Genomic DNA, 57671 nt, shown 5'->3' on the forward strand with positions numbered 1-57671 from the left:
AAATCACAAAACGTCTTGTGTCTTACGCTCAGCAAAACCTTGGCGGAACAAACGCTTAATTTTATATCTGGTTAATAGGAGGCACCTCTTATGGTGTCTTCTTTTTTTGTTTTGATGCTTCACCAAATCCCTTTCTGTTCATATGATGATGACATGAGAAAGGGGCGTATCGTGTTGGACATCATGACTGGTCTAAATGTTGAACTCATCCAATTTGTTGGTCTGTCTTTATTATGTGAATATGCATATAATATTCAATCCTTTCACCTTTATAAAAAAAGCATGTCATAAATTTGTACCATTTTTTATCCTTTTCACTTATAGTATGTAGTGGAGGGATAGAACAGATGAAAATAGCTCTATTCGGTGCACATGGACGTGTAGGACAAGCATTTCTTCGTTTCGTTCAAGTAGATGATCGGTACATGGTCCGTTCATTGATTCGAACAAAACGTGAAGGTATGCTAGAAGGCATGTTTCAAGTCACCGGTAATTCAAGAAATCAAGAGGATGTGCTTGAGACCATAAAAGGTTCGGATATTGTAGTAAGTTGTCTGTCAACAGACGGCGATGACACCTTATCTGTTTCGATGGAGCATATCGTCCAAGCCATGCAGCAAACTGGTACAACAAGAATTATTACGATTGGCACTGCAGGTATCCTTAAAGCAAGGCAACAGCCAGAACTTTATCGCTTTGAAACAAATGAATCGAGGCGAACGACTACCCGTGCAGCTAAAGAACATGCCAAAGCGTTTGAAACCCTTCAAGCGACTGATCTAGATTGGACATTGATCTGTCCAACCTACTTACCAGATGGAGAAGTGACACGGTCATATCGCTATGAAAAAGACTTTCTCCCTATAGATGGAAAGAAAATTTCAGTTGAAGATACCGCACACTTTTTATATCAACAGTTAAATTCGAAGGAGTTCGTACAACAACGAGTCGGCATCGCTTATTAACGATAAGCCAACGCACATCTATCACAAACAAAAAGTCGAGCTGATTCAATCGGTCGACTTCTTACATGTGTAGATGTAACAAAGAGGCTCTCTCAATAGATAGAGCCTCTTCTCACTTTAAGTGCTAGCAACCGCACCCTTTTGCAGTTCGTACATTTGTGCATACAGCCCGTCTTGTTGCATGAGCTGTTCATGATCGCCTCGCTCGACAATTTCCCCCTTCTCTAATACCAAAATCATATCGGACTTCTTAATCGTAGAGAGTCGATGTGCGATGACAAAGGTTGTTCGTCCTTCTTTGACAACGTCAAGCGCTCGCTGAATGATGGCTTCTGTTTCTGTATCGATATTGGCGGTCGCTTCATCTAAAATTAAGATCGCTGGATCATACGCTAACGCGCGGGCAAATGAAATCAATTGACGTTCCCCAGAGGAGAGCGTACTTCCCTTTTCAACGACTGGCTCATCAAACCCTAGCGGTAAGTGTTTCAATAAGTCTGTTGCCCCGACTTGCTTGAGAGACGTTTCAATCGTTTCCCTGCTCATTTCTTCATTCCCGAGACTGACATTCGATGCAATCGTTCCAGAGAATAAATACGGATCTTGCAGGACAATCCCCATTTGCTTGCGTAACGTTTGTCGTGACTTTAGATTAATACTTTCCCCATCAATGAGAATATCCCCCTGCTGGATATCATAAAAGCGTAGTAGTACATTCATGATTGAGCTTTTTCCAGAGCCTGTATGCCCAACTAGCGCGATGGTTTGACCTTTTTTTGCTTCAAATGAAATGTTCTTTAAGACGTTTTTCCCTTCTTGATAAGCAAACGTCACATCTTGAAATACAACGTGCCCTTCTATTTTCTCATCAGCAGGCTCCTCCACTTTTGTACCTGACTCATCTAATAAACGAAAGACCCTTTCAGCGGAAACCCTTGCTAATTCCAATCGTGAAAATTGATTCACGATGCCTGTAATCGGCTGAAACAATCGATTTAAATAATCAACAAACGCATAGAGCACCCCGATTGACACAATGCCTGACGCACTTAACGAGGCACCGCCAAAATACCAAATAAGCGCAACATACGCTAAATTACGAAGCAGGCTAACCAAGTTATGTGAAAGGAGCGAATTTAAATGAAGCATCTTTCGCTTATATTGATAGTGCTGATGATTCAGTTCATCAAATTCCTCTTTCGTTGCTTTTTCATGACGAAATGCTTGAATAATCGTCATCCCTTGAATCGCTTCATTTAGCTTGGCGTTGATTTCACTAATGATGGAGCGAATACGGTGATTATACACTGATGCAAACTTCCGATAGGTCAGCGACCATATGAAAATAATCGGCACAGCGACTAAACAAATGAGTGCCAGCTTCACATTTAATAAAAACATGGCGATGTAGATTCCAACCATGTAAATGGCACTTGTCACAAAATTAGCGAGTACCGTCACATATAAATCACGAATGGTTTCTGTGTCATTCGTAATCCGTGCAACCACTTTCCCAGCAGGCAAATTATCAAAATACTGGATTGGCAACGTTTGAATGTGTTCAAACACGTCTACTCTCATTTTTTGAATAATCCGATTCGCAATTCGCTGGAGCAAATAATGTTGCCCATATTGAAAGAAAATCGCAATGATCAGTAGACCTAGATAAAACAGTACAAGCTGAACCAAACCACTGATTTCTGGTTGATAAAAAGCAAAAATCTCTTCTTTCGATAAACGCTGTACATCATAGGTTTGACGCTCGTTCCCATTTTCAATGGTGAGCTGATCTCCCGATATCGATCGATTGCCATCAAAACGAATTGGCTCCTCAACCAAATAGTAGGCAAATCCGACCTGCATGACATTGATTTGATTTCCAGCTTCACTTTCACTCTTGAATCGATCACTTCGGATATACTCTTTTCCTTGATAATGAACGGTTTCATCTGTCTGTTCATTTACTTCAACATACGGTTTTTCTACGCCTAGAATATGATCATCAATCATTTTCTTTCCGATAAAAGGCCCTGTTAATTCAGCCCCCACCGCAATGATGAGAAAGATTAAGGCGATGGATAGTATTTTTTTATAAAGGAGTGCATAGGCAAGGAGTCTTCTTCCTGTTGTCATGCCCCATCCCCTCCTTCCAGCCTGTTTTCCAGCTGCTGACGTAGAAATTGTTCTTTGTACCATCCTTCTTGCTGAATGAGTTCTTGATGCGTTCCTTTTTGGACGATTCGCCCTTCCTCCATCACGAGAATGAGATCCGCATGCACAACAGCTGATAGGCGATGTGTTGTGATAAACGTCGTTTTCCCTTGTCGATTTTGCCTTAAATTCTTTAAAATAGCGGTTTCCGTTTTTGCATCAACGGCTGATAACGAATCATCTAAAATCAAAATGTCCGGATCAATTAGTAAAGCACGGGCAATGGAAATCCGCTGCTTCTGTCCACCTGACAGCGCCACACCTTTTTCCCCAACCATGGTTTCCAATCCTTCTGACAACAAGTGTAAATCCTTTTCAAAGTAAGCGTCTTTGATCGCCTCTTCTAATTCACTTTGCTTCGCATTCATATGACCAAAACGCATATTCTCTTCTACACTTTTCGAGAAAAGGATATGGTCTTGTGGTACATAACCAATCCATTGAAATAACTGATCCATTGAAATGTCTTGAATCGGAACACCTGATAACAGGATTTGACCATCACCTGTTGGATACTGGCGCAAGAGCTGTTTCACGATGGTTGTTTTGCCGCTCCCCGTTTTTCCTGTGATGCCAATCGTTTGCCCTTTTCGAACGGTAAAGGACACATCGATTAAATTGTCTTTAGAGGAGGTTGGATATCTGAACGTAACATGATCAAATTGAATATCACCGGGCTCTTGTAACGTTTTTGGCTCGGCAGCATCTGTTACATCTGGCTTGTAGCTGAGGGTATGATTTAACCGATCTAACGATGCACTACCCCTTTGCATAATATTAATCAACTCACCAATCGCAAACATCGGCCAGATCATCATGCCAAGATATACGTTAAATGCGACAAGTTCACCAATGGTTAAATCACTTTGGAACACAAGATAAGCTCCGTAGCCAATCCCAATTAAATAACTGATCCCAACAAGCAGCTTCACGGTCGGCTCAAATAATGAATCTACCGTCGCCACACGCATGTTTTTTCGAAACACATCCTCCGTCATTTGACGAAAGCGTGCAACATCCTGCTTTTCTTGCACAAATGAGCGGATGACCCGAACACCTGCGACTGATTCCAACACCCGATCGTTCATATCACCAAATGCATCTTGAGCCACTGTAAAGCGCTCATGAATCTTACTGCCATAAAATGCGATCAAGATCGCCATCAGCGGCATCGGGATAATAGACATCAAGGTTAATTTCCAGCTAATCGTCAGTCCCATCGTCAAAAAGATCATGAGCATATATGCAGTGGAATCAACCAACGTTAGCACACCAAAGCCTGTTGTTAAGGCAACAGCATTCAAATCATTTGTCCCTAATGCCATTAAGTTGCCGGTTTTTTTCTTTTCATAAAAGGTAGGGGTCATTTTAAGTAAATGACGCATGAGTTTTCCCCGCATCACACGCTCCATCACATTTGCTCCGCCAAATAACTGATACATCCATACATACGTGAGCGTGTACACGATAACGCCAAGTACACAAAAGATGGTCACATAAAACACTAAACTAGATGTTGTAAATTGACCGGAACGAATGTCGTCAACTGCCTGCCCAAGATATCTAGGTGGCAGCATTTCAAGTACATTCACAATGAGGAGAAAGGTAATGGCGATGGTGTACCTCCGCCATTCTTTTTTAAAGAACCAGCTTAATTTACCGAATACTGAAAACATGTTTGTCGCTCCTTTTAAAGCTAGCCGCTTTCTATTTTTTCCTGGCTCTCACTTTGATTACGTTTCTGTGCTTTTGTCATTTGTCTCGCTTTGGGCATGTTCACATGCTTCCACTCCTCTACTTTGTATTTTGCTGACACCATTTCTTTATTTCGAGATTCGAAATGTCATCAACAAAAAAAGAGGCGACCAGTTGTCTGGTACGCCTCTTTTTTACATGATAAAAAGGCGCATGTTGAAAAATACGCAACACACGCCTTAATTCATCCAATCAATTGGAACAAAACAGTTCCTTTTCAATGACCAATGAAGGTGTACTTGTCACGTGAATCAATCTATTCATATAGTTTGATTTCATTCTTCTCATCTTGCACATGACATTTCCTCCTTTTGGCTCTTACATCTTTTTTTATCTTATAGTGGCTGTCACCAATTTGTCAATAAACTTTTTACAATAAATGAAATTTTCTAATAAATAAACACATACGTTGATGTGTATCTTTTCATCCCAACGGGTATACCATGAATGTAATGACTCCTTTTGAAAGGAATGAGGACATTGTTTCAAGCTGATCGGATGGTCGTTGCGTTTGATGGACATGAAGACAGTAAGAAAGCTTTGAAAAAAGCAATCGCTTTAGCCAAAACCTTGCATGCCAAGCTAACGGTCGTTTATGCACATGATGGCAAGTCAAGTAGACAGATATTTGATGCCCCTCGGCCGATGACTGGAGGAGCCTATATCGGTGGTGGTATAGCAGACCTTCAAACACCTCCTGTATATGTACCACATGACGAACAAGAAAGCCCTTTGATTTTTGAGGATCATACTGAAGAGGTCGTTGCAGAAGCGAAGATGCTTTTAAATGAAGAACAATTTGAAGCGATGATCGAAATTGTCGAAGGAGAACCTGCAGAAGCGATCATTGAATATGCAGAAGACATATCAGCCGATCTCATCGTCATGGGAGCACGTGATCAAAGTAGATTGAAAAAATTGCTATTTGGCAGTGTGAGTGAAAAGTTATCATCCAAATCAGATATTCCCGTACTGATCGTAAAATAAATGCCTGATAGGGCTTATTTTAGCCCTGTTGCCTATACTTCGCATCATCCTCATCATAAAGAGAGGCTGTAAACCTATGTTTACAGCCTTTATTATTTATGAAGGGACAGATGTCTCATGCTTAATCTTTTGCTGAAACCCTTCCTGTACTCGTTTTGTGATCTCTCCTGGCACACCATTTCCGATTGGTTGACCGTCTATTTCAATGATTGGTACCACTTCAGCTGTCGTTGAACTAATAAAAATTTCTTGTGCACGCAGCAGGTCTGCTTTGCACAAACGGGTTTCTTCCACACCAATACCTTGCTCCTCACATACTTGTAACAGCTTTCTACGTGTAATTCCATTTAAAATAAGGTTGGTTGCTGGGTGAGTACGAATCACACCATCAATGACGGCATATACATTCGAGGAGGTTCCTTCAGTTACAAAACCGTCCCTCACTAAAATCGCTTCAAATGCACCAGCTTCAGAAGCTTTCTGCTTCTCCATCACGTTATATAAAAGATTCAAACTTTTGATATCACATCTTAACCAGCGAAGGTCCTCTGATAACACAGCCTTTGCACCAGCCGTTTGTTCTTGAACGGGCTTTTTCACTTGGAATGTATAGGCTGTGATTTGAGGTGTAAGAGAATCAGGATATTGATGTTTACGAGGTGCTACTCCTCGTGTCACTTGAATATAAAGACCGCCATCCGTTAATTCATTTTCAGAGACGAGTTGCTTTAATTTGTTTTCCATATCTGATACCGTACCTTGCAGATGAATGCCGATTTCTTTTGCACTCTTGAAGAGTCGTTCCGTGTGCTCTTTTAATGTGAATAAAGTTCCATTGTAAACACGGATAACCTCATAGACGCCATCACCAAATTGATAGCCTCTGTCTTCAATATCAACAAATGCATCTTCTTTTTCAATGAAATCTCCATTGTACAATACTTTCATATGGATTCTCCCCTTCGCTTTGCTTTAATGGTTGAGTCTGATGCTATCTTAGCGAATAAATGTAAACGTTTCAACCGTGAATTTATCTCACATTCAGTGGATAACCTTTCATTTTAACAAATATAGATTCATAACCAAAAAGATTCCAATGATTTAGGATCTTCTATATTCATAGGCTAGATTTTCCTGTATACTTACTTGATATAAGAACGACAAAAAACTGTGAAAAAAGACAGATTCCACAACACGATTCGACACAAACTTATTGATTTATTGGAGCGATTGTCATGCAACGGGTTACCAACAAAAAACAGACACCTTCCAATACGCTGCTTCTCTCAAAAGCGATTGGGTTAGTCATTCTTACACTCATCCTCATTTTCATTTGGGATATGTCGAAAACCAACATGGAAGCGGCAGATCAACAAGAAGATGTGTCAGTCAGCAGTGAATTTCGAGACACCAGTAAAAGCCTAAAAGCAAAAGATGATTCGAAGAAAACATTGAATGGACATTTTAAGATCAATCAAGACAAAAAGATCACTGATCAAACGATCTTTTTAACATTTGATGACGGTCCTTCCGCTTCATCAAATCAGCTATTAAACGTACTAAAAGCACATGATGTCAAAGCGACATTCTTTATGCTTGGGCCACAAATCAAAGAATACCCTGCAGCTGTCAAAAGACTGCACAAAGAAGGCCATCAGCTAGGACTTCATGGGATGACACATGATGTGAAACGCTTTTACAAAGGGGATTCCCCCGTCAATGAGATGAAAGAAAATCAACGTATTTTGGCGTCTGTCACAGACGAGTATACCAATCTAGTGAGAACCCCTTATGGCAGTGTCCCGCATTTAACAGATCGACAAAAAACGCGTTTAAAACAAGAGGGCTTCATCTACTGGGATTGGACCATTGATAGCCTTGACTGGAAATATAAAAACTCAAAGTACGTTCCAGAGGTATTGAATCAATTGCAAGTGCTTGAAACAAAATACCCGAAAGAACCAAAAATTATTTTATTACACGATCAGCCAGCGACAGCCACCTATTTAAATCGGCTGATTACTCAGTTAAAAGCCAAGGGATATCATTTCGCTGTCCTTGACGAAACAATGAAGCCGCTACAACAATAACCACAAAGCCCGCACCTTTTGGATGCGGGCTTGTTTTTATAAAGCGTTCACGAGATCTCCAATTTTCTCATGAAACACAAGATCAAATAATGGATCAAAGGCTGTTTCACTCATATTCACCATTACTTTAAAAATAGAGGGAATCCGAGCAGCATCCTCCGGAATGTATCTTGCTGGTGCCACCTCTAGAGATGTCCCCATCACCAATAGCACGTCAGTTTGCATCATTGACCGTTCGACTTGTTCAAAATGCTGCACCATGTCTCCGAATAGCACCACATCGGTTTTTAACACACGACCACACTTGCATCCATTTGAAGCAATCTTTTGACAGATCGGTACATCTTCTTTTAATAAATAAGGCAAATCATACTCCGCTTTACACGCCGGACATGTCGCTGTTTGAATGGAACCATGCAGTTCATAGACATGCTGACTCCCCGCCTTTTTATGCAATCCATCAATATTTTGGGTGAAAATATCAACCTGTTTTCCCTGCTTCTCAAGATCCGCCAAAAAGGAGTGCCCTGCATTTGGTTCATATGTGCCACTCATTTTCATTTGAAACAGATCCTTGAATTTTGGCCAAAATTGATGAGGGTGCGATAAAAAGTAGGAACGACTCATCGCCTCCATCCGAGACGAATCCTCTGTCCATACACCACCTGTCGACCTGAAATCTGGAATACCGGATTCTGTGCTCATCCCTGCACCTGTAAGGACTGTGATATGGTTCGCTTGTGCCAGCCTGTTTCTTAGCACTGCCACTTTTGTTTGATCCACTCTTTTTCCCCCTTTATTCACCTAACTGCTTTTCACCCTTTTGCTCCATATAAATGGTCTGTCCAGGGAAGGCAAATTCTACACCTTCTTGATGGAAAATATCAATGATTCGATAATTAATGTCTTGTTTAATATCAAGGTTTTCAGCCCACGCTGTTGTATTAGTGTAAAAGTTGAAAAATAAGTTTAAATAGCTATCTGCCAATAAATCAAGGTTCACCATAATCGTTTCTGGATGAACACCATCATGCTCATTTAGCATTTATTTTAGACGCTTAATACAACGATCAATGTTTTCCTTCGGTGTATTGTAGGAAACACGAACCGAGAATGTAATTTGACGCTTATTCATTCTTGTCCAATTGGTAATAGGCTCTTTTGATAGGGTCGAATTCGGTACCGTCACAACCGCTTCAGCGGGTGTACGAAACTTTGTGCTTCTAAACGTAATGTCCTCAACCGTACCTAACACACTCGGTGTCTCTACAAAATCGCCCATTGTAAACGGCTTTTCCGTGATGATCACAATGCCCCCGAAGAAGTTCGCCACTGTATCCTGCGCTGCCAATGCAAAAGCTAGCCCTCCTAGCCCAAGACCTGCCACTAGTCCGTTCACATCATAATTAAATTCTTGTGCAATGATACTAATACTTAGCGCAATAATTATGAAACGAAGCACCTTTGATAAAAAGGGCGCTAGAATGTCATCCATTTCTAATTCAAATTTAGAATTCACCTTTTGAAATAAAAAAGATGATGCGGCTGTTAAATTACAAAGCCCCCACGTGATCATCATAATAATCGAGGATCTATAAAGCTTCACGATGACATCCATATGGTGCTCAAAAAAGGGTGCCTGTCTTAAAGCCAAATAAACACCGATTGCGACAAAAAACAGCCGAGCTGGTTTTTCAAATGCCACCACAACCTGATTGATGACCTCGGTTTTAGACCGGTTTGTCAGCCTAAAGAGAATATGAAACAAGTACTTCGTAAACACCTTACGAAGCAATAAAAATAGCATTAAAATACAAAGGCTAATCCCGATTTGGATTGCCACATCCACTGTGAAATATGAATCTATCCACTTTTGTGTAAACATGTCTATCTCTCTCCTTTAAATCATTCCTCTCTAGTTTATAATATGATCTTCGTTCATGTCTTCACTTAAATGTCTCTATTATAAAAGCCTCGGGACATGTCCCGAGGCATAAAGGTTTTATTATGAATTTTTTCTTGAGACATATTGACGGGCAGCACACTACTTTTTCTTCTGAGCCTGATCAAGGAGAGTCGCTTTAAACATTTCAGCATCCGTTTCTGCCTTAATACGTTCTTCCACTTTAATTCTCCCTTTACCCAATCATCTCGCCTCCTTTTTTTCATTATAAAACATCAGAATTTTCAGTCAACATGACGAAAGCACTAATATTTTGACGAACGCTGATAATTGGGACGAAATTGATCGAAGAAACATTGATGTCTTTCAATGTACTCAAAGTGAACTCGGTCTATTCCTTCAACTTTCCACATGGATATCCCTTCATGTCTAGACACATCATGTATCATGATCACATACGCTGCTCGTTCTCTCCATATAAATAAGGCAAAGCTACATTGCTTTTGTTATGATGAGACGAGAACTTATTTCAGGGAGCTGGGTCATGTGTATATTATCGCGCATAGAGGATCATCAAGCGTTGCCCCAGAAAATACGATCGCCGCATTTGATTTAGCTGTTCAACAGGGCGCAGATTATATTGAATTGGACGTTCAACTGACCATGGATCAACAAGTCGTTGTCATACATGATGAGACCGTAGACAGAACGACCAACGGAAATGGCTTAGTGAAGCGTTATTCACTGAATCAGCTAAAAAAGCTGGATGCAGGCAGTTGGTTTGATCCACAATATGCAAATGAACGAATACCCACGTTACAAGAAATTCTCGAAAGGTATAGCCAGCGCATTGGCATCCTTATTGAGATCAAACATCCTAAACGACAAATCGGAATTGAAAAACAAGTGGTCGATATCGTGAAGCGCTTTTCCTATTCGCGTCATATCATGGTTCAATCCTTTGATGGCAATGCGCTCAAGAGAATCAAAGCTGATCATCCTTCACTTCGCACAGCTTACATCATCAAACCATCCATCTTAAAACTGGCGAAAAGAAAATTGGCTTTGTACAGTCGCTTCTCTGATTGTCTAAATATGAAGAAAACCATGATCAATCGTTTTTGGATAGATCGCATTCACTCATTCGGCATGGATGTGTTTATATGGACAATTAAAAATCGAAAAACAGCCGAATGGATTAAAAGATATCCTATTGATGGCGTCGTGACAGATTTCCCGCCATATTTTTCAAAGGAGACATGTTCTAAATGAAACTTTATCTCGCCGTTTTCACTGGTGGATTCATTGGCACTCTATGTAGATATGCGCTCAGTCAAACGGTCGTCAGCCAAACCTTTCCCTATGCAACACTGATCGAGAATATGGCAGGCAGCCTGCTTCTTGGCTATTTAACAGGATACTTTATGTTTCACAAAAGGAAAAAGTACCTCGCCTCTTTTACCGGAACAGGATTTTGTGGGGGTTTTACGACGATGTCCACTTTTTCTAAAGAAACTGTGCTTCTATTACAGACCGGACAATTCACTGCAGGCACATTATACATATTGCTCTCCGTCATTGCAGGAGTAGCCGCCGCATTCATAGGTCTTCTCATCGCTCAGCGACACTATCAACCAAGTTTATCTGAGAAAGGAGCAGACTAAATGATTGTTTTTTATACAGCTCTTGCCGGAGGGATTGGCAGTGCCATTCGTTTTTTCATCAGCCAATTGGCTCAGAAAACGCAGTTACATTCTCGTTTCCCATTTGGCATTCTCCTTATTAATTTATTGGGCGCAGCCGGTCTAGGTTTACTGACAGGTTCGGTTCATTCTCAACCACTGCTTACCATCATTGGGACAGGTTTTTTCGGTGGCTTTACGACTTTCTCTACTTTTAGTGTAGAGTCCGCTCATATGCTCATGCAGCGGCAAATCGGCAAGCTAGTGTTCTATATGGTAGGGACGATATTAGGGTCTTTATCCCTTTTTGCTCTGTTCTATCAAATCGGACAAACCTTGTTTTAAATCGTCGTGATGGCAGCTAAACTAATGAGCAGTTGATTCATGAGCTGTCGTTTCATGAGAAACAGTGTTTTCTCGCTATAGCCGATTTCCATTGCACACTTTGCCATTCGCCAATCTCGAAAATACTTGTAATCAATCAGTTGCTGCTCTATGTCATCCAATTCTTTTAATGCTGTTTCAATACAAGCCACAATGAGCTCATACTGTTGTTTCTGCTCCTCTAACTTCTGTCTTGTCAAGTGATCTTGTTGCAGAGGGCTTCGTTTTTCAAGTTGCCTTTCAATATTCGAGATTGCCGCTTGGTAATTCTTAAAGTTTTTTAAATGAAACTCAATTCGTTTGATTGAGGTTTTTTTCTCCGTTATACTCGCAGTTTCATACCAAAGCATGTCCATCCTCCTTAACGAACGTTTGTTCTTATTGTATACGAACATACATTCGTTAAATAGAGGCTAAATACCTAAAAAAAACCTTGAGCTTATTTTTCGCTCAAGGTCATTTCGTTTACAAGAAGGGGCTCTTTAAGATCAAGCCCTGCTCGTTCATTTTCTATTTCTGATGACGTGATGCCTTTTTTCAAGTCGATCTTTTTAATATAACGACCGTCCATCTCCAGCACCTTCATTCGAATGTCATCTATATAAATGGATTGTCCTTCTTGGATATCAATATTCTCCTTTAGGATAAGCCCACCAATTGTATCAATTTCTTCATCATCATAAGCAAGTTCAATCAGATCTTGAATTTCACTGATTCTAACTTTTCCATCTAAGATAAAATGATGATCTGCTCTTTTTTGAATAATCGGCTGTTCATCTTCATCAAATTCATCTCGAATGTCGCCGAAAATCTCTTCTAGAATATCTTCTGTTGTGACAAGACCAGACGTTCCACCATATTCATCTGTTAAAATGGCCATATGCATTCGGTCACGCTGCATCTTGATCAGAAGCTCCCGAATTGGAATCGTGTCAATGACCTCAATCACAGGATAGATATAATCTTGAATCTTCAGTTGATCTTTTTCATCCTGATACACAAGATCTGCAAAGAGTTGCTTTTTATTCAGCATCCCGATAACATGATCTTTATCCCCTGAAAACATAGGGAAACGTGTGAATTTTTCCTTTGTCATGATGGCCAGTATTTCATCTAATGGCATATCATCTGGAATGGCACAGATTTCTCTACGTGGAATCATGATTTCTCTGGCGATTCGATTATCAAAATCAAAAATGTTATTCATATATTTATATTCAGATGTGTTGATTTCCCCATTTTTCAAGCTCTCAGATAATAATATCTTCAATTCTTCTTCAGAATGGGAATGTTCTTTTTCAGACCCCATATCAATCCCCATCATTTTGGTTAAAATACGGGCCGAACCATTCAACACATAGATGAATGGATACATAAGGATATAGAAGGCGTGCAGTGGTCCTGCCAACCAAAGTGTCATTTTTTCTGCCTTTTGAATGGCAATCGTTTTTGGCGCAAGCTCACCAACGACTACATGCAAAAAGGTAATAATAGAGAACGCAAGTATTGCTGAGATCAGGCTGATCGCTGAATCAGGAATGTTTGTCAAACCAAAACCTCGAACCAAAAGATCTTTTACTGCCGGCTTACCGATCCATCCTAAACCAAGCGATGTCACTGTAATACCAAGCTGACTGGCTGACAAATATTCATCTAGCCTTGATGTCACCTTTTTCGCCATGATGGCTCTTTTAGACCCTTCTTCGGCAACAAGCTGATTAATTCTTGAGCTTCTCACCTTTACAATGGCAAACTCAGATGTAACAAAGAAAGCTGTTAAAGCAATCAATACTCCGACTATACTCAGATTAACAATATCGTCCATTTAACCTTGCCCTTTCTTAGAAGAACAAGGAGTCACCTCCTGATAGATGTTGTTTTATTTTTATGCAAAACGGTTAACTGATTAAATAAGACTATATTGAGGGTCCCACCTAACCACCTCCGGTTCACTGAAAATCCGCCTCTCTACATATATATGAAACGGTATTCATTTTATCTTACCATATATCTTTTTAAAATTCCTATTTCACTATGTTTATTTTCTCATGAACAGTAGCTTCATTTTGACAGAAAAATGAACAATTAACTTGTATTTCAGACTCGAATTATATTAAACTATTTTCATAAACTATAACGTGACGGTTAGGAGGAGATGTTCAGATGGGGCTGAGAAAAAGTATCGTATTGGTGAACTAGCACAGATTGCACAGGTGACGAAGAGAACAGTGGACTATTATACAAACATAGGACTGCTGGCGCCTGTTAGATCCTGCTCGAATTATCGTTATTACGACGAATATGCTTTAAAACGATTACAATTAATCGTTCTTTGCAAACAGCAGAGATTGGCTCTTTCTGACATCAAATCCAGATTAGATGAACAATTCCCTTCTCAAACAGAAGAACAAGACGAACTTGTCCATTTAACCACTGATATTGATCAGATGAATGAGCATATGGACCGCATTTTAACACGTTGTAAGCAGCTGCAACCAGAACAACGTGAACAACTAAAAAAGCAGCTTACGCCGGAAAAAATGACAGCTGTCCAATCATTTTTACTGCTGTTAAGTTAAAATCTTTTACTAAACAGGAGGTGTTACCTTCTTCTGAATATTCAGAATGAAGGCCTTAATTGGACATAGTTAATATATTCATAGTTGCTTTACTTATAGCTTTAACCGCATTTTTCGTAGCATCAGAGTTTGCGATCATTCGCTTGAGAAGCTCAAGGATTGATCAATTGATTGCAGAAGGTAATAAAACAGCAGTTGCTGTGAAGCATGTAACGACTCACCTTGATGAGTATTTATCTGCCTGTCAGCTCGGGATTACCATTACGGCCCTTGGGATTGGTTGGTTAGGGGAAGAAACAATTGCACACATGCTTGCACCAGTGTTAGCAGACCTTTCAATTCCTCAATCAGCTAGTCACATCGTGACCTTTGTTATTGCGTTTAGTATTATGACGTTTTTACACGTTGTGGTCGGTGAGCTTGCACCAAAGACACTCGCCATCCAAAAAGCTGAGCAAGTCTCTTTACTTTTTGCGAGACCACTCATGATATTTTACAAAATCATGTTCCCATTCATTTGGGTATTAAATGGTTCTGCTCGTTTATTAACGAAAGCATTCGGTTTACAGCAAGTTTCTGAGCATGACATGGCGCACTCTGAAGAAGAATTGCGAATTATTTTATCTGAAAGCTATAAGAGCGGCGAGATTAACCAGTCTGAATTCAAATATGTGAATAAAATTTTTGAATTTGATGATCGTCTGGCGAAAGAAATTTTAATTCCACGTACCGAAGTCGTCAGCTTCCCTCATGATATTACCATTGGGGAAATGCTGAAAGTAACAAAGGTAGAGAAATACACACGTTATCCAATTGAAGATGGCGACAAAGACAACATTATCGGTGTTGTGAACATTAAAGAAGTCCTCACTGCTTGTATTAGTGGAGAAAGTTCAACAAGTGATACAATCGAAAAATTCGTTAACCCGATTATCCACGTGATTGAAACGGTTCCTGTCCATGAGTTATTACTCAAAATGCAGCGTGAACGTGTCCACATGGCCATCTTATCAGATGAATATGGTGGTACCGCTGGCCTTGTGACCGTTGAAGACATCTTAGAAGAAATTGTCGGAGAAATTCGCGATGAATTCGACATAGATGAAATTAACGAAGTACGAAAACTCGGTGAAGACCATTACATCCTTGATGGTAAAGTTCTCATCGATCAAGTCAACTTGCTCTTGGGCATTTCGCTTGAAAATGAAGAAGTCGACACGATTGGTGGTTGGTTCCTCACACAGAAATATGAAGTTGAGAAAAATGACGCCATTCGTGAACAAGGCTTTGAATTTATCATTAATGAAGTCGATGGACATCATGTGTCATACATCGAGGTCAAAAAAATAACGGAACAACAATTAGAAGCAGCCGAAGAAGGCGCTTCATAAAAAGAAACGACCCTTGCCTTAGCAAGTGGTCGTTTTTTTTACGCTTTTTCAATTAATTGGGCTTCAAGTTCTTTAATTTTTGTATTCAATACCTCGGTCATCGCACCTAATCTTTCTTTTGGCGGCAAATGGTCGAATTCAGATAGTTCAATCGGCTCTCCGATGATTAACTTCATCTTCCCTTTCTTGAAAAGACTTTTAGCATTAGATGGTCCTTTATACGCCGCTGGGACAATTGGAGATTTCCCCAATTGTGCAATGGTGACTGCCCCCCTTTTTAAAGGGACATCCTCTGATGTACGTGTCCCGCTCGGGAAGATGCCAACAATCTTTCCTTCTTTTAATAATTTAATGGGCGTTTTAATACTGCTCGGCCCAGGATTTTCTCGGTCAACTGGAAAGGCATGAATTTTTTTTAGGAATCCACCGATCCATTTATTCGCAAACAGCTCTTTTTTCGCCATGTAGTGGATTTCAAATGGAAGGATTCCAGCGCCAAGTGCAAGAACATCCACGAAGCCCTCATGCGTACAAGCAATGACAAACCCTCGATCCGTTGGCAAGTTTTCTTTTTGATATACTTTGATTCCGCCTCTTAGAGCAAATATTGCTTTGACGGTATAACCTGAAAATTTATACATAGTGCACTTCCTTTGTTTGAAGAATGAAGGATTTGTCTCTATTATAACAAATTTTTTATTACCTGGTACTAAAAAATTTTGACACTGTGAAACTGAACACGGATTCCAACAGTCCATATTATTTTTTCGCTTCGTAAAAAGCCGCTATCTGTTAGCATTCTGAAGATTTAAAGATACATCTCAATAGAAATAGCTTCCAATGTTGACGTTTTTCATTTTCTCTACCTCATTTGTCCTATTGAAAATACTTTATAAATGATGCGAATTTCGCTATGATAAGGAGAAATGATGTTGATTCGGCGAAAGAATTGAGTGGTGTACGGTCTATTTGAAGTTTCGTGCAACTTTATGCCTTTCTTATGCGTGTATATCATAGAGGGGAGAAAAATCAGTGACGATCGATGAAATTTATCAAATGTATATGAACGATGTTTACAGGTTTCTGCTCTCCATGACAAAAGACAAACATTTGGCAGAAGACTTATTGCAGGAAACCTTTATGCGTGCTTATATACATATTCATTCCTATGACCATAGCAAAGTGAAACCTTGGTTATTTCAGGTGGCACGAAATGCTTTTATTGACTATGTGAGAAAACATAAAAAAGAAGTGACCATATCGGATGATCTGATTGGCGGCCTTTTACAAACATCTGTACAAAGCCCTGCTGAGCAGGTTGAAATAAAACAAGTCCTCACGATGTATTTAGAGCAGCTTCCAGATAACTACAAGCAAGCGTTAACTTTGTATTATTTAAAAGAATTGAATTACAAAGAAGCCTCCAAGGTGATGAATATTACTGAAGCAAATTTTAAAAGTGTTTTATTTCGTGCAAGGCAGCGCCTAAAAGCACTATACAACAGAGGTGTTAATGATGAATGAAGAGTTTAACAAGCGATGGGAAAAATATAATAATGGCGAAATGAATGAGGAAGAAATGACAGCTTTTGAAGAAGAGCTTGAAGAAAATGAAAAGCGATTATCTCAAGAACTGAATGACTCAGATTGGTCAGACTTTTCCATCAGTCCAGAAAAGCAACGGGCGATTTTACAATATGGAAAAAGAAAGTCATATTTACGGATCTCCGTACTTGCCGTGATATCTACGCTCATCATTTTACCGCTCTGTACATTGGGGAGTTATCTCTATTATGGAGTTGGTGGTGCTGAAAGCAAAGGAAATCACTTTATGGAAACAGCTGCAGTAACAGTTGCTCTAACAAAACCAAACGTTGCCATTGATATGAGAGATTTAAAAGGTCAGGTCAAACTGTTTGGCATGAACACAGAGCTCAAGCTTCGGAAGCAAATCGGCAATCAAACAGAAGCGATTGGCAGCAAACAAATTGAAATGTTTTTCGATCGATTGAAACAGCCGACTGTCTCATATTATGGCGACAGCCCGCTTGATACAGAGGAGTTCTTTAGTCATCCTTCTACGAAGGAAGATTCATCTAAAAAACAAGCCCTCACCACTTTAGACAAGCTTCCTGAAGGAACAGTAAGTGAAGTGTATGTCTCGTATGACAGAGCTTATGCACCAAAGGATGTATACGACTCTGCTAAGAAATATGATATGAAAGTGCTCTGGAACGCCATTAAAACAGAAGATTCACTTGGGGAGCAACAGCGCCCGATTGGTTTCCCAGGGAAAGACGCTACATTTTTAAAAGATCTTCAACACGCATCGAAAACGGAAGAAGATCAATTCAAAGATGCCCTATCCTATGTAAATCAACATCCAAATTGGGCAAAAGCCATCTCTGGTCGACCTGAACTCGATCTGTCTAACAGGATTCGTTATATTAATGAAAATGGGGTCACGATGTATGGTTCTGTCGTCACAGGACCTACTAAAGAAATCGAGAAGTTTGTCAAAACAAAGCGCATTAAATCAGCAATCGTGAGCGAGGTGGAATTATGGAATTGGTAAGAATTTTTAAAGAGCATAATGTATTTGGCTGGATTTCTGTTGGTACGGCCATCTTATCCCTCCTGATGCTGAATCTCGCTATAATCAGCAACGTGACGTTTTATTCTTTTCAAATGCTTCCTTTTGCAATGGCCGCAGTTCCATTTGGCATTATCGAACTGTTCATCAAAAAGGGCCGTACGGGGCCAGGCTTCCTAGGTGTCGTACTGAATATTTTTGTCATTGTCTGTGTGTATGCGATTGTGTCCATTGATATAGACCTACAACTAGGTTTCTAACGATATAAAAGAGAAAGCCAGTGTATCTGAAGTGATCACTGGTTTTTTTCAGTTCAAACCCTTTATCCGCTATGCATTCAACCTCCACTACAATAAAAAAGAGACTGCATTTGAACAGTCTCTTTACGTCTATTAATTGACAAATGTCTTTGCACCAAGATAAATCGGTTTCCAATAGCTTGATGTCATATTGCTAATTGTCACACCATCAGAACCAGCATGAATGAACTGGTTATTTCCAAGATAGACACCCATGTGAGATGGACCGGATTTATATGTTGTAAAGAAAACAAAATCCCCCGCCTTTGGTGTTGAAACGCTCTTCATCGAATTCCAAAATCCCTCTGTTGTTTGTCTTGGAATCTTTTTTTGCTTATTAATGACATACCACATAAAACCACTGCAATCAAAGCCTTTCGGTGTCGTTCCACCCCATTTATACGGTGTACCGTTTTGCGCCTTTGCATCTGCTATCAGTTTAGACGTATTTAATGAAGATGTCGTCACTGAATTTTGTTTGACAGGTGCTGGCTTCACTTTCGTATTTTTCACCTTTAGCTTTTGTCCAATTTTGATGAGATCGGTTTTCAGTTTATTTAATGATTTTAGCTCTTTCACTGTCATTCCGTACTTTTTGCCAATTTTAGATAACGTGTCACCTTTGACAACTTTATGCGTAGTGGTAGCAGAAGCAGCGGTTACTTTAGGCGTGCTTGTTGATTTTTTAGTAGAAGCTCCATTTATTTTTAAGGTTTGTCCAACATAGATCATGTCAGACTTTAGTTTATTGTCTGATTTAATCTTACTGACAGTTGTTTTGTATTTTTTCGCAAGAACCGAAAGTGTATCACCTTTTTGTACCTTTACTGATTGTGCTGAGGCAGCTCCGGCAAATAATGTCGTCCCTAGTAGAACTGCACTTGCAACTGTGATCAATTGTTTTTTCATTTGTTCCTCCTGTATGTATCAATCGTGATCCGAATGTTTATCTGCTTACTATTATAAGGATCAAATACCAGAAGAAATAGTCTTGACTTCCTAAGACATATTGCTTATTAATTCGACAGAATTCACTTTTTTTTAGGGTTCTTTTTATTTCATTTTGATTACACAATCATGACAAAAAAGATGTAGTATGTCATCGATAAAATCATACATTCATTTCAATTTTTAGTCCATTATATGTAAAGCGGAACTTTACAATTTTAAAGTGAACTTTACGGTGCTGTTAAATGAAATTCACAATTCTGCTCTACCATTGTAAATGCAAGAGCATACATAAACGATTGAGGAGGCATTTGAATGAGTGTGATGAAGAGCTCGAAAATGAAAATGGCTGCAGTAGCAGTGGCATCGGTTCTATCGGTTGGTATTTTTACCGGAATGGACTTCGGACAGGCCGACAAAGCTGAAGCGAAAAAGAAACCAAAAAATGACGTGCAAAATGTGATCGTGCTGATTGGTGACGGCATGGGAACCCCTTATCTTTCATCTTATCGCTCATTTAAACATAACGGCGACCTTTCAAAACAAACAGCGTTTGACCCTTACCTCACTGGCATGCACAAAACATACCCTGATGATTCTAAAAGTAACATCACTGATTCAGCAGCTGCCGGTACAGCAATGGCGACTGGTCAAAAAACTTACAATAACGCCATTAGCGTCGACGAAAACGGTAAAAAACTGAACACTGTATTAGAAGAGGCAAAACGTAAAGGGAAATCGACTGGTCTTGTTGTGACATCTGAATTAACGAATGCAACACCAGCTGCATATGCTGCACACGATGTATCAAGAAAGAATACAGCAGCCATTGCCGATGATTTCTTTGATGAGAAGATTGGCAAGAATCATAAAGTAGACGTCATGCTCGGTGGTGGACTTGTCGATTTTGTCCGAAAAGACCGTGATCTGACGAAGGAATTCAAAAAAGCAGGCTATACTTATGTGACAAATAAAAAAGACATGCAAAAAAACAAAAACCAAAAGGTTTTAGGCATTTTTGCTGATGGTGGTCTTGATAAGGCAATTGATCGGGATAAACAAACGCCATCCCTTCAAGACATGACATCCTCTGCGATTAAACAACTCTCTAAAAACAAAAATGGGTTTTTCTTAATGGTAGAAGGCAGTCAAATTGACTGGGCAGGACACGATCATGATGTTGTCAGTGCCATGAGTGAAATGCAGGATTTTGAAAAAGCATTTGAAGAAGCCATTCGTTTCGCAAAAAAAGATAAAAACACACTCGTCATTGCGACTGCAGATCATTCAACTGGTGGACTTTCCTTTGGAGCAGACGGTTCAGGTAACTGGGATTACAAGCCTGTAAAAGCAGCGAAAAAGACACCTGATTTTATTGCAAACAAAATTGTAAATGGCATGGCCGTTCAATCCGCACTGACAAAATATATCGATCTTGATTTCACAAAAGAGGAAATCGCCTCTATCCAAAAAGCGGCAGAAACAAAAGATGTCGTCAAAATTGATGATGCGATTGAAGATGTGATCAACAAGCGATCCCATACTGGCTGGACAACATCTGGTCATACCGGTGACGATGTCCCATTTTTCGCATATGGACCTTCTAGTGAAAAGCTTACAGGCTTGATGGAGAATACAGATCAAGCAAAACATATTTTCAAATTACTTAAAAACCAATAATGTGTGAATCACAGCAAAAAAGATGGCGCTCAGGGCGACATCTTTTTTGTTTACATTAAGTGAGGTATTTCCTATGAACGGCTTTTCCGTCGAATGTAAACATCACTTCTTTTCCTTCAAGAACTGTTTCGATATGCACACTTCGCCCCCATAGCTGATATAAATACGGAAGGACTTTTTCTAAGTATTTGAGGTCAAGTTCAACCTCTTCATACCAGTGCTTAATATAGAGTTCATTGTTTTTCAAGTAGTCTCCATCTGTCACAGTCAAATAAGGGAAACCACCATTGACTCTCATGGACACAAGCTGATCCCGAATCGCCTTCCATTCCTTATCAATGACTTTGTAGTCTCTCCCTTGCTTTTGAAACAAGTACAAGTCTTCTCTCATGACAAGGTCTTTCGTTAAGTAATTTCGAATAAATGAAATATCGGATTCTATTTCACGCACTTCAAACATTTTGCTGCGACCCGATCCTTCGGTAACACCGGCCTTTTTTAAATCTTCGCTTGGGTGATCATAACGTTCTTCAATATCTTCAAATATTTTGAGCCCCAGATAATAAGGATTGATCCCCGTCTTCGATGGCTGTACCACACCAGCATTGAGTTTGGCAAACTCGATTGATTCACTTGAATCAAGGTCAAGCTCGCGCATAATCCGCTGATGCCAATAAGATGCCCAGCCTTCGTTCATAATCTTTGTTTCCAGCTGAGGCCAGAAGTAAAGCATTTCCTCCCTCAGCATCGTCAGCACATCTCGCTGCCATGGCTCTAGCTCGCGGGAGTGCGCCTCAATAAATAACAAAATATCCTTTTCAGGCTTCGGTGGAAATGACTTCACCGTTTTCCTTTTCTCTTGCTTCTTTGGCTCATCCATTCCCCACAGATCATCATATGGCGTTTTACGCTTCTGTTTCACCTCTTCTTCTTCCGCTTCATCCTCTACATTCCAGCTTAATTGAGAGCGAAGGAGAGATGGATCAATGTGTTCTTGTATGGCCAATACAGCATCTAAAAAAGATTCCACTTCTTTTGTTCCATGGATGAGCTCATACTCTTTGATTCGCTCAGCCGCAGCTGCCATGCTCTCCACCATATCTCGTTTTGTATTTTGAAAACGGCAATTGTTTTTGAAGAAATCGCAATGTGCCAAGACATGAGCCACAATTAATTTATTTTGAACAAGCGCATTATTATCTAGTAAAAACGCATAGCAAGGATTTGAATTGATGACAAGTTCATAAATCTTGCTTAATCCTAAGTCATAATGAAGCTTCATTTTATGATATTGCTTTCCAAAGCTCCAATGACTAAAGCGTGTCGGCATTCCATAAGCACCGAACGTATAAATAATGTCAGCGGGACAGATTTCATACCTCATCGGATAAAAATCCAGACCAAATCCTTCTGCAATTTCAGTAATTTCATCAATCGCTCTTTGTAAGAGTCGGTTTTCAGATACGCTCAAGGACACCATCCCTTCCTCATCGGACTTACCCCTACTATATGAGCGTATCTAGAAAAACATGATGTTCGCAGCCCTAGTTTAACCGATTTCGATCTGTTTCATGGAATGACCGCCGAAAGCCTCAAAATGAATATGCTGATCAGAGATTCCTAGCTCTGTTAAGGTCCTGACCATCTCTTGAGTAAATATTGGTGAGCCGCAAAGATAAAATTGACCTTGTTCTTCCCCAATCACTGCTTGAAGGAACGATTGATCAATACGAGTAGCTCTCTTCTCAATCAGCTCCCTTTTTTCAGACTGCTCAAATTGTTCGTTACATAGGATGATTCGTCCATATGAAGAGGTTGTAAGAGCGCTTTCAAGCTCATCTTCAAATGCGGTGATATCCTCTAGACGATCTGCATGAATCATTGTAAACTGCTGATGTTTCCTAGATGCGGCTGTTTTCACTAAGCCAATCATTGGTGTCACACCAGAGCCGGCACTGATCAAATAAGCAGGTTCTGTGCTGTCTTCGTGCAAACAGAACATTCCTTGTGGCATGCTCACTTGAAGAACGTCCCCCTCTTTCATTTCATCATGTAAAAATGTGGACACATGTCCGTCACGCTTGACTGTGATTCGGTAATAGGATGGATGATATTGATCGGATAGGCTGTATTGTCTGCTGCATACATAGGCTTCACCTGGCATATCGGCCTGCACCGTAATGTATTGACCTGCCTGATACATTGGAAGCTCTGATTCGTCTTCTGGCACTAAATAAAAGGAAACGAGGGATGGAGATTCTTGTTTCTTTTTCTTAATGACAAACGGCTTTGTATCTGCCCAGCCATCTTGTTTCTCGATATTTTCCTTCATCATTTCTTCTTCAATCGTCATAAATATATTTGCGATGATGTTGTATGCAGCCTTCCATGCTAATAGTGTGTCATCTTCTTCAGTTAACCCAAATACTTGCTTCATCCCTTCAATGAGATGATACCCGACAATCGGATACTGCTCTTTTTTCACTTGGACGCTGACATGTTTGTGGGCAATTTGTTTCACTGCTGGGAGTAATTCCTCTAATCTGTCGATGTGTAATGCCGCCTGATAGAGTGTCGCAGCAAGCGCCTCCGGTTGACTTCCATTCATGAGATTCGTTTTATTAAACTGGTTGAGTAGCTCTGGGTGTTGCCTAATCATATTTTGATAAAAAACAGTCACAAGTTTGGTTCCTTCAGCTTTTAGGAGAGGAGCCGATTGTTTGATCGCATTTATTTGATCAATGGATAACATAAAAGTCCCTTCTTTCGAAAGATGTATTCTAAATACATCTTTATCGTACTGGATGACAACTTATAAAAGCAATATTTATAATACATGTTTTAAATGTTGTCACATTTAACACTTTCTCGAAGTGTTTTTGTCTAAAATGTGTTACGATGGTACAAAACTCTATTAGGCTTAGAGGTCGTTCACATGAAACTTACGAATTATACAGATTTCTCATTAAGAGTACTCATTTATTTAGCGTCACGAGAAAACAATGAACTGTCAAATATTCAGCAAATTGCTGATGTTTACGGCATTTCTAAAAATCATCTGACAAAGGTGATTTACCATCTAGGGAAAAGTGGGTACGTCGAAACAATCCGAGGGAGAAATGGCGGCATTAGATTGGGCAAAAACCCAGAAAGCATTAACATCGGAGAAGTTGTTCGCTATACAGAGGATGACATGGTGCTGGTTGAATGCTTTGATCCGAAGAAAAATAGCTGCATCATCTCCCCAATTTGTTCATTAAAACACGTACTTCATGAAGCTCTCTCTGCATATTTAAGTGTGCTTGACCAATACACATTAAAAGATTTAACCCAAAACAAAGATGCTCTAAGAGAGCTCCTCCTTTAGACGAAAGAATTCATTTCTTTCGTCTTTTTTTGTTTATTTGTAATAATAATCTATTTAAAATTATTATAAATAGATATTGACTATCATGTTTTATTCAATATAATTAGGGTATAGAGATTAACAAAGAAACTATTTTTGTTTACAGGAGGAGAAGAGAATGACAAACTCAAATCATAAACATTTGACAACGAATCAAGGGGTGCCTGTCGGAGATAACCAAAACTCCAGAACAGCAGGACATCGCGGGCCTTCCTTTCTTGATGATTACCATTTGATTGAAAAATTAGCACATTTTGACCGCGAGCGTATTCCAGAGCGTGTCGTTCATGCAAGAGGAGCCGGTGCTTACGGTGTCTTTGAAGTAGAAAATAGCATGGAGAAACATACAAAAGCGTCCTTCTTAAGTGAAGTAGGAAAACAAACGGACGTTTTTGTTCGCTTCTCCACGGTCATTCATCCGAAAGGTTCACCGGAAACGTTGCGTGATCCTCGTGGCTTCGCTGTTAAATTTTATACAGAGGAAGGGAACTATGATCTCGTTGGAAACAACTTGCCGATCTTCTTTATTCGCGATGCGATCAAGTTTCCAGACATGGTTCATTCTCTCAAGCCAGATCCTGTAACCAACATTCAAGATCCTGACCGTTATTGGGACTTTATGACGTTATCGCCTGAGTCGACTCATATGCTCACATGGCTATTCTCTGACGAAGGAATCCCTGCTAGTTACGCCGAGATGCGTGGATCTGGTGTTCATACGTTTAGATGGGTGAACAAATACGGCGAAACCAAATATGTAAAATATCACTGGAGACCATCAGAAGGAATTCGTAATTTGAGCATGGAAGAAGCAGCAGAAATTCAAGCGAACGATTTCCAACATGCGACAAGAGATTTATTCGATCGTATTGAAAAAGGAAACTATCCAGCATGGGATTTATATGTTCAGCTTATGCCGCTTAGCGATTATGATGACCTTGATTATGATCCATGTGATCCAACAAAGACATGGAGTGAAGAAGATTATCCGCTTCAAAAGGTAGGTCGCATGACGTTAAATCGCAATCCTGAAAACTTCTTTGCTGAAACCGAACAAGTGGCTTTCTCTCCAAGTGCTCTCGTCCCTGGAATTGAAGCATCTGAGGATAAACTACTTCAAGGCCGTCTGTTCTCATATCCAGATACACAGCGTCATCGCCTTGGTGCCAACTATATGCATATTCCAGTTAACTGCCCATATGCCCCTGTTCACAATTACCAGCAGGACGGCTTTATGACCATGAATCGCCCAAGTGGTCACATTAACTATGAGCCTAACCGTTACGCTGATTTGCCGAAGGAAGACCCGCACTATAAAGAAAGTGAACCTGTTCTTCCAGGTGACCGTATGGTGAGACAAAAAATTGAAAAACCGAATGATTTTAAACAAGCTGGGGAAAGATATCGAAGCTACTCTGAAGAGGAAAAACAAGCATTGATCAAAAACCTAACAGCGGATTTAAAAGAAGTAAATGAAAAAACAAAGTTACTTGCGATCTGTAACTTCTATCGCGCAGATGAAGATTACGGACAAAGATTAGCCGATTCACTCGGAGTGGATATTCGCTCATACTTGCAAGGTAACATGAAATAAGTGAATCCCATGATGTGCACCTCTTACAAAAAGAGGTGCTTTTTTTATAACCGAAACACGTTCATACTAATTAAATGACCAGTCACAGGATGAAAGTACATTTCTGCATGAGCTGCAAAAATGGCTGAACCGGTTTTTACAGTAACACGAAACACATCTTTAGCCTGTACACGATTCACTTGTGTTCGTCCAATGTAATGGAAATCGCTGAATGTTGCCCCTTCATATTCATCTTGCAGGGCGGTATATGCCAGTCTTCCCCATTTGTCATCAGGCTGCACGACTGCTTTGGTTGAAGGTTGAACCATGAGACTGCACAACACGACCACTCCGATTACGATAAGCATCCACCATTTTGGCTTCATGATTTGATTAAACTCACTTTCATTTGATGTTGATTAGGTTTTGCTAATCGTTTTCCTTTCATACATCTTGAATTTATTCAGCCTATAATTCCCGGTACACGATTCATGCGAACGCCAACTTTTCCCCTGACAAAGTCGATATGAACCGAGCAAACTAAAGGAGACCTCTCAAGGGAAAGGAGAAGGTTTCATGAAAATGGCGGATTATGATAAAGCACTTTATTATACGCACCGATCACAATGGGACAATTTACTGATTCTGATGGTACGTACGCAAGATGACTTGCTCTCCAAACGTATTGAGCATTTCTTGCATGCGTATCAATTTAACCGGAATGACGCAGATGTTGAAAAATGCTTATATGGGCTCTTGCAGTACATTGATCATGCTTCAGAGATTGCAGCATCCGATGCGTACTCAGAGCCGGTGTACACATAAAAAGAAAGGCTGGTTTTCAGCCTTTTACATATTGATTTCACTCAAAAAAGCCATCCTGCGGGTATACAGGATGACTTTCTTTTCTTATTTATTTCGCTGTTTTTTCCACAATTTGATGAACGACTTTCATGACTTCTTCTGATACATGCTGAAGCTTTTCTTCACTGTCTGTTAACGACGTACCTTTGACAGCAATGTAAAATTTCACTTTCGGTTCAGTACCAGAAGGTCGTAGGCAAAACCATGAGCCATCTTCAAGAAAGTATTTCAACACATTGGATGCTGGTAGCTGAATTTGTTCCTCTTTCTTTTCACCGACGAGGTATCTTTTACTCGATTGATAATCCTCGATAACAGTAATGCGCTGTCCAGCCATGGCAGTTGGTGGGCTCGTTCTAAAGGTATGAAGGATGGCTGAAATCTGCTCCGCTCCTTCTTTCCCTTTCAGGGTCAATGATTTTAGTCCCTCGCGATAATAGCCGAATTCTTTAAATAAATCAATCAATGCCTCATATAGTGACTTTCCTTGTTTTTTATAAAAAGCAGCGGCTTCGACGGCTAAAATGGCCGCTTGCACAGCGTCCTTATCACGCGCAAAATCACCGATTAAATAACCATAACTTTCCTCATAGCCAAATTGAAATTGATATTCTCCACTTGCTTCAAATTGCTTGATTTTTTCCCCAATAAATTTAAAGCCAGTCAAAGTATCAATCGTGTGTGCCCCGTATGCCGTTGCCACAGCACGCCCAAGCTCACTTGTGACGATCGTTTTCATCACAACTGGACGAGGTGGAAGCTGACCCATTTTCTGTTTTTCAGACAACAGGTAATGAAGGAGAAGTGCTCCTGTTTGATTGCCTGTTAAGACTGTAAATTCGCCCTCTTGATTTCTGACAGCAATTCCAAGTCGATCGGCATCTGGGTCTGTCGCAATGAGGAGATCGGCATCTTGCTGTTCTCCCAGTTGGATGGCATATTCAAATGCTGCATGCTCCTCCGGATTCGGTGATGTGACGGTTGAGAACTCCGGATCCGGTTTTTCCTGTTCAGGAACAACGGTCACATGTTGGTATCCGAGTGCTTTAAGCCCTTGCCGGACGGGTTTATTGGCTGTACCGTGAAGCGGGGTAAACACCACTTTTACATCAACTTCATTTGCTAGTTCTGGATGGATACAGATGGTTTTTAGCTGATCAATATACGCTTGATCCATTTCTTCCCCAATCATCTGAATCAAGCCTTTTTGTTTTAATGTTTCTTCTGATTCTACGGGAATCGCCAATTCATTTTCTATTTCGTTTACTTTTTCAATCACTTGATCTGCTTCAACTGGTGGAAGCTGGCCACCATCTTCGCCATATACTTTATAACCATTATATTCAGGTGGATTATGACTTGCTGTCACAACGATTCCAGCAAATGCCTTCAGCTCACGAACGGCAAAGGACAGTTCTGGTGTTGGACGCAGTTCGTCAAATACATATGTTTGAATGCCATTCGTGGCAAGCGTTTTTGCTGCTTCCATCGCAAATTCAGGAGACTTATGTCGGGAATCATATGCAATCGCGACGCCTCTTTTTTTGGCATCTTCACCGTGCTCGGCAATATATGCAGCAAGACCCGCTGATGCTTTACGAACAGTGTATACATTCATTCGGTTCGTACCTGCACCAATCTCTCCGCGCATCCCTCCAGTACCGAACTCAAGATTTTTGTAAAAGCAATCTTCAAGAGATTGCGAATCATCTTGATGTGCCTCTAGCCATTCTTTTAGTTCAGTATCTAGCTGCTTGTCATTGATCCATCGCTCATACTTCGTCTTCCAACTCATGATTGTCCTCCCAGCTCTTTTCATCAAAAAATGAACATCTACTGTTATTTTATATCGAATCCCACCTAATGTCATTCTTTATCATTGTTCATCTAAAAACATGTATACATCATGAGAGAGAAAAAAAGCCGATATCATATCGGCCTTTTCCTTCTATTCAGCATCAAGCGGAACCACTGCTTCATGGAACTGCTGATCTAATTCTGTTTGATAAGATTGTTTTGTTGCCGCATCCCAGCCAAAACGGTCTGCCATATAGTCAACGACAGGCTGTGCATACGTTTTTGCCCAGTTGATATTAAATAATAAGCTCCCTGTTCTTCTAAGGAAGAAATCGACTGGAGTGACAGCTAGTTCTTCTTCCATCGCATAGACAAGCTCCGCCAAAACATATGCGGGCATGTTCCGTTTGTCTGCCTCGTCTTGCAGTTGCTTTACACGCTCGAACAGATGACTGACGTTTGAGCCGTATTTTTCAGCCAGTTTTTGTGCAATAGGCTCTGTTAAACCAATTGAGGCACCTTCTGCCGTTTTCGCCTGAACAAAGGCGGCCATATTTTTAGATCCGCCCACATGCCCACCTGATATAGGCATATGTTTTGTTTTACATGGTCCGTAATCTTTTCCAGTCTCTTCTTTGAGTCCATCACGTACAAGGTCGACAATGTGCTCAGCCATTTTACGGTAGCCTGTTAGTTTCCCGCCAGCAATGGTGATCAAGCCTGAAGAAGAAGTCCATACCTCATCCTTACGAGAAATCTCGGAAGGATCTTTGCCTTCCTCATGAATCAATGGGCGAAGACCTGCCCAGTTGGATTCAACATCTTTTTCCGTAATATTGAGCTCTGGGAACATGTATTGAATCGCCCGAATGACATAATCACGATCTGCTTTGGTCATACGGGGATGTTCTAGTTGTTTTTTATACACTGTGTCTGTTGTTCCCACATACGTTTTACCTTCTCTCGGAATGGCAAATACCATCCGTTTATCCGGCGTATCGAAATAAATGGCTTGTTTTAACGGGAAGACCGATTGGTCGAATACTAAGTGAATGCCCTTTGTGTGCTGTAAGTGTTTGCCCTCTTTGGAATGATCCTTTTCTCTTAGTTGATCTACCCATGGACCTGTTGCATTGACAATCTTTTTCGCATACACATCATATGTTTTATTTGTCATCACATCTTCGATGACGACACCTACCACTTTGCCTTTATCATAAATAAATTCTTTTACTTTCGCATAGTTGACTGCCTCTGCGCCAAATTTCACTGCCTCTTTCATCACTTCAATCGTTAAGCGCGCATCATCCGTACGGTACTCCACATAATAGCCGCCACCTTTTAATCCGTCTTTTTTGACGAGCGGCTCTTTTTCAAGCGTTTCTTTTGCACTTAGCATGCTCCTACGTTCGCTATGCTTTACGCCTGCTAAAAAGTCATACACTCTTAAGCCAATGGATGTTGAGAATTTGCCAAATGTCCCGCCTTTATGCATCGGTAATAACATCCATTCTGGTGTGGTCACATGTGGACCATTTTCATACACAATGGCACGCTCTTTTCCGACCTCTGCGACCATTTTCACTTCGAATTGTTTCAAATACCGAAGCCCACCATGCACTAATTTTGTTGAGCGGCTAGATGTACCTGCCGCGAAATCCTGCATTTCTGCAAGTCCAACACGCATCCCACGTGAAGCCGCATCAAGTGCCGTTCCAGCGCCTGTAATTCCCCCACCAATGATAAACACATCATATGGTTTCTTTGTCATTTCCTGTAGCATTTGTTCTCTTTCTAAGCTAGAAAAAGTCATCTCTTGTTCCTCCCCTGTTGTACGGTAAAGAAAAAGAGACCGCAAACACCCAAAGCGTATTTCTACACTTCGGTGCTTGCGGTCTCTCCAGATCTCCAACCGTTCTATTAACTTATTTGTAGTATATCATACGAATTGATTATTTGAAAGCTTGAGCCGCTTTTACAGCCTTTTTCCACCCGCTGTATAACGAGTCACGGCTGTCTTCTTCCATCTTAGGTTCAAAGCGCTTGTCAAGATTCCATTGTTTTGCGATGTCTGAACGGTCGTTCCAGAAGCCAACTGCTATTCCCGCAAGATAAGCCGCACCGAGTGCCGTCGTTTCATTAATTTCTGGACGTTCTACTGGTACATCCAGCAAATCACTTTGGAAGCCCATTAAGAAATCATTCTTTACAGCTCCGCCATCCACACGTAATGTTTTTAATGAGATGTTTGAATCCTTTTCCATCGCATCTAACACATCTTTTGTTTGGTAGGCAAGTGATTCTAACGTTGCACGGATAAAGTGCTCTTTAGAAGTACCGCGCGTTAAACCGAATACAGCGCCTCTGACATCACTGTCCCAATAAGGTGTGCCTAGCCCAACGAATGCTGGAACGACATATACGCCGTCTGTTGACTCCACACGCTCTGCATATGCTTCGCTGTCTTTAGAGTCTTTAAACATTCTGAGGCCATCACGTAGCCACTGAATCGCTGAACCTGCAACGAAAATACTTCCTTCTAAAGCATATTCAACTTTGCCGTCAATGCCCCATGCAATCGTCGTTAACAATCCATGATCCGACTTAATGGCTTTTTCCCCTGTATTCATCAACATGAAACATCCTGTACCGTATGTGTTCTTTGCCATTCCCTCTTCAAAACAAGCCTGACCGAATAAAGCAGATTGCTGGTCCCCTGCTGCTCCTGCGATCGGAATATTTTTACCGAAGAAATGGTAATCTGTTGTTTCACCATAAATGTGTGAAGATGGTTTTACTTCTGGCAGCATGCATGCAGGTACACCTAAGATATCAAGTAATTCCTCATCCCATTTGAGATCGTAAATGTTAAACATTAATGTTCTTGATGCGTTGGAATAGTCTGTGACGTGAGATTTGCCACCCGTCATTTTCCAAATGAGCCATGTATCAATTGTGCCAAATAGCAAATCGCCATTTTCAGCTTTTTCACGCGCACCTTCTACATTGTCTAAAATCCATTTTACTTTCGTCCCTGAGAAGTAAGCATCGATGAGAAGACCTGTTTTATTTCTAAACGTCTCATTGTGACCTTGTGCTTTCAATTCTTCACAAATGCCAGATGTTTGTCTAGATTGCCAAACAATTGCATTGTAGATTGGGGCACCTGTATGTTTATCCCATACAACCGCTGTCTCACGCTGGTTCGTGATGCCGATACCCGCAATTTGATCAGCTTCTACTCCTGATTCAATTAAAGCCGTTGAAATGACAGATAGAATGGAGCTCCAAATTTCATTTGCATTGTGTTCTACCCAGCCCGGATTCGGAAAATATTGTTTGAATTCTTTTTGTGCTGTATGTGCAATTTTTCCTTCTTGGTCAAATAAAATCGCCCTTGAGCTTGTTGTACCTTGATCTAATGCGAGAATATATTTTTCTTTTGCCATGATGTTTTCCTCCCCTTACATGCTTTCATTGACAGTGCTTGATTGGTTTTTCGTAGAGAAATAGAGTCCTAACAATACCACAACTAAAATAACGCTTACAATCCAAAAGGCTGGTGTGACGTTTGCTTTAAAGGCTGCATTGTAGAATACTCCGCCAAATGCGCCGCCTAAAATTGGACCGAGTACTGGCACCCATGCATATTTCCAATTAGATGGCCCTTTCCCTGGGATCGGCAAAATCGCATGTGCGATGCGCGGTCCTAAATCACGTGCCGGGTTAATGGCATACCCCGTAGTTCCTCCTAAAGAAAGACCAATTGCGACGATTAAGAAACCAACAATTAATGGGTTTACCCCATCTGCAAATTTATTTGCACCAATCGCTAGGATGCCTAGTACCAATACAAATGTGCCAATGACTTCACTCAGTACGTTTGCAAAGGTATGCGGTATCGCTGGACCAGTTGAGAACACGCCTAGTTTTGCACCTGGATCATCAGTCACTTTCCAGTGCGGTAAGTAATGTAGAAAGACAATAATTGCCCCTAATAAAGCACCAAGCATTTGACCGACGATATACATTGGTACATCAGCCCATGCAAAACTTCCTTCTAAAGCAAGACCGATTGTTAGCGCCGGGTTTAAATGTGCGCCACTAATTCCGCCAGTTGCATATGCTGCGATGGCGACTGCAAATCCCCATCCGAAAGCGATTACAATCCAACCGGACTGATAGGCGAGCGATTTTTTTAAATTAACAGCCGCACACACACCACCTCCAAAAATAATGAGTAGCATTGTCCCTACGACTTCACCCCAAAATGGTGTCATGAAAAATTCCTCCTCTGGTTCAGTTGCCTTCCCCGATAAATGTGTAAAAAAGATAAAGAAAAAAAGATCCACAACAAACATACTTTACAAAAGGGTCATTTGTCACCTAGTAAAGTGTTGTTGTGGATCTCCATTTCTCCATCACATGATATTAACTTAGTGCAATAGTATCAGAGGATGAAAACGTTGTCAATCAATTTTCACATGTTTACTTTTTCATTTTTGAAACGCTTTCCATAGCTCAGTGTTTGATGTCGTCACGGCTGTTGCCCCTGCCTCAACGGCTCTTTCCACATCTTCTTTTGTACGGATAAATCCCCCTGCAAATATTGGGATTCCTGTTTTTTCACGCACTTCTGTGATTAAATCTGGCACGACACCTGGCAATACTTCAATAAAATCTGGGCGATGCTTTCCAACGAATTCCATGCTTTTTTCCATCGCACTTGTATCTAGTAAAAACATACGTTGAATGGCGTATACCTTTTTTTGTTTCGCTTTCACTATGACAGAAGACCTAGTAGAAATAATTCCTGCTGGCTTCATTTCCTGACATATATATTCGGTCCCATACTCATCATGCTTAATCCCTTGAATCAAATCGATATGTACAAACATTTTCTTATGATGTGCATTCGCTTCTTTCAAGATGCCCTTTAGTTGACCTAGATGAACATCAAGTAAAACGCCATATGTAAAAGAACTTTTTAAAAATTCTTCAAATTGCTTCATATTGCGAACAGCAGGTAGAATGGGTTGATCATGAAAACTCATATGCCGTCTCCTTCTCTGTATAATGGTTCTATCTTCCTTACAGTAATCGAATATGATCTATTTTTCAATACACATGGTGTACGCCGCGTGGAAACTGATTAGCTTCTTGCCATGAAAAAAAGCAGAGAAGCTTTTCTCTGCTATAATTGGGCGATGCTTTCTTTTAAAGTGCGGATGATCATTTCTGCATCTTCATCTGTGATGCTAAGCGGTGGTGCAAGCTGTGCGACATTGTTATAGCCAGCGACTGTATCACCATTTTTCCCAATGATTAAACCGCGCTTTTTACATTCTTCCACCAATTGGCTGACAACACTCGGATGCACAGGTTTTTTCGACTGCTGATCCTGCACAAGCTCGATCCCAAATAGGAGTCCTTTTCCTCTTACATCTCCGACGAATGGATGCTCTTTTAAAGACTGTAATTGTTCTAGCATATCTTGACCAAGCGTGTGCGATCGCTCGACCAATTGCTCCTTTTCCATTATATCAATATTAGCAAGGGCTACAGCACATGAAGCTGGATGCCCTCCAAATGTATTCACATGACGGAGCCGATCATATGTGTCTCCGCCAGCATACGCTTCAAATATGTCACGTTTGACACAGGTGGCTGAAAGCGGTAAGTAACCACTTGTGATCCCTTTTGCCATCGTAATAATGTCTGGTTTTACTTCCTCATGCATAAATCCAAATCGCTTTCCTGTCCGGCCAAAACCGCATATCACTTCATCCACAATAAGCAAAGCGCCATGTGCTTCACAAATATCTTTTACTTTTTTCAAATATCCTTTTGGCGGCATCAAGATTCCGCCACCTGTAATCATCGGTTCCATAATAACGCCAGCAATTGTTTCGCTTAGTTCCCATGTCATCGCTTGATCAATTGCCGCTGCGCTTGCCAATTGGTCTTGATCCTCTGGATGTCGATACATATCAGGCGGTGCGACATGAATGAACCCCTGTCCTAATGGTTCATATTTAAATTTCCGCTGCGCTTGGCCTGTCGCTGCCAGTGCCGCTGCTGTATTTCCATGATACGAACGATAGCGGGAAATAAACTTTGTCCGAGTACTCTCGCCTTTTTGTGCATGATATTGTTTGGCTATCTTAAATGCTGTTTCATTCGCTTCCGAGCCACTGTTGGAAAAAAAGATGACATAGTCACCGTCTAGCCATTCATTTAATTTCTCAGCAAGCTGAATGGCTGGTACATGACTTTGTGTGAGTGGATAATAAGGCATTGTCTTTAATTGCTTGTACGCTGCCTCAGCCAGTTCCTCACGGCCATAGCCAACATTGACACACCAAAGACCTGACATTCCATCTAAATAGCGGTGTCCATGAATGTCTGTCACCCATGCGCCGTCTGCTTCATGAATCACCATGCTCTCATTCTGTTTGTTCGTCCCTTTCATGTGATGCCAGATCAACTGATCGTCCTTTTCCTGAAGGTTTTGAGCCTGACCTTGTAATTTCATTTCCCTCGCCCCCATGTATCCGTTTTCAATCATACAAACTTAGACGGTCCATCTCATCGCCTCTCCATTCAATATATGGATGATCAGGGAGGCATATGAAACAAGACTTCTCAATCATAGATGACTGACTCACTGTTCCTTTTATTATAAAAAAAGGGCGGGTAGTTGCCATTAGACAGTTCGTTAATTGTTGGAAAAGAACCATCAGACACTTTTACGGAATGTCACGACAAGATGGTTATAAATCAAATTCCCGGCGATTTCCTTTTAGGAATTCATATGCGAGAATCGCAAATTCAATGGCTTGCCGTTTTGGTGCTTGCATCATATCTTTGCCAAGCAAAGCGTGCAGCTTGTCCAGCCTGTGATAAAGCGTTTGTCTCACAATATAAAGCTGACTTGCTGTTTCTTTTTTTGATCCATTTGTTTGTAAAAAGATGTTCAACGTTTGATATAACATGCCGCTATTTTGCTGATCATATAAGATAACGGGCTCTAAATACTCCTTCACCATACATTCGAGTAGACCGCTCTCTTTCATGACAGGCATTAAACGAAGCATATGCAAATCTTGATAAAAAGGACTTTTCACTCGGTGCGACATCACTTTCTTTAAATCGAGTACTTCTTTTGCTGACTGATAGCTCTTTCTCATTTCTTGAAATTGGTCACAGTATTGACCGATTCCAAAGTTCATGAGTGTCCCTTGATGCTTCTCAATGTCATTCACTGCTTTCGCTGCACGTGCTTTCCAATCCTCTGCCTTTCTCGTATTCAATAGAATAAAAGACAGCTGTCCTTCGTGTTCATAAGAGATCATCTGGAAGCCGGCACGTTGGAAGACGGAGCGACAAGAAACAAGAAAATACAGATTTCCGGCGATTTCTTCATGATGACTCTTATGAAAAAGTAGCACGACACAGCCAGTCAGTTTTTTCAATCCTTCTGTTTCTACTAAATGCTCTATGATATCCCGTTCGGTATGCTCCTCATGGAACCACTTTTGCAACCATTCGTTTTCTTTTGTCTTTTTTAACTCTTCTGTGTAAAGCTCTCTCAGCGTTTGCTGGGCAAGCGCATTTGCTCCTTTATCCATGACAAGCATTTCGAATTCCGACAGCGGACTTAAAGGATAAATCAGCACAAGTTCTGCAAATGTTTGCTTGAGTGCGAGAACAGGCTTTTGATACATTTGAAAACCATCTGGTAGTGATCCATGTTGCAAATATGTATTCACAAGTTCTTCTGATTGAGTGGATGAATCACATAAGATAATCGGCTCGCCTTGCACAGGTCTTAAAATCAGAATGCCTCTTATATGCTGATAGACTTGATTCAGAATGTCCATTTGTGGATGAGGTGTAAGTAAAAGTTCATTCAGCTTAGACGATAGCGCTTCCAAATCGGACATCATTTGATACTGGCGCTCAATTAAAAGCGTATGAATATGCTGTGTAATGTCCACAAACTTTACTTCTTTCGTAAAAAGGATCAGTGGAAAATCCTTTTTTTCAGCATATGCAATGAGCTCGTCCGGCACATGAAAGCGTAGCGGGACAAATTCAATACACAAACCTGCTGCTCCAGAGTCTATGAGTTGTTTTAAAAACGATTGAAATACATCCAATTGATCATGAAAAGCGGCGGCCGTTGTTAAAATAAGCTCGCCACCATTTAACAGATCCTCTACAATAGGCACTTCTAGGACATGAACCCATTGCACTTGTCGAGAAAGCCCCTTTTCCCCAGCTAATAATGTCGCATGCGTAAAATACTTCATGTTTAACACATCACTTACTTGAAACTGAACATCTACATTCATTGAGCTGTCCCCCTTTGTTTCGCTTCCCCTATCCCAGAGGGTACATGGACAAAATCCATAATAAAACAGGTAAAGTGACGATACTTAATATTGTACTGAGAAACGTGGTACTTGAAACAAAATCTGGCTTCGTCCGAAATTGCACTGCCATGAGCGTTGTATTCGCTGCTGTTGGCATGGCGGCTACTAGAATCATAATTTGTTTGACTACATCATCAACCGGTAAAATGAGTGTGAAACAAAGTGCGATCAGTGGAGAGATGAATAGCTTTAACAACACGGCATAGGAGATATGTCGATAATCCACTTGCTTAAATGAAATCACCGCAAGCTGCATGCCCAAAATCAACATAATCGTCGGGATCGCTGCATCTCCTACAAGCTGAACACCTGTCATCAGCTCTTTAGGTAATGAAATATCCATTAACTGAAATAGTAGACCGATGATTGCACCATATGCGACTGGCATTCGCAGTACTTTTTTGAACACAACCCTTTTACTACTGGCATCCTCTCCGCCTTTTGCTGCATAATACATGCCGATTGTACTCATGACAAGCTGCTGCAAAACCATCAGCACGATCGCAATGTCTAAACCTGCGGCTCCAAAAACAAGGAGGACGACTGGCGTGCCGTAATTTCCATTGTTCATAAATGCTGACGACAGAACCATGGCACAGTAAGTTTCATTCGAATAACCATACATACGAGATAAAATATAGACACATAAAACAAGTGAAAGACAGAGCCCAATCACAAAGATGGATAAGTATACATAATCCATCGTGACTTTATTTTGATAAAAAGTATCGAAAGCCAGGAATGGTGACATCAAATATAAAGACAAGGATGAGAGCGTATGTATGTCAAAGCCAATGACCTTTTGCCCGATATACCCGATCAAGAAAATCCCGAATACCGGCATTAAGACAAGAAAAAACTCCATGTTGCACCTACTTTTCTCTAGAAGTTCAGTCTTTTCATTTCCTCCTTATCATACCACTGATAAACAATAAAAAAGAAGCACCCTAGATCAGGTCGCTTCTTCTCTCTGCATCCATGTAAAAGACTTCCCACAAATGCCCATCAAGATCTTGAAAGCTCCATCCATACATGAAACCATGATCTTGCTTTTCCTTAAACGGTGAGCCACCAGCCGCAAGCGCCTTCTCTACGAGCTCATCTACCTCTTCCCTCGTATCCACCTGCAACGAAATAATGACCTCTGATCCAAGTTTTGTATCCACTAGTTGTTTGTCTGAAATGGACTTAAAATGCTTGAGTGATAACAACATGACTGTCATCGTGTCGTGAATGCCCAAACAAGCAGCCTGATCATTGGAAAACTGTTCATGGAAGTGAAAGCCTAACTGTTTAAAAAAAGCGGTAGACTCATTGACATGCTGAACCGGCAAATTGATATACAGATGTTTCGGTTTCCCTCTCATGATTCTCTCCTTTTTAACACATGATCTCCTACAATATATTCGTCAATTCCAACAGCATCCCTTTGTCACATAAAAAAATAAGCGTTACGCCTCATTTACCTTATTTTTACACCGTCGTATGATGAAACGTGAAACATGCTACCACAAACACTAGGAGGTTTTCATTTTGAAAACAATTGCAAAAACATTGGTTCTCTCCACAGCAGTTATTTTCTCCGTATCACCCTTCACCCAAGCAGCACAGGCAGCGCCGATCCAGCATGAACAGATCACAACAAAAGGTGACTTTCAGCTTCCATCTGAGACAGATACGATCAAACGAAACATTGGACAATCATTGATCAAACAGGAAAAGTGGCTTCAGCATATAGAACTGCTTGCAGGGCAAGAAAAACGTGCATTATTGGAACAGTTTTTAAATGAATACGTCAGTCCTGATTTAGCCAAGCTGTTAGAAGAACCATCACTCACCTGGGATCAAGTGGATACAACGATTTACCAATCTCTTGTTCAATCAGGTGTTCCATTTTTGGCAGCCAAAGCCGTGGCACACGTGGCCACATCTTCGCTTAAAAAGATGTAATCAAAAAAGAAGCGCCCTCATGAGAGACAGGCGCTTCTTTTTTTATTTCTTATATTCAATATGATACACGTCTCGTCTTCGGTCTTTTAGCTGACGGACCGTACCGTCTTGTCGCTGTCTTCTTAAAATTTCTAAGTCGACATCACCTACTACAACCATTTCAATATTCGGATTACACTCGCCTACAATACCATCTCTTGCAAATTCAAAGTCTGATGGCGCAAAGATGGCAGATTGTGCATACTGAACATCCATATTTTCGGTTTGAGGTAGGTTCCCAACTGTCCCAGAAATCACTGTATAAATTTGATTTTCAACTGCTCTTGCCTGGGCACAGTAACGCACTCTTAAATATCCTTGTCGGTCTTCCGTACAAAATGGTGTGAAAATGATCTTTGCTCCTTTGTCAGCTGCGATTCGCGCAAGCTCAGGAAACTCTATATCGTAGCAGATTTGAATGGCGATCTTTCCACAATCTGTATCAAACACTCGCACTTGATCACCGCTAGAAATTCCCCACCATTTTCTTTCATTCGGTGTAATATGAAGTTTATATTGTTTTTCAATCGTTCCATCTCGTCTAAACAAATAAGCAATATTATAAATTTTCCCTTCTTCTTCTACGAAGTGGGAACCGCCAATGATGTTAATGTTGTACTTCACAGATAGATCTGTAAACAAATTAATATAGTCCTCGGTGTATTCAGTGATTCTCTGAACGGCAAGACTAGGCGATCTTTCTTCAAGATATGACATGAGCTGTGTCGTAAAGATTTCTGGGAAAACCGCAAAGTCCGCAGATGCATCTGAAGCGACATCCACATAATACTCCACTTGATTCATAAATTCCTCAAAGGAATGAATTTGTTTCATCGCATATTGAATGACACAGATTCGTACAGGAAACGCCGATTTATAATACCTCTTTGACTGTGGGCGATAATCAACGTTATTCCATTCCATTAATGTGGCATACGTGCTTGATGCTTTATCGTCTGGTAGATAATTCGGATTAATCCGCATAAGACTAAATTCATTTAGTAACTGAAATGATAAAACAGGATCATAAATTTGATGGATCATCACCTGCTCGACATATTGACGAGGGGTCATTTCATCTTGATATTTATGATAATTGGGGATTCGTCCACCAATGATAATGCTTTTTAAATTTAACCTTCTCGCTAAATCCTTTCGGGCTTCATACAATCGATGTCCTATTTTCATACGTCGGTATTCTGGACTCACCATCACTTCAATGCCGTACATATTCATTCCATCTGGATTATGATTGGTGATGTACCCGTCGTCTGTAATGTCCTGCCAAGTATGGCGATCATCGTACTCATCAAAATTGATTAATAAGCTGGAACAAGAGCCTATGATTTCCCCCTCGAATTCCGCACAGAATTGTCCCTCTGGAAAGTGCTCGAGATGACTTTCTAAGTGCTCTCGCTTCCACGGTTCCATGCCTGGAAAACATACCTCTTGCAAGGCAATGATTCGGTCAATGTCTTCCTCTCGTATATTGCGGATGATCATTCTTTTTTCAAATCGAGTTAAATCTAGTTTCTCCGCCATTCTTTTCTTGCCCCCTATTGATCCTCTTTTTCAAGCTGATGAAATAATTGGAGCAATTCGATTTCAGCCATGGATTCTAATCTGTAATCATATTCTTCAAACTGAAGTGTGCTCGTCACCTTGTTTGGAACGATGACACATTTCATACCTGCTCGTTTTGCCGCCACTAATCCATTCACAGAATCCTCAAAAGCCACGCAATCTTCCGGCTTAACACCTAAGCAGCTTGCAGCTTGAAGATAAAGCTCTGGATTCGGCTTTACTTCCTCTACATCATCAGACGTACGAATGCATTCAAAATAATCAAAAAGACCAATCTGCTTCAGGTGATCAGATACCCATTTATAATCAGAACTAGATGCAAGACCTATTTTCAATCCAAGCTCCTTTGCCGCTTCCAAATAAGCTTCTACCCCTGGTCTTGCTGATTCATTCATGATTCTTTTTTGAAAACGGGAACGCCGATCCATAGTGAGTGCTTCATGATCCAAAGCTTTCCCAATCTGCTCTTCTAAATATTGAAACGGCTTAAAACCGGCTTGCGTCCCAATGACATTCCCCCATACTGAAAGAGGCAACTCTGATTCATGCTCCGCAAACATCTCTTGTAAAACCTCATATTCATGTGTTTCTGTATCTAAAATTAATCCGTCAAAATCAAATATAATTGCCTTTACCAACGAGGCCACTCCTTTTTTTATACAAGTCTAATGCATGATCCTATCATAACGTGAATAAAATTCACTTTCAAAGAAGAATGTCTGCTAAAATGATTATGTAGAAAAGGAGCCTGCAACGACATTGTCAGGCTCCTACCATTTTTTATCATTCTGTAAGAGATCCAAGCGCTCCGATTCTGGAGAAAATACGGTGTGAAAAAGAGCGGGTTTGGTATTACAGCGCGAAAGGTTTCTCCGTTCCCTTACAAATAGTATGTGCGACCGCTGTGCATGTTAACAAGGAAAGTCACACCAACTTTTACGCATTTTGAAGGTGACGGTTCTGAAAATCATCTAAATCAAAAGGGAAGTAATATCCGCACGCATTCACCTGTTCCCGGTTTCGCTCAAATAACGCACGATCTTGTTTGGTCACTTGACGTTTAGGCTTTAAAATAATCGTATGTACAAGCTGTAGGCCCGTTAAAATACGAAAGGCATCATCCATTGTACCGTTATATACACCATCAACCAATGTGAAAGGACGTTGCTGCAGATCATCCGTCGACTGTTCATATGTGGATAAAAGACCGTCAAACTCCTTAGAAATCTCTTCAATCGCTTGTTGTTGAAGATCAGTCGCAGCTTTCATTAACCTCACGTTACATCTACCTCTCTGTCGTTATTCTTCATTCAGAATAGCACAGAAGAAAAGACATTCGCTAAGGTAAGTAATTCCTATATAAAATCGATGCCGTCAGAGGAAAGGACCGAATATCATGATCATCAATGGACACATGCTTTCACTAAAAGTCAGTGAACAGCATCACAACACACCATTACATCAATTTTTAAAAGAAGAGGCATTTGCTTCTAAACCCATCATCCATTATTGGATGGAACACCGAAAAGTACGGATCAATCAAAAATCCGCACAACACGGCGCAAAAGTTAGTCTTGGAGATCATATCGTCATTGATTTATTTGAAACAGAAGAAAGTGATGTTACGCCAGAATATGGGGATCTAGAGGTATTGTTTGAAGACGAACACTTATTGATTGTGCAAAAACCCGCTGGACGTCCGACTCATCCGAATGAAAAAGGACAGATTGGCACATTAGCAAACCTTGTGGCGTTTCATTTCCAAGCAAATGGCGAAGAAAAACGTGTGAGACATATCCACAGACTTGATCAAGACACAAGTGGGACAGTCATTTTTGCAAAACATCGATTAGCTCATGCTATTCTTGATCAGATGCTTGCTAAGAAATGGATCAAAAGAACATACATTGCGGTGGCAGAGGGATTGTTCAAAAAAAAGAAAGGAACCATCAATGCGGCAATTGGACGTGACAAACACCATGCTGTTCGTCGTAGACTCTCGCCTACTGGTCAACACGCCATTACACATTTTCAAGTAACAGGTGTGAACAAACGCCTTGATATGACAGCCGTCGAGCTTCAATTAGATACAGGGAGAACTCATCAAATTCGTGTACACCTTAGCAGCATCGGACACCCATTAGCCGGTGATTCGTTATACGGTGGAAGTGGGGTCATGGATAGATGTGCCCTTCATGCTAAAAAAGTAGAAATGAAACACCCATTTACAGATGAGCACATGAGCATAGAGGCACCGCTACCATCTGATATGGCAGAACTATTACACCACATCACGTCTTAAATGAAAAAGAGTCTGCTGGTCATCACCGCAGGCTCTTTTTTTTCATCAAGCTGATGTTCTTTTTGCATAAATAATGTAACGCTCTGGTGCATGACCAACAAAATGAAATGGGTAGCATGTGGTTAACACCAGCTCTTCTTTTTCATTCTGTAAGGTAATAATGGATGTATCATGTTGATCAACAATTTTTGTATGAGTGATTTCATATCTAAATTCACCATAAGGGACTGTGATATGAAGTTGATCTCCAATCTCAAGCTCGCCTGTCCGTCGAAACACGGTATCCCGGTGGCCGGACAAAACGATTTGTCCATGTTGATCAGGATAATAACTCCCTTTGTAATGTCCGACACCTTTTGCCAGGTCATCTGCATCCGTGCCTTCGACAATAGGAAGGTCTGCTTTTAATCTCGGAATGGTGAGGATGCCAGAGGCTTCACCCATTTTAGGGGCAAACTGCCGCTTTGACATCCCTTGTTTGACCGCTACCACTTTTCTAGCGTCTTCAAGTGATTGGGCTGTTTGAAAGTGCGTCGAGGCGATTTGCCATATTCCCCATCCGACCAACACAACGCCTGATATCATCACGAACAGTGCAAGCCATTTTTTCATGCTGATACTCCTTCATTAAGCGATCTTCTTACAATACCACACTTTAACTAGCTTCTTTTTTCACGACTTGTTTTGTTTGTTGAATTCTTCCTTCTTTTTGATACACAATAGATGAACCTTGAAAGCTTTTAACAAAATCAACGGTTGCCTCTAAATCTTCTGGACCAGTTACAGGATGTTTCCCTAATCGGCCAATCGGTGCGTATTTACTTCCAGTAGCTGTTGCCATGAAGTTGTTGACCGTGAGTGTATAGGTTTGGTCAGGTACAACTGGCGAACCATCTGGCAGTGTCAAATCAACTACCTGATATGTGAACGGGTCATAGGTATAAGAAAAGCCTGAAATACTATAATCTGGTCCAAACTGAGGAGAAATCTGGGCTTCGATGATTTCAGTTAAATCTTGTCCTTTTATCTCCAACTTCACTAACACATTGCCAAATGGTTGAATATTAAAGAGATCTCCCCAAGCAATCGGTCCTTTTTCGAGATTTTGCCTAATGCCACCACCATTCATCATGGCAAAGTCACTTTTCATTGAATATCTCATCCCATCAGCAATGAGGTTCCCAAGTGGAGTATCTCCATCATTGGAATAACCTCCTTCCATCTTCACACCCGCTTCTCCAACAATTTCGCTAATAATCGGCTCGACTTCTTTACCATAGTGAGCCAATATATCTGCTGCTTCTTTGTCTTTTTCGATGTGAGATTGGTCTACATATTGGATCGTTGCATTCTTTTTTACGATATCCTTCGTTTTTCGGTCAAGGATGACATTCACTTCACCAATTGCTTTTCCGTATTCGAATGCTTGTACAATTAATTTTCCGTTGAGCTCTCCATTCACCACTTCGTGATTATGCCCAGCAAAAATGACATCGATCTCGTCATCTCCTTCTTTGGCGAGCTTCGCACTTTCTCCAGTAATGAGTTCACCATTTTGCGAAGCTGTCATATGAGCAAGAACTGCAATGGCTTTGACCCCTTTTTGTTTTAATTCTTTCGTTGCTTTGTTGACTGCTTTCACTTCATCTGTAAATTGAATGTCTTTGATGCCTTCTGGCATGACCATTCCTGCGGCGGATCTAGTCACAACGCCAATAAATGCGACTGGAATTCCTTCCACATCCATGATTTCATAAGCAGGTAATAGTGGTTTACCAGTGTCCTTGTATTCACAGTTCGCACACACAAGCGGAAAGTTTTGACCATCATAGCCTTTCGTCCCTTTCGGATGGTCTCCGCCTTTGAGTATACGCAATAGCTCGTCCACACCTTCATCAAATTCATGGTTACCTACTGTCCCCACATCAAAACCAATGTTCTCCATTAACTCGACAGTCGGTTCATCTTGTAGTAGAGAAGATACAGGAGAGCTTCCCCCAATCATATCCCCTGCATGGACCGTAATCGTATGTTTGTTTGCCGCTTGTTTTTGCTTCATATAGGCCGCAACATAATCCATCCGTCCAACCATTTCTTTATTCCCATCACCGTTTATGTCCATTTCGTATTGTTGATCAATTTTTCCATGTAAATCATTCAAGCTTAAAATCGTTAATGGCACTTCATTTGATACGTTTGCAGGTGTATATCCAGCCTGCTTCGCTTCTTCCTTAGATGCAAAAAAGACACGTTTTTCGACCGCTATCTCTTTCCACTTGTCAGGAGATACGTAGGTTTTTGTCGTTGAATCACCAACATACCGTGTCAATCCTTTTTGCTGTTCACGTGCTCTAAATTCAAATGGTTGTTCAAGCAGGGGATCTGTTGGATTCCAGATGCCTAGCCTTTTCTCCTTTGCTTCTTTTACAGCTTGTTGGAAGGTATAGTAGTCTTTTTCATTTCCAACTGGCCATATGAAATATGTCGGGGCATACCCTTTTTTCACAAGCTCTAGATTCGTGTTTACCCCTTTTTTCGTTTTCACTTGTGCCAGAAGACGACCATAGCTATCTTTCACTTCAGCACCAACGGTTAATGTGATTCGATCACCACTTGAAAGTAGCGTTTTTAAATAGTTGGTTGCTTTTTGTCCAAAGCGCAGTTGGTTTTGATCTAATTCATTTTTGGGCTTGTGATAGGTTTCTGGTGTGTCCATATGAACAAAGCGTACCTTTGTCGTACCTAACACAGGTTTCTTTAAATGAATGGTATCTCCATCCACAACACGATCAACGGTTGCTTGATATTCCTTTTTGATTTTCGGTGGCTTTGGCTGATGCTTCAGCAGTTTTAAGTCGTTCTGATGTCTAGGTAGCACTTGAAGCGTATCGTACCTACTTAAAACCCCTGTAACCTCATACCATTTCCCTACTTTCACTTGATCAATGACATCTGTATCCACCATCACTCTAACGACGGTACTCCGGTATTTCTTGTCAATCATCACGACATTGTATCCACCGCCTGCCGGTTGCGCTGGCTTTGATTCGATATAGCCTTTGACCTTAACAAGTCTCCCTTCAAATTTACCTGCCTGACCCGATTCTAATTTTTTCACAGACACACGTTTTGGTGCTGGTAATGGTTGAGACACTGCCTCGATCTTGAGGCGGTTTTGATCTGGGACAATTTCAATAAGTCCTTTATATGAGGCGACTTTTCCGGTGACTGTTACCTTCATTCCTGCTTTAAGTTCTGGAAATTTTTTAGGTTCGGCTGAATAAATATTGATGCCACCTGTTTTGTCTTGGATGTAGGTCGATAGTTTTCCATTTCCTATCGCCTGTTGATCCGCTGTCACAATCCCGCTCACCGTGACTGTTTTTTCTATGAGCTTGCGCGCTTGTTTTATTTTGATTGGTTTCGCATGTTTCCCGGTAGTTCCGTTCTTTTGAACCTCATTGATAGGGTTTGCTGTCGCCATACTAGGCAGCAAGGACTGTAGACTGAATATCACCAAAATCAAACAAACCATGAGTCGCATTGATTGAATTTGTTTCATTGATTTCTCTCCTTTGACCTTTTTGGTCATATTGTACAAGGGAAATGTTGATTCTGAATGGGGTTCATGTAAATCCTCATCAAGCTTCATTCACAGGAAACGTAATCATGACCCTTGTCCCCTCAAATTTTTTGCTTTCAAAACGAATCATCCCACCATGGTTCTCAATGATTTTAATGGTCATCATGAGTCCAAGGCCCGTTCCTTTTTCTTTCGTTGTATAAAAAGGTTCACCCAGTTTCCCAATTTCGTCCTCTGGGATCCCTTTACCTTGATCTTCAAAGACGAGTACCACTTGATTATTTTCCAGCTTGGTCGTCACTTGGATGACCCCTGTCACACCATCCATTGCCTCAATGCCATTTTTAAGAATATTGAGAAACACTTGTTTCAATTCATTAGGAATGCCTTGAATATGTGGCAACGATGGGGACAGTTTTTTCTGAATCGATACCCCTTTTAATACGGCTTGTGATTCAACGACCATAATTACTTCTTCGAGCATCAGGTTCACTTGGACGGATTCAAATTTCACCGATTTGCTTCTAGATAGCACTAGGAACTCATTAATAATAGATTCCAGTCGATTGAACTCAGACATCATCACATCTGCATAATCCTTTTGATATTTTTTATTCTGAATCATCAATTGTAAAAAGCCTTTTAACGCAGTAAGCGGGTTGCGTATTTCGTGGGCGATACCAGCTGCAAGCTGACCAACCGCTGAGAGCATCCCAGACTTCATCAGCATCTTCTCTGACTGTTTTTGATTCGTAATATCTTCGGCAATACGCATGACGGTTGATTGCATTTTGTCAGGATCATCAATCCTGTGCAAGGAGACTCTCTCCCACCGTTCCCTTCCCGTTAAATCCTGAAAGTGCATTTCACCTGTCCAGATCCCTTCTTTCAAACAAACATCCCATTGCTTTTTTAAATCATCACACTGACACAAGGAATGGTAGACAGAAAAAATATCCCTGCCTATTAAATTCATTTCATGCTGTTGGACAAATTGACAAAACCGTTGATTCACACATTGAATGATCCCTTCCTCGGTTGAAACCACAATATGGATATGACTATGATCAAGTGCTGTCACTGCAAGATGAAGTGCTTGCTTCAATTTCGAGATTTCAGTCATCTTAATCCACGTCATGGAAGCACCTTCATAATCTTGATCAAAAATCGGGGTCATTTGTACAGTGAATCGCTCTCCTTCATTCGTTTCAATTTCTCGTTCAATGATACGCTTGTCTGATATAACGGATTGAATATCTTGATCCAGCGCCTCATGTGACAACTTCTTAGCCAACGACTGAAAGGATTGTTGGTGCCGGATATGAGCTGAAGTAAATAATGAGGCGGCTGTAGGAGTGAAATAGCGTATATTCATGTCCCGATCCACAAATAACGTCGCAAGCTCAGGTTTCACAGTGGGGCGGTACAGTTCTTCTCTTGTCACTTTGAAGTTGTTTATGATATTAATAAAGTGCTCATGGTTTTTCTCATGGGCTTCTATTCGTGCATTTTTTTCATTTAATTGAGCCCGCGCTTCTTGTTCTTTTTGTTTGATTTCATTGAGTTCTTGTTCTAAATCGACAATTCGTTGTTGATAAACCGAGTGCTGATCTGACTTGTCTTGAACGAATGTTTTTTCTTGATGTTTCTCTTTCCCATTCATTCTAATGAGAATGACATATACTCCCTTAAAACGGCGGTCAAAACGCTTAACTGTAAAATTGGCCGATTGCTTCTTATCCTTTTCCATCATGTGCATATGTTGAAACACAACCTCCGTCTCATCTGTCCATACCTTTTGACATGTTTGATTCAACATCTCTTTCATGTAATCAGGTGTCACATATTCACACACATGTTTTGACGGTTCTGCATGCGCTAGAAAGGAATACGCACCCTTAGACATGGCCAATATTTCATTCTTCTCGTTGACCACCAAGCATGCATCATACCCCTTACTCATTTCATTTACATATTGAATGGCTCGTTCCTTTAGCTCCAGATCACGTCTGTTTTGCCCCAAATCTACTTGGCTTGCGGGATTGTGTGTGGGAGTAAATATGTTCCACTTGTGATCGATTAATCGAAACAACCGAGGATTTTTGGGTACGTTTTCATTTGCCCCGAATAGTAACATCCCATGATCTTCTAAAGCATATTGAAAACGGGATAACACTCGTTTTTGTACGTCTGGCTGAAAGTACATGAGAACGTTTCGGCAACTGATAAAATCGAGGTGAATAAAAGGTGAATCGATTAATAAATTGTGAGGGGCAAAGACTATATGTTTCCTAAGCAACTGTTTGACAATCCAATCGTCACCTTTCTTTTCAAAATACCGATCCCGCCATTTTTCTGGCACCCTGGCCATTTTCTCTTTTTCATACACACCTTTACTTGCGATTTGAATGGCTTTTCGATGAATGTCTGTTGCAAACACTTGGAGTTCGATTGAGACTTGCTTACGCTTCATTTCCTCTAAAAACAACATTGTCACGGAATAAGCCTCTTCGCCTGTAGAACATCCGGCAACCCACACGCGGCATTGAGACTTTCCGCTTTTGATCGTATTGTCAATGATTGAGGGAATCACGTCACGTTCACATACTCGAAAAGCTTCCATATCTCTAAAAAACGCAGTAGTTCCACTTAGTAGCATGACGTGTAATCGATCAAGCTCATCTGGCTCCACTTCTAATAAACGGTCATACTCCGATAACAATGAAGTCGGTTTTTTGGCACATCGCATTCGTTTTTGAATCACAGACAAGATTCTTTGCCGATCATAAGTAGAAAAAGCTATTCCTTTATACATTTCAAGTCGTTCGATGATGTGAAGTAAAACTGGATTCGTTAATTCAACATGTGGGACGTTTAAGATATTGGCGATATATGCCGCAAGATCTGAAGGTTTTGTAAAATGTTGATGATACAATCGATCAAAAATGCTCTCTGCATCACTACACGACAGAGCCGTTCCCCCATGCTCAATTAATTGCAGCAAGCCACTCCCCATGCAATGACCTTTTTGGAAAAGAATGGCGAAAGCCTCTTCTTTATATCTGGTAGCAAGTGATTCAAATAATGAATCGACAGAGCATGTCTTGCCAGCAGGAAGTTGCTTTGACACATACAACCGGTTATTTTCAGACAACCTGACAATTGCATTCGGCGGACAAAAATAGATCATGTTTTTCATGACTTTCTCTCCATGTCGAATCGTTTTTGCACGGTATCCAATCGGCAAAACCATCGCTTCCACATCCGTTTTATCATCACCTATCACACCATGTTGCACGACAATAAAAGAGGCATTCAATTCATGCGGAAACGACTGAAAAAACACCTCAAGACTATGCTGTTCATATGGCGAAACACCGATCCCAATGACTAGTGTTTGCACATGTTCGTCTTTTATCGAACGTTTAATGATTTTGTCCTGCATCTGGTACCCCCATGTTCATTCGTCTGATAATTTTTTTCGACAAAAAGAAAGAAAACCCTCTAATTGTAAATAATGTTTTTTGTATGAAATAGAAGAATGATCCTCACATTAAAACAGACTGAACAATACAAGGAGGAATCTCTATGCAAAACGAGCAGCAACCAACATTTCAAGGAAATGCTCCGCAACCTGAGCTCAACCATGGCGGACATGAATTATTTGATTTACACGAAGTTCTAGCAGGCACAATTAATATTTTGGATCAATATATGATACTTAGGCAGTTCATCCAAGATCCTGCATTATCCGACATCTTAGATCGGCAATATCAATTCGTTTTGTCTCAATATAATGTCACTGCCGATTGTTTTTCTACTGGACAAAAGCCTAATCAAGAAACGTCTACCTATATGATGAAAGAACAAACACAGGTCGTGTACGGCATAAAGCCATCTCAGCCGAAAAAACCGAATCAATCATTACAAGATGTGAAAGATTTAGGTATCACGGGTCATATGCTCAGCCTAGTCAAATCACACGCTGGACTCCTTTCAATGTCAGCTTTAGAAGTCACAAATCCAGTCGTAAGACGCGTACTATCAGCACAAATTCCAAACTTTATTGAGATGGCATATGAAATTTTCTTGTACCAAAACAAGCATGGATACTATCAAGTTCCACAGCTTTCTACCCAAGATATGAAAGCAATGACAAGTGCCTTTGTTCCAATGCAAGGACAAGTTCAAATGCCCCCAAGTAAAGCCAATCAGCAAAAGCCACTTCATTAAGCAAAAAAAACGGCAACCGGATAAGATGGTTAGCCGTTTTTTCTTTGGTATGTGGATGTAAACTGCCTTTCAAAATCTGTGAGCAGCTTCCCTGTTGCTTGTTCAAAACCTCGAGCGAAATCGCCGGTTTTTGCCGTTTCCTCCACAATCTCATGAATGATGTCTCGCCCGTTTTGTTGTACTAGTTCATAGATCATATAATAACTTTGCACATAGACATCTGTTTCATAAATGACGCGTGACTCCTGCCAGTCTTGATCCGAATGAAGTGCTTGAAACGGAATGACATCAAATCGTTCAGATGTGGCATTTAACACATCATAGGCCATCCATTCTGCTATTCCTTCATGGAACCAAAGAGGGAAAATGACAGGAGAGATCTCGTATGCATGCACCTTTTCATAGAAGACAAAATGGGCATATTCATGAATGAATAACGTTTGAAAAAAGTAGAAAGGCAGCGGCTCTTTCCGCAACAATTCCGCCCGCTTGTCTGGATATAAGCCAATCATCTGTTCACGATCAGAGTAAAAGCCTGTAATATGCTGTATGCCTGCAAACTGTTCAATCGTCTCTTTATCATCGAAATAAATAATGTCTAAAGGTTTATTTGCATCAAACTGAAGCACGGAAGCTGTTCTTTTCTTTGCTTTCTGTAGAGCCTCTATCGTCAGATCCACAAAAGCTTCTTCTCTCTGTTCATAGTAAATACGAATGTGTTGATAGATTTGCTTATTAAGCCCCTCTGTTAACCCTGTTTTCGGAGAAGCCTGCTGCTCTAAATATTGTTCTGTCAGCTGAAACGCTCCATAAATCAAGTAAGCGGTGAACGCATAAAAAATAAGACCTGCCGCAATCATTCCGCCTAATAGCTTTTTTTGAATTAATGACGGTTTAGCTTTCATTTACTCCCCACCTGAAATCATCCTGCAACCTCTTTCTATGAAAAATCATAGATGAACAAGAGGTGATATATTTTTTACTTTATGCAGTCAGATGTGTGAGGTGCTGTCACAACAAAAAAAGCCGCATATGACATACGGCTTTTGTCGTAGCTATTTTGATTCAGGGAAGACACGTCTCACAGTTTCAGTAAATTCATCGAAGAATCCTGAAATCGGTTCCCCGCTTCGAATACGTTTTCCATATCCTGCAATGCGATCAACAAAGTCTGGGTTAGCAGACACATATACGTTATCAATTTGTTGGTCAGTTGATTTGACTTTGTCTGAAATTTTCTTTTTCAAGTCGTCTGTCACATCTCCGCTTTTGTTGCCTTCAAGCACCACTGCAACAAATGCATTTTTACCTGTGACAAGCACGTTTGCATGTCTCACTTCAGACATATCAGCTACAAGCCCTGCAGCCTTATCAGATACATTTATTTTCTGAGGTGTTTGAACATTTGGCTGATCCTGCCTCATATCGTTGTTCTTATATGTGACATTTTCATACTCGCGATTCATCGTTCCTCTTCGCTCTTCACCTTGGTTGTTCATCCCACACCCAGCAGTCATCAATGTCGGTACAAGTAGTAAAGAAAGCATCCATTTCTTATTCATTCATTATTCCCTCCTTTTGTTCATAGGTTTTTCATCTAATCGCCTTTTTATGCACACTTCATTTGTTTCAATAAAATGAATTCATAATTTCGTCTCGTTTGGTCAACCTATACAAAGTAAATCAGTCATATCATCACCAAATGGAGGGATTAATTTGCTTAAGAAGAGAAAAGGCATGAGTATGGGCGCAATAATCGCTGGTTCGACTGCCATTATTGCACTATTCTCCCCGATGTTAAGGAGAAGACTAATGGGCATGTCCAAAATGAATATGTCTTCTATGATGAACAGTCGCAACCAACAACAACACAAAGAGAAGCAACATTCATCACATTCGCAGCAATATGCGAAAGGACCATCAGAAGTGGGACAAATGCTAAAACAGGCGTTTACACCAAGCGAGCCCCATCACACCAATCAACATACTGACACATCAAACACGCATCAAACAAGAGAATCCTATGCACAATCTCTTCAAATAGATGAGAATGTGATGAACGTGCTGGATGACGAATCCGTCCAACAAGTCATCCAAGACATCGAACACAAATAAAGCAAATAGGGGCCTTGTTAAAAGGCTCCTTTCATCTACATATTGTATTTTCATATACAATGGACCTATGACACCTAAAATAAAAAACGTTTCATCCTCATTCCTAGTACTTTTATCATCTAGTAAACGTTTTCTACAATCGATTCATTCTTCTCATAAGTAAAATTTTGATTAATTCTCCTTTTTCCCCTTTCTTTTTGCAACAATTTCTAGTAATTTTAAAATGGTGATATTATTTTGTTAAAAGACCTTTTTATTAATTTAACAATTCTTGTGACATTTAATTATTTCTTTATTGTTGTATTTAAAGAGAATTTCTTAAAAAAAGAAGACACCTTTCTCAGTCAATTATATAAAGGAATCGTTTCTGGATTACTTGGTGTTGTCTTAATGTTTTTCTCTATTAAAGCTGGACCAGCTATCATTGATTTACGACATATTCCCCTTATATTAACGGCGTTTTTTGGCGGTATTGTGCAAACGTTTGTTGCAGCCTTTGTCATCATCGTTGGTCGATTGTTGTTTGAAGTGAATTTCGCTTCTTACATCAATATTATGTCCATGCTACTCATCGCAACGTCTTCTTTTTTGATTGCTGAGCGTCATTTCAATCAAATCTTGAAAATGACAATTTCTATTACGATCAGTAACATCATCGCATCTATTTTCCTTAGTATCGTGGTGAAAGATATATCATTTGAACTACATATCGCCTATTGGGCCTTTTCTTACATTGCTGGATTGTTCAACTTCTATGTCATTGAACATCAGACAAAAGCATATCAGCTATTAAATTTATATAAATTTCAGGCTCATTATGACTTTTTAACAGGTGTTTTAAATAAACGGAAATTTGATGAAGTATTAAATGATGCCTTTTCCATGAGATGGAAACAGCCTCTTCAACAAATATCCCTGATTTATTTAGACATTGATCACTTTAAGTCCATCAATGATCAATATGGACATCACGATGGCGATATTGTTTTAAAAGAAATAGGAACAAGGCTCATCAAAAATACGAGAAGCTCTGATTACATTGGACGAATAGGTGGAGAGGAATTTGCTGTCCTTCTTCCTAATTGTTCAGTAGAAAAAACATGGCAAATTGCTGAAAGGCTTCGGAAGAAGATAGCAGATCAGCCGATTTATTTAGAAAATGGGACGTCTATTCAAATTACGGTATCACTTGGATGCGCTTATTACCCAGGAACCATTACAGACATCAAACAATTACCGATTGTAGCGGATCAGGAGCTTTATAAAGCCAAGCAATTAGGTCGAAATCAAGTCAGTTTTTTTGAAAGAAATAAAGACCAATTGACATAAGCATTTTCCTCATTTTGTTAGCGTTTAATTTTTTAAAAAAAGTTTTCGTATAACAGTTGTTTTTTCGCGCAAACACTGGTAAAGTAAAGGTAATTATTTTTGTTCGTATCATCTTTAAGAAGAAAGTTTTGAAAGAGTTTTCGTCTTTGAAGTGTGTGTAAGAGCAAGAATAGTGAATTTAAGCGTTAAGATCGCTTTAGGAGGAAATTTCATGTTAGAAGGTAAAGTAAAATGGTTCAACTCTGAAAAAGGTTTCGGATTCATCGAAGTAGAAGGTCAAGACGATGTATTCGTTCACTTCTCTGCTATCCAAGGCGAAGGCTTCAAAACTTTAGAAGAAGGTCAATCAGTTTCTTTCGAAATCGTTGAAGGTAACCGTGGACCACAAGCTGCTAACGTTAACAAAGCGTAATTTAAGAGCTTCTGGCTCTTTTAGCACTTTATAGAGTGAAGAAAACCGCTTGGCTTCTGCCAGCGGTTTTCTTATGCAAAAAAAAGAGAACCTATCAAGTGTTCTCTTTTTTATTTAATTTTTGCAAAACAGATCGATACATGTCATCATTCATTTTTTGCTCTGGTTCATCTTGTGAAAAAAGCGGCTCCCGCTGTTGATACTTTTGAAGCGTCTGTCTATAGAATTGATCGTCAGGCGTGTGATCAATCGGCTCATCCGACTGTGACTTCTTTTCAGCTTCATCATGTTCTACACGTCCTGCCAATATGTCTGGCGCTGTGTGAGGTGCGTCAGGCGGAGCAGACAACTCTTCTTTGATTTCTTCCTTTTCAGCCGTAGCATGCCGAATATTGAACCATACCAATCCTATGATCACAAGAACAGCAGCTACACACGAGACAATGATTGCCACCAAAAGAACCAACTCCTTATCGCTTAAATGACGCAGTCACAGATGCCACACGTCTCCCTAAAGCCTTTCCTAGCTCAATCCCTTCAGCTGACAACAGTTCTTCAGCATCAATTGGACACGTCACACCTGCGCCATAATAAGAGCCGTACAAAGCATTCTCTGGAACATTTCCAGGAAGACCTACCACAAGCATGCCTTGATGAAACATCGGCGTCATCAAATGGTGCATCGTCATTTCTAAACCGCCATGTGTCGTAGCCGTTGTGCAGAAAACCGCACCAACCTTATCAATAAGAGTTCCCTCTGCCCATAAGTAGCCAAGGCGGTCAATCCATGTCTTTAATCCAGAGCTGATTGTACCAAAATGACCTGGACAGCCCCAAATGATCGCATCCATTTGATCAAGCTTGCGAATATCCGCATCCTTCACATGATCTATGAACACTTCAGCTTGCTCTGTTTCACCTGCGCCTTTTGCAATTGCTTCGGCAAGTGCTTTTGTATGGCCGCCTTCACTATCGTATACGACATAAATGTTCATATTGGGTCCCTCCACATTTATTTTGCCTCTTGATTGGCTTCCTTCGGTGCCGGTAGTAACGTCATTTCTGGTTTCTGATGTTGTTGTTTTTTTCGTTTTTGATCCTTTCGTACGTCTCTCAGGAACAAGCTAAGAATGACCCCTAACACACAGAATAACGTCACCCACAAATAAGCATCATTGATCCCCATGACATTTGCGTCCACCTGTGCTTTCGTATAAAGCTGTGTGGCTACATATTTTTGTGCCGCTTCTGCTGTCATGCCCATATGATGCATCACATTCGACACAGCCGTCTGGAATGAATTCATAAAGAACGGATCAGCTGTATTCGTTTGATCCGCCATATTCGCATAATGGAATGTCGTCCGATTCGTATAAATCGTCGTGATTAAACTCGTTCCAATCGACCCACTAATTTGTCGTAATGTATTGGACATCGCGGTCCCATGACTGTTTAAATGCTGCGGTAATTGGTTCATCCCTGCTGTCATCACTGGCATCATAAGCAATGACATCCCAAAAGCACGAACTGCATACATCAACACAATGTGATGATAGGATGTATCAATGGTCAGCTGAGTAAATTCGTAAGTCGTGACGACGGTAATCACCATTCCCACAATGGCAAGCGGGCGGGGTCCAAATTTATCAAATAAGATCCCTGAAATCGGGGACATAATGAGCATCGCAAGAGCTCCTGGCAGCATTAACAGTCCCGATTGCAGCGCAGTAAATCCAACGAGGTTCTGCAAGTAAATCGGTAGTAAGAACATCCCCGTGTATAAGGCGACAGTAATGATGATATTAATGACACTTGAAAGAGAAAAAATGCTGTATTTAAATACCCTGAAATCCAGCATCGGATGATCCGCTTTTAGCTGTTGGAAAATAAAAAGAATGATCGCAATGGCCCCTAAGATCATCGTTATTAAAACAATTGGATCCGTCCAACCATCACTTCCTGCCTCACTTACACCATAAAGAAGCGAAGCAAACCCTACGACAGAAAGAATGGCACCTAGACTATCCAGCTTGATTTTTTTAGGTTCTATCATATTCTTAAACAAAAAGAAAGCCGCGATCATGACAATGCCCCCGATTGGGACAAGACCATAGAACATGATTCGCCAAGAATAATGTTCAATAATATAACCAGATAACGTTGGGCCTACCGCAGGCGCAAACATCATCGCTAGACCAAAAATCCCCATTCCCTTCCCTCTGTTTTCTGGTGGGAAAATAAAAAGGATTGTTGTCATGACAAGCGGCTGCAATATCCCGCCACCGACCGCCTGAATCAATCGGCCAATCAGCATCGTTGAAAAGTTAGGCGCAATCCCGCAAATGAATGTGCCTAGTGTAAAAGACATCATCGCCACAAGGAATAAACTACGCTGGCCAAACCGCGTGATTAAAAACGCAGATAACGGAATGAGCACGCCGTTCACAAGCATATATCCAGTCGTAAGCCATTGAATGGTCGTTGCACTGACATTGAATTCAGTCATTAAATGAGGCATGGCTACGTTCAGGAGCGTTTGGTTTAAAATCGCTACGAACAAACCGGCCATCAAAATGATG

General features: G+C 40.6%; 55 protein-coding genes and 1 pseudogene (2 of these 56 cut by a window edge). 23 read left to right on the forward strand and 33 right to left on the reverse strand.

Translation table 11 applies throughout. The features are described 5' to 3' along the window. The 3 genes in view from AB1K80_RS06005 to AB1K80_RS06015 are tightly spaced (at most 56 nt apart) and all read left to right on the forward strand, a layout consistent with a single transcriptional unit that may run on beyond the window. A protein-coding gene (locus AB1K80_RS06005) for an alpha/beta-type small acid-soluble spore protein (protein ID WP_289382080.1) crosses the window boundary here: on the forward strand, nucleotides 1-59 show its 3' end. It extends 145 nt beyond the left edge of the window; the window shows 59 of its 204 coding nt (coding positions 146-204); its start codon lies beyond the left edge, outside the window; it ends in the stop codon at nucleotides 57-59. A 31-nt stretch (nucleotides 60-90) separates the two neighbouring features. Further along, nucleotides 91-291, forward strand: coding sequence for a hypothetical protein (locus tag AB1K80_RS06010; RefSeq protein WP_412855717.1), 201 nt, complete (start codon nucleotides 91-93; stop codon nucleotides 289-291). Nucleotides 292-347: 56 nt separating this feature from the next. Continuing rightward, nucleotides 348-965, forward strand: coding sequence for an NAD(P)-dependent oxidoreductase (locus AB1K80_RS06015; protein ID WP_412855718.1), 618 nt, complete (start codon nucleotides 348-350; stop codon nucleotides 963-965). A gap of 117 nt (nucleotides 966-1082) precedes the next feature. Here AB1K80_RS06015 and AB1K80_RS06020 read toward each other — a convergent pair whose 3' ends face one another. Together AB1K80_RS06020 and AB1K80_RS06025 are read right to left on the reverse strand one after the other, a co-directional pair. Further along, nucleotides 1083-3098, reverse strand: coding sequence for an ABC transporter ATP-binding protein (locus AB1K80_RS06020; RefSeq protein ID WP_412855719.1), 2016 nt, complete (start codon nucleotides 3096-3098; stop codon nucleotides 1083-1085). After that, a complete protein-coding gene (locus AB1K80_RS06025; protein WP_412855720.1) occupies nucleotides 3095-4852 on the reverse strand; it encodes an ABC transporter ATP-binding protein in 1758 nt (585 codons plus the stop codon). Before AB1K80_RS06025 ends, AB1K80_RS06020 begins: the two co-directional genes overlap by 4 nt. A 559-nt stretch (nucleotides 4853-5411) precedes the next feature. Here AB1K80_RS06025 and AB1K80_RS06030 point away from each other — a divergent pair. Next, a complete protein-coding gene (locus AB1K80_RS06030; RefSeq protein ID WP_412855721.1) occupies nucleotides 5412-5918 on the forward strand; it encodes a universal stress protein in 507 nt (168 codons plus the stop codon). Nucleotides 5919-6014: 96 nt separating this feature from the next. Here the strand turns inward: AB1K80_RS06030 and dat are convergent, their stop codons facing one another. Continuing rightward, the gene (gene dat / locus AB1K80_RS06035; protein ID WP_412855722.1) at nucleotides 6015-6866 is read right to left on the reverse strand and encodes a D-amino-acid transaminase; all 852 of its coding nucleotides are present in this window, start codon (nucleotides 6864-6866) and stop codon (nucleotides 6015-6017) included. Nucleotides 6867-7153: 287 nt separating this feature from the next. Between dat and AB1K80_RS06040 the strand changes: the two genes are divergently transcribed. Further along, a complete protein-coding gene (locus AB1K80_RS06040; RefSeq protein WP_412855723.1) occupies nucleotides 7154-8008 on the forward strand; it encodes a polysaccharide deacetylase family protein in 855 nt (284 codons plus the stop codon). A 36-nt stretch (nucleotides 8009-8044) separates the two neighbouring features. Here AB1K80_RS06040 and AB1K80_RS06045 read toward each other — a convergent pair whose 3' ends face one another. The 3 genes and pseudogenes from AB1K80_RS06045 to AB1K80_RS06055 all read right to left on the reverse strand — a co-directional run bounded on the left by AB1K80_RS06045 (nucleotide 8045) and on the right by AB1K80_RS06055 (nucleotide 10154). Further along, entirely contained in the window at nucleotides 8045-8776 is a 732-nt protein-coding gene (locus AB1K80_RS06045) for an NAD-dependent protein deacylase (protein WP_412855787.1), read from the reverse strand. 28 nt (nucleotides 8777-8804) lie between these two features. Beyond that, nucleotides 8805-9893 (reverse strand): annotated as a pseudogene (locus AB1K80_RS06050) (mechanosensitive ion channel family protein). 159 nt (nucleotides 9894-10052) lie between these two features. Continuing rightward, nucleotides 10053-10154 (reverse strand): YhdX family protein, encoded by a 102-nt coding sequence (locus AB1K80_RS06055; protein ID WP_412855724.1) that lies wholly within the window; start codon nucleotides 10152-10154, stop codon nucleotides 10053-10055. A 303-nt stretch (nucleotides 10155-10457) separates the two neighbouring features. Here AB1K80_RS06055 and AB1K80_RS06060 point away from each other — a divergent pair, with 303 nt between their 5' ends. The 3 genes from AB1K80_RS06060 to crcB (AB1K80_RS06070) are packed head-to-tail and all read left to right on the forward strand — an operon-like array spanning nucleotide 10458 to nucleotide 11938. Next, a complete protein-coding gene (locus AB1K80_RS06060; protein WP_412855725.1) occupies nucleotides 10458-11183 on the forward strand; it encodes a glycerophosphodiester phosphodiesterase in 726 nt (241 codons plus the stop codon). After that, nucleotides 11180-11575 (forward strand): fluoride efflux transporter CrcB, encoded by a 396-nt coding sequence (gene crcB, locus AB1K80_RS06065; protein ID WP_412855726.1) that lies wholly within the window; start codon nucleotides 11180-11182, stop codon nucleotides 11573-11575. Before AB1K80_RS06060 ends, crcB (AB1K80_RS06065) begins: the two co-directional genes overlap by 4 nt. Next, nucleotides 11576-11938, forward strand: a complete 363-nt coding sequence (gene crcB / locus AB1K80_RS06070) for a fluoride efflux transporter CrcB (protein WP_412855727.1) — start codon at nucleotides 11576-11578, stop codon at nucleotides 11936-11938. Here crcB (AB1K80_RS06070) and AB1K80_RS06075 read toward each other — a convergent pair. Both AB1K80_RS06075 and AB1K80_RS06080 read right to left on the reverse strand, forming a co-directional pair. Then, nucleotides 11935-12327 (reverse strand): transcriptional regulator, encoded by a 393-nt coding sequence (locus AB1K80_RS06075; RefSeq protein ID WP_412855728.1) that lies wholly within the window; start codon nucleotides 12325-12327, stop codon nucleotides 11935-11937. The genes crcB (AB1K80_RS06070) and AB1K80_RS06075 overlap by 4 nt on opposite strands. A gap of 89 nt (nucleotides 12328-12416) precedes the next feature. After that, nucleotides 12417-13802 carry a hemolysin family protein gene (locus AB1K80_RS06080; protein ID WP_412855729.1) on the reverse strand — a complete coding sequence of 462 codons (1386 nt, stop codon included), beginning with the start codon at nucleotides 13800-13802 and terminating at the stop codon, nucleotides 12417-12419. Between the two features lie 403 nt (nucleotides 13803-14205). On the opposite strand from AB1K80_RS06080, the gene AB1K80_RS06085 reads away from it, so the two are divergent. Both AB1K80_RS06085 and AB1K80_RS06090 read left to right on the forward strand, forming a co-directional pair. After that, on the forward strand, nucleotides 14206-14556 hold the full coding sequence (locus AB1K80_RS06085) for a MerR family transcriptional regulator (protein WP_412855730.1): 351 nt from the start codon (nucleotides 14206-14208) through the stop codon (nucleotides 14554-14556). 59 nt (nucleotides 14557-14615) lie between these two features. Beyond that, the gene (locus AB1K80_RS06090; RefSeq protein WP_412855731.1) at nucleotides 14616-15947 is read left to right on the forward strand and encodes a hemolysin family protein; all 1332 of its coding nucleotides are present in this window, start codon (nucleotides 14616-14618) and stop codon (nucleotides 15945-15947) included. A gap of 38 nt (nucleotides 15948-15985) precedes the next feature. Here the strand turns inward: AB1K80_RS06090 and AB1K80_RS06095 are convergent, their stop codons facing one another. Further along, nucleotides 15986-16588, reverse strand: coding sequence for a lysophospholipid acyltransferase family protein (locus AB1K80_RS06095; protein WP_412855732.1), 603 nt, complete (start codon nucleotides 16586-16588; stop codon nucleotides 15986-15988). Nucleotides 16589-16979: 391 nt separating this feature from the next. On the opposite strand from AB1K80_RS06095, the gene AB1K80_RS06100 reads away from it, so the two are divergent. Genes AB1K80_RS06100 through AB1K80_RS06110 form a run of 3 tightly spaced genes read left to right on the forward strand, consistent with a single transcriptional unit; the run spans nucleotide 16980 to nucleotide 18800 of the window. Continuing rightward, the gene (locus AB1K80_RS06100) at nucleotides 16980-17471 is read left to right on the forward strand and encodes a sigma-70 family RNA polymerase sigma factor (RefSeq protein ID WP_412855733.1); all 492 of its coding nucleotides are present in this window, start codon (nucleotides 16980-16982) and stop codon (nucleotides 17469-17471) included. Beyond that, nucleotides 17464-18522, forward strand: a complete 1059-nt coding sequence (locus tag AB1K80_RS06105; protein WP_412855734.1) for an anti-sigma factor — start codon at nucleotides 17464-17466, stop codon at nucleotides 18520-18522. The genes AB1K80_RS06100 and AB1K80_RS06105 overlap by 8 nt, the downstream gene beginning before the upstream one ends. After that, a complete protein-coding gene (locus tag AB1K80_RS06110; RefSeq protein WP_044140655.1) occupies nucleotides 18510-18800 on the forward strand; it encodes a hypothetical protein in 291 nt (96 codons plus the stop codon). The genes AB1K80_RS06105 and AB1K80_RS06110 overlap by 13 nt, the downstream gene beginning before the upstream one ends. 132 nt (nucleotides 18801-18932) lie before the next feature. Here AB1K80_RS06110 and AB1K80_RS06115 read toward each other — a convergent pair whose 3' ends face one another. Then, nucleotides 18933-19748 carry a LysM peptidoglycan-binding domain-containing protein gene (locus tag AB1K80_RS06115; protein ID WP_412855735.1) on the reverse strand — a complete coding sequence of 272 codons (816 nt, stop codon included), beginning with the start codon at nucleotides 19746-19748 and terminating at the stop codon, nucleotides 18933-18935. Nucleotides 19749-20102: 354 nt separating this feature from the next. Between AB1K80_RS06115 and AB1K80_RS06120 the strand changes: the two genes are divergently transcribed. Then, complete coding sequence (locus AB1K80_RS06120; RefSeq protein WP_412855736.1) at nucleotides 20103-21467, forward strand: alkaline phosphatase; 1365 nt, start codon at nucleotides 20103-20105, stop codon at nucleotides 21465-21467. A 55-nt stretch (nucleotides 21468-21522) separates the two neighbouring features. Here AB1K80_RS06120 and AB1K80_RS06125 read toward each other — a convergent pair whose 3' ends face one another. Together AB1K80_RS06125 and AB1K80_RS06130 are read right to left on the reverse strand one after the other, a co-directional pair. Next, entirely contained in the window at nucleotides 21523-22947 is a 1425-nt protein-coding gene (locus tag AB1K80_RS06125) for a SpoVR family protein (RefSeq protein ID WP_412855737.1), read from the reverse strand. 69 nt (nucleotides 22948-23016) lie between these two features. Next, nucleotides 23017-24219, reverse strand: coding sequence for a globin domain-containing protein (locus AB1K80_RS06130; RefSeq protein ID WP_412855738.1), 1203 nt, complete (start codon nucleotides 24217-24219; stop codon nucleotides 23017-23019). Between the two features lie 183 nt (nucleotides 24220-24402). On the opposite strand from AB1K80_RS06130, the gene AB1K80_RS06135 reads away from it, so the two are divergent. Together AB1K80_RS06135 and AB1K80_RS06140 are read left to right on the forward strand one after the other, a co-directional pair. Continuing rightward, nucleotides 24403-24834 carry an Rrf2 family transcriptional regulator gene (locus AB1K80_RS06135; protein WP_412855739.1) on the forward strand — a complete coding sequence of 144 codons (432 nt, stop codon included), beginning with the start codon at nucleotides 24403-24405 and terminating at the stop codon, nucleotides 24832-24834. 157 nt (nucleotides 24835-24991) lie between these two features. Next, the gene (locus tag AB1K80_RS06140; RefSeq protein WP_412855740.1) at nucleotides 24992-26467 is read left to right on the forward strand and encodes a catalase; all 1476 of its coding nucleotides are present in this window, start codon (nucleotides 24992-24994) and stop codon (nucleotides 26465-26467) included. Between the two features lie 44 nt (nucleotides 26468-26511). Here AB1K80_RS06140 and AB1K80_RS06145 read toward each other — a convergent pair whose 3' ends face one another. After that, nucleotides 26512-26832 carry a DUF3889 domain-containing protein gene (locus tag AB1K80_RS06145; RefSeq protein WP_412855741.1) on the reverse strand — a complete coding sequence of 107 codons (321 nt, stop codon included), beginning with the start codon at nucleotides 26830-26832 and terminating at the stop codon, nucleotides 26512-26514. A gap of 190 nt (nucleotides 26833-27022) precedes the next feature. Here AB1K80_RS06145 and AB1K80_RS06150 point away from each other — a divergent pair, with 190 nt between their 5' ends. Continuing rightward, on the forward strand, nucleotides 27023-27271 hold the full coding sequence (locus AB1K80_RS06150; RefSeq protein WP_412855742.1) for a YhdB family protein: 249 nt from the start codon (nucleotides 27023-27025) through the stop codon (nucleotides 27269-27271). Nucleotides 27272-27359: 88 nt separating this feature from the next. Here AB1K80_RS06150 and AB1K80_RS06155 read toward each other — a convergent pair whose 3' ends face one another. From AB1K80_RS06155 to AB1K80_RS06195, 9 genes are all read right to left on the reverse strand, one after another. Next, complete coding sequence (locus AB1K80_RS06155) at nucleotides 27360-29105, reverse strand: phospho-sugar mutase (RefSeq protein WP_412855743.1); 1746 nt, start codon at nucleotides 29103-29105, stop codon at nucleotides 27360-27362. Between the two features lie 153 nt (nucleotides 29106-29258). Then, nucleotides 29259-30920, reverse strand: coding sequence for a glycerol-3-phosphate dehydrogenase/oxidase (locus AB1K80_RS06160; protein ID WP_412855744.1), 1662 nt, complete (start codon nucleotides 30918-30920; stop codon nucleotides 29259-29261). 139 nt (nucleotides 30921-31059) lie between these two features. Next, nucleotides 31060-32556, reverse strand: a complete 1497-nt coding sequence (glpK, locus tag AB1K80_RS06165; RefSeq protein WP_412855745.1) for a glycerol kinase GlpK — start codon at nucleotides 32554-32556, stop codon at nucleotides 31060-31062. A 15-nt stretch (nucleotides 32557-32571) separates the two neighbouring features. Further along, nucleotides 32572-33387, reverse strand: coding sequence for an MIP/aquaporin family protein (locus AB1K80_RS06170; protein ID WP_412855746.1), 816 nt, complete (start codon nucleotides 33385-33387; stop codon nucleotides 32572-32574). Nucleotides 33388-33603: 216 nt separating this feature from the next. Next, nucleotides 33604-34161: a glycerol-3-phosphate responsive antiterminator gene (locus tag AB1K80_RS06175; RefSeq protein WP_412855747.1), complete on the reverse strand. Its 558-nt coding sequence runs from the start codon at nucleotides 34159-34161 to the stop codon at nucleotides 33604-33606. Between the two features lie 140 nt (nucleotides 34162-34301). Beyond that, entirely contained in the window at nucleotides 34302-35642 is a 1341-nt protein-coding gene (locus AB1K80_RS06180; RefSeq protein ID WP_412855748.1) for an aspartate aminotransferase family protein, read from the reverse strand. 238 nt (nucleotides 35643-35880) lie between these two features. Continuing rightward, nucleotides 35881-37464 carry a PucR family transcriptional regulator gene (locus AB1K80_RS06185; protein WP_412855749.1) on the reverse strand — a complete coding sequence of 528 codons (1584 nt, stop codon included), beginning with the start codon at nucleotides 37462-37464 and terminating at the stop codon, nucleotides 35881-35883. A gap of 28 nt (nucleotides 37465-37492) precedes the next feature. After that, nucleotides 37493-38410 carry an AEC family transporter gene (locus tag AB1K80_RS06190; RefSeq protein ID WP_412855750.1) on the reverse strand — a complete coding sequence of 306 codons (918 nt, stop codon included), beginning with the start codon at nucleotides 38408-38410 and terminating at the stop codon, nucleotides 37493-37495. An 82-nt stretch (nucleotides 38411-38492) separates the two neighbouring features. Further along, nucleotides 38493-38912, reverse strand: coding sequence for a VOC family protein (locus AB1K80_RS06195; protein ID WP_412855751.1), 420 nt, complete (start codon nucleotides 38910-38912; stop codon nucleotides 38493-38495). 166 nt (nucleotides 38913-39078) lie between these two features. Here AB1K80_RS06195 and AB1K80_RS06200 point away from each other — a divergent pair, with 166 nt between their 5' ends. Further along, a complete protein-coding gene (locus tag AB1K80_RS06200) occupies nucleotides 39079-39495 on the forward strand; it encodes a hypothetical protein (RefSeq protein ID WP_412855752.1) in 417 nt (138 codons plus the stop codon). 42 nt (nucleotides 39496-39537) lie between these two features. On the opposite strand, the gene AB1K80_RS06205 is transcribed toward AB1K80_RS06200, so the two are convergent. The 3 genes from AB1K80_RS06205 to AB1K80_RS06215 form a co-directional block, all read right to left on the reverse strand. Further along, nucleotides 39538-41076 carry a GNAT family N-acetyltransferase gene (locus AB1K80_RS06205; RefSeq protein ID WP_412855753.1) on the reverse strand — a complete coding sequence of 513 codons (1539 nt, stop codon included), beginning with the start codon at nucleotides 41074-41076 and terminating at the stop codon, nucleotides 39538-39540. A 14-nt stretch (nucleotides 41077-41090) separates the two neighbouring features. Further along, the gene (locus tag AB1K80_RS06210; protein ID WP_412855754.1) at nucleotides 41091-41756 is read right to left on the reverse strand and encodes an HAD family hydrolase; all 666 of its coding nucleotides are present in this window, start codon (nucleotides 41754-41756) and stop codon (nucleotides 41091-41093) included. A 298-nt stretch (nucleotides 41757-42054) separates the two neighbouring features. Further along, a complete protein-coding gene (locus AB1K80_RS06215; protein WP_412855788.1) occupies nucleotides 42055-42387 on the reverse strand; it encodes a DUF5365 family protein in 333 nt (110 codons plus the stop codon). Nucleotides 42388-42514: 127 nt separating this feature from the next. Here AB1K80_RS06215 and AB1K80_RS06220 point away from each other — a divergent pair, with 127 nt between their 5' ends. Beyond that, nucleotides 42515-43420 (forward strand): RluA family pseudouridine synthase, encoded by a 906-nt coding sequence (locus tag AB1K80_RS06220; protein WP_412855755.1) that lies wholly within the window; start codon nucleotides 42515-42517, stop codon nucleotides 43418-43420. A gap of 45 nt (nucleotides 43421-43465) precedes the next feature. Here AB1K80_RS06220 and AB1K80_RS06225 read toward each other — a convergent pair whose 3' ends face one another. The 3 genes from AB1K80_RS06225 to AB1K80_RS06235 form a co-directional block, all read right to left on the reverse strand. Beyond that, nucleotides 43466-44032, reverse strand: a complete 567-nt coding sequence (locus tag AB1K80_RS06225) for a class D sortase (RefSeq protein WP_412855756.1) — start codon at nucleotides 44030-44032, stop codon at nucleotides 43466-43468. A 43-nt stretch (nucleotides 44033-44075) separates the two neighbouring features. Beyond that, nucleotides 44076-46982 carry a 5'-nucleotidase C-terminal domain-containing protein gene (locus AB1K80_RS06230; protein ID WP_412855757.1) on the reverse strand — a complete coding sequence of 969 codons (2907 nt, stop codon included), beginning with the start codon at nucleotides 46980-46982 and terminating at the stop codon, nucleotides 44076-44078. 79 nt (nucleotides 46983-47061) lie between these two features. After that, the gene (locus AB1K80_RS06235; protein WP_412855758.1) at nucleotides 47062-50448 is read right to left on the reverse strand and encodes a CheR family methyltransferase; all 3387 of its coding nucleotides are present in this window, start codon (nucleotides 50446-50448) and stop codon (nucleotides 47062-47064) included. A gap of 143 nt (nucleotides 50449-50591) precedes the next feature. On the opposite strand from AB1K80_RS06235, the gene AB1K80_RS06240 reads away from it, so the two are divergent. Further along, on the forward strand, nucleotides 50592-51236 hold the full coding sequence (locus tag AB1K80_RS06240) for a spore coat protein (RefSeq protein ID WP_412855759.1): 645 nt from the start codon (nucleotides 50592-50594) through the stop codon (nucleotides 51234-51236). Between the two features lie 29 nt (nucleotides 51237-51265). Here AB1K80_RS06240 and AB1K80_RS06245 read toward each other — a convergent pair whose 3' ends face one another. Continuing rightward, a complete protein-coding gene (locus tag AB1K80_RS06245; protein ID WP_412855760.1) occupies nucleotides 51266-52141 on the reverse strand; it encodes a hypothetical protein in 876 nt (291 codons plus the stop codon). A 150-nt stretch (nucleotides 52142-52291) separates the two neighbouring features. After that, nucleotides 52292-52798, reverse strand: a complete 507-nt coding sequence (locus AB1K80_RS06250) for a YhcN/YlaJ family sporulation lipoprotein (protein WP_412855761.1) — start codon at nucleotides 52796-52798, stop codon at nucleotides 52292-52294. Nucleotides 52799-52952: 154 nt separating this feature from the next. Between AB1K80_RS06250 and AB1K80_RS06255 the strand changes: the two genes are divergently transcribed. The 3 genes from AB1K80_RS06255 to cspB all read left to right on the forward strand — a co-directional run bounded on the left by AB1K80_RS06255 (nucleotide 52953) and on the right by cspB (nucleotide 55092). After that, nucleotides 52953-53351 carry a spore coat protein gene (locus tag AB1K80_RS06255; RefSeq protein WP_412855762.1) on the forward strand — a complete coding sequence of 133 codons (399 nt, stop codon included), beginning with the start codon at nucleotides 52953-52955 and terminating at the stop codon, nucleotides 53349-53351. A gap of 237 nt (nucleotides 53352-53588) precedes the next feature. Then, nucleotides 53589-54680 carry a diguanylate cyclase gene (locus tag AB1K80_RS06260; protein WP_412855763.1) on the forward strand — a complete coding sequence of 364 codons (1092 nt, stop codon included), beginning with the start codon at nucleotides 53589-53591 and terminating at the stop codon, nucleotides 54678-54680. A gap of 211 nt (nucleotides 54681-54891) precedes the next feature. Then, nucleotides 54892-55092, forward strand: coding sequence for a cold shock-like protein CspB (cspB, locus tag AB1K80_RS06265; protein ID WP_008349061.1), 201 nt, complete (start codon nucleotides 54892-54894; stop codon nucleotides 55090-55092). A 94-nt stretch (nucleotides 55093-55186) separates the two neighbouring features. Here cspB and AB1K80_RS06270 read toward each other — a convergent pair whose 3' ends face one another. The 3 genes in view from AB1K80_RS06270 to AB1K80_RS06280 are tightly spaced (at most 17 nt apart) and all read right to left on the reverse strand, a layout consistent with a single transcriptional unit that may run on beyond the window. Next, on the reverse strand, nucleotides 55187-55546 hold the full coding sequence (locus tag AB1K80_RS06270; protein WP_412855789.1) for a hypothetical protein: 360 nt from the start codon (nucleotides 55544-55546) through the stop codon (nucleotides 55187-55189). A 16-nt stretch (nucleotides 55547-55562) separates the two neighbouring features. Beyond that, nucleotides 55563-56087 carry an NAD(P)H-dependent oxidoreductase gene (locus AB1K80_RS06275; protein WP_412855764.1) on the reverse strand — a complete coding sequence of 175 codons (525 nt, stop codon included), beginning with the start codon at nucleotides 56085-56087 and terminating at the stop codon, nucleotides 55563-55565. Nucleotides 56088-56104: 17 nt separating this feature from the next. Continuing rightward, on the reverse strand, nucleotides 56105-57671 hold the 3' portion of the coding sequence (locus AB1K80_RS06280) for a DHA2 family efflux MFS transporter permease subunit (RefSeq protein ID WP_412855765.1). Its footprint extends 53 nt past the window's final position; 1567 of the gene's 1620 nt are visible here — the last part of the coding sequence; the start codon falls outside the window, past its right edge; it ends in the stop codon at nucleotides 56105-56107.

This window comes from Bacillus sp. 179-C3.3 HS (assembly GCF_047229225.1).
Lineage (GTDB): Bacteria > Bacillota > Bacilli > Bacillales > Bacillaceae > Bacillus.

What these genes read in the sequence shown, in the direction of transcription:
- glpK (WP_412855745.1), bottom strand. Translation starts at nt 32,556, where the DNA reads ATGGCAAAAGAAAAATATATTCTCGCATTAGATCAAGGTACAACAAGC.
- AB1K80_RS06180 (WP_412855748.1), bottom strand. Translation starts at nt 35,642, where the DNA reads ATGAAATTACAAGGTCAGGCTCAAAACCTTCAGGAAAAGGACGATCAG.
- AB1K80_RS06185 (WP_412855749.1), bottom strand. Translation starts at nt 37,464, where the DNA reads ATGAATGTAGATGTTCAGTTTCAAGTAAGTGATGTGTTAAACATGAAG.
- AB1K80_RS06115 (WP_412855735.1), bottom strand. Translation starts at nt 19,748, where the DNA reads ATGAAAAAACAATTGATCACAGTTGCAAGTGCAGTTCTACTAGGGACG.
- AB1K80_RS06125 (WP_412855737.1), bottom strand. Translation starts at nt 22,947, where the DNA reads ATGGTGTCCTTGAGCGTATCTGAAAACCGACTCTTACAAAGAGCGATT.
- crcB (WP_412855726.1), top strand. Translation starts at nt 11,180, where the DNA reads ATGAAACTTTATCTCGCCGTTTTCACTGGTGGATTCATTGGCACTCTA.
- AB1K80_RS06105 (WP_412855734.1), top strand. Translation starts at nt 17,464, where the DNA reads ATGAATGAAGAGTTTAACAAGCGATGGGAAAAATATAATAATGGCGAA.
- AB1K80_RS06150 (WP_412855742.1), top strand. Translation starts at nt 27,023, where the DNA reads ATGAAAATGGCGGATTATGATAAAGCACTTTATTATACGCACCGATCA.
- AB1K80_RS06015 (WP_412855718.1), top strand. Translation starts at nt 348, where the DNA reads ATGAAAATAGCTCTATTCGGTGCACATGGACGTGTAGGACAAGCATTT.
- AB1K80_RS06235 (WP_412855758.1), bottom strand. Translation starts at nt 50,448, where the DNA reads ATGCAGGACAAAATCATTAAACGTTCGATAAAAGACGAACATGTGCAA.
- AB1K80_RS06135 (WP_412855739.1), top strand. Translation starts at nt 24,403, where the DNA reads ATGAAACTTACGAATTATACAGATTTCTCATTAAGAGTACTCATTTAT.
- AB1K80_RS06195 (WP_412855751.1), bottom strand. Translation starts at nt 38,912, where the DNA reads ATGAGAGGGAAACCGAAACATCTGTATATCAATTTGCCGGTTCAGCAT.
- AB1K80_RS06155 (WP_412855743.1), bottom strand. Translation starts at nt 29,105, where the DNA reads ATGAGTTGGAAGACGAAGTATGAGCGATGGATCAATGACAAGCAGCTA.
- AB1K80_RS06245 (WP_412855760.1), bottom strand. Translation starts at nt 52,141, where the DNA reads ATGAAAGCTAAACCGTCATTAATTCAAAAAAAGCTATTAGGCGGAATG.
- AB1K80_RS06220 (WP_412855755.1), top strand. Translation starts at nt 42,515, where the DNA reads ATGATCATCAATGGACACATGCTTTCACTAAAAGTCAGTGAACAGCAT.
- AB1K80_RS06275 (WP_412855764.1), bottom strand. Translation starts at nt 56,087, where the DNA reads ATGAACATTTATGTCGTATACGATAGTGAAGGCGGCCATACAAAAGCA.
- AB1K80_RS06240 (WP_412855759.1), top strand. Translation starts at nt 50,592, where the DNA reads ATGCAAAACGAGCAGCAACCAACATTTCAAGGAAATGCTCCGCAACCT.
- AB1K80_RS06110 (WP_044140655.1), top strand. Translation starts at nt 18,510, where the DNA reads ATGGAATTGGTAAGAATTTTTAAAGAGCATAATGTATTTGGCTGGATT.
- AB1K80_RS06025 (WP_412855720.1), bottom strand. Translation starts at nt 4,852, where the DNA reads ATGTTTTCAGTATTCGGTAAATTAAGCTGGTTCTTTAAAAAAGAATGG.
- AB1K80_RS06205 (WP_412855753.1), bottom strand. Translation starts at nt 41,076, where the DNA reads ATGGCGGAGAAACTAGATTTAACTCGATTTGAAAAAAGAATGATCATC.
- AB1K80_RS06140 (WP_412855740.1), top strand. Translation starts at nt 24,992, where the DNA reads ATGACAAACTCAAATCATAAACATTTGACAACGAATCAAGGGGTGCCT.
- AB1K80_RS06130 (WP_412855738.1), bottom strand. Translation starts at nt 24,219, where the DNA reads ATGTTATCCATTGATCAAATAAATGCGATCAAACAATCGGCTCCTCTC.
- AB1K80_RS06250 (WP_412855761.1), bottom strand. Translation starts at nt 52,798, where the DNA reads ATGAATAAGAAATGGATGCTTTCTTTACTACTTGTACCGACATTGATG.
- AB1K80_RS06095 (WP_412855732.1), bottom strand. Translation starts at nt 16,588, where the DNA reads ATGTATAAATTTTCAGGTTATACCGTCAAAGCAATATTTGCTCTAAGA.
- AB1K80_RS06175 (WP_412855747.1), bottom strand. Translation starts at nt 34,161, where the DNA reads ATGAGTTTTCATGATCAACCCATTCTACCTGCTGTTCGCAATATGAAG.
- AB1K80_RS06020 (WP_412855719.1), bottom strand. Translation starts at nt 3,098, where the DNA reads ATGACAACAGGAAGAAGACTCCTTGCCTATGCACTCCTTTATAAAAAA.
- AB1K80_RS06225 (WP_412855756.1), bottom strand. Translation starts at nt 44,032, where the DNA reads ATGAAAAAATGGCTTGCACTGTTCGTGATGATATCAGGCGTTGTGTTG.
- AB1K80_RS06075 (WP_412855728.1), bottom strand. Translation starts at nt 12,327, where the DNA reads ATGCTTTGGTATGAAACTGCGAGTATAACGGAGAAAAAAACCTCAATC.
- AB1K80_RS06040 (WP_412855723.1), top strand. Translation starts at nt 7,154, where the DNA reads ATGCAACGGGTTACCAACAAAAAACAGACACCTTCCAATACGCTGCTT.
- AB1K80_RS06170 (WP_412855746.1), bottom strand. Translation starts at nt 33,387, where the DNA reads ATGACACCATTTTGGGGTGAAGTCGTAGGGACAATGCTACTCATTATT.
- cspB (WP_008349061.1), top strand. Translation starts at nt 54,892, where the DNA reads ATGTTAGAAGGTAAAGTAAAATGGTTCAACTCTGAAAAAGGTTTCGGA.
- dat (WP_412855722.1), bottom strand. Translation starts at nt 6,866, where the DNA reads ATGAAAGTATTGTACAATGGAGATTTCATTGAAAAAGAAGATGCATTT.
- AB1K80_RS06120 (WP_412855736.1), top strand. Translation starts at nt 20,103, where the DNA reads ATGAGTGTGATGAAGAGCTCGAAAATGAAAATGGCTGCAGTAGCAGTG.
- AB1K80_RS06230 (WP_412855757.1), bottom strand. Translation starts at nt 46,982, where the DNA reads ATGAAACAAATTCAATCAATGCGACTCATGGTTTGTTTGATTTTGGTG.
- AB1K80_RS06080 (WP_412855729.1), bottom strand. Translation starts at nt 13,802, where the DNA reads ATGGACGATATTGTTAATCTGAGTATAGTCGGAGTATTGATTGCTTTA.
- AB1K80_RS06190 (WP_412855750.1), bottom strand. Translation starts at nt 38,410, where the DNA reads ATGGAGTTTTTTCTTGTCTTAATGCCGGTATTCGGGATTTTCTTGATC.
- AB1K80_RS06215 (WP_412855788.1), bottom strand. Translation starts at nt 42,387, where the DNA reads ATGAAAGCTGCGACTGATCTTCAACAACAAGCGATTGAAGAGATTTCT.
- AB1K80_RS06010 (WP_412855717.1), top strand. Translation starts at nt 91, where the DNA reads ATGGTGTCTTCTTTTTTTGTTTTGATGCTTCACCAAATCCCTTTCTGT.
- AB1K80_RS06145 (WP_412855741.1), bottom strand. Translation starts at nt 26,832, where the DNA reads ATGAAGCCAAAATGGTGGATGCTTATCGTAATCGGAGTGGTCGTGTTG.
- crcB (WP_412855727.1), top strand. Translation starts at nt 11,576, where the DNA reads ATGATTGTTTTTTATACAGCTCTTGCCGGAGGGATTGGCAGTGCCATT.
- AB1K80_RS06160 (WP_412855744.1), bottom strand. Translation starts at nt 30,920, where the DNA reads ATGACTTTTTCTAGCTTAGAAAGAGAACAAATGCTACAGGAAATGACA.